This window comes from Caballeronia sordidicola, from assembly GCF_002220365.1.
Classification (GTDB): domain Bacteria; phylum Pseudomonadota; class Gammaproteobacteria; order Burkholderiales; family Burkholderiaceae; genus Caballeronia; species Caballeronia sordidicola_C.
The window spans coordinates 168,318-222,471 of record NZ_MTHB01000046.1 but is presented as its reverse complement, the minus strand read 5'-3'; the positions used below and the strand labels follow the sequence as shown (position 1 = coordinate 222,471).

The window sequence follows — 54,154 nt, the reverse complement described above, 5'->3', positions numbered from 1 at the left end:
ATGCGTGCCGTGGTACGGTCCCAATGCGGCTGCATCATGTCGCGCCAGTCGATGTGCTCATTGCCCAGAAAGCGATATGCCGCCATCGTCTCGGCCCAGCCTTCGCACGCGCCCGGAATGCTGGCCGTAGGCCGGCTGGCGAACCGTTTGACCAGCTCCTTCGCGCGCCGGTCTCGCCGTGGATCACCTAAATCCAGCGTCTCAAATTCCTCGTCCACCCATGCTCCCACGTCGTCTCGGATATTCATGCCGAAAATCCGAGAGTAAACGCGAAATCCGCATTGTTAACAACCCCCTTGTGGCTGCTTTGCTACTCCACCATCGTTTCCGCAAGCGTCGAGTTGTGTATAAGGAGATGACTTAAGCCGCCGCCAGCGACGTCAGGTCCCAGCGCGGCTTCACCGTGAACGCATAATCGCGCACGGCCTGATCAGGCCAGCGCGCGAGACGCAACGCTCCGGCGAGGGCGATCATCGCGCCGTTATCGGTACATAGCGACAAATCCGGGTAATGGACTTCGAAGCGACGCTTTTTCGCGGCGGCGGACAGCGCCTCGCGCAATTGCCGGTTCGCGCCCACTCCGCCTGCCACGACCAGCCGGTTCAGGCCCGTCTGCTTTAATGCCGCGATCGACTTCGTAGTCAGCACGTCGACGGCCGCATCGACAAAACCCCGCGCCAAGTCCGCTTTCGATTGCTCGCAGATGTTCGCGCCAAGCTTGCGGCTGTGAGTCAGCACTGCGGTCTTTAACCCGCTGAAGCTGAAATCCAGATCGCCGGAATGCAGCATCGGGCGCGGCAATTTAACTGCGCCGGATGTACCGAATTCGGCGAGCCGCGAGACTTCCGGGCCACCCGGATAACCCAGGCCAAGCAATTTTGCGGTTTTATCGAAGGCTTCGCCGGCAGCGTCATCCAGTGTCTCGCCGAGCGTTTCGTATTCGCCTACATCGGTCACGCGCATTAATTGCGTATGGCCACCTGACACCAGCAACGCGACGAACGGAAACGGCGGCGGCTCGCTCACCAGTAGTGGCGACAGCAGATGCCCTTCCAGATGATGAATCCCGACAGTCGGCAAGTCCCACGCCATGGCTAATGCATTGGCAATGCTCGCGCCGACCAGCAACGCCCCGGCGAGGCCAGGACCTTGCGTGAACGCGATAGCGTCGATATCCGTGGGCAATGTGCCGGCTTCCGCCATGACTTGTTCGAGCAGAGGCAATGCCCGGCGGATGTGATCGCGGGAGGCCAGTTCCGGCACCACACCGCCGTATTCCCGATGCATGGCGATTTGCGAATGCAGCGCATGCGAAAGCAGGCCGCGCTCGGTGTCGTAGAGCGCAAGGCCGGTTTCGTCGCAGGAACTTTCGATGCCTAGAACAAGCATGGGGCGCAGGTGTGTGGATTAACAGACAAGTATAGCAGTGGGCGGGTTCGGGCTCGTTCTCCCAAGGTCGTTTGCTCTCGGACGATCACGCCATGCCGATGCGGGTCACGGCCCACGGCCCACGGCCCCACACACCGTGCGCTGCAGTCCAACCCCGCCTCGAACCCGAGCGCACCACCCGCTACAATGCGCGCCATGGAAACCTACGATATCGCAGTGATCGGCGCGGGCGCGGCGGGCATGATGTGCGCCGCGGTTGCCGCGCAAAACGGCCGCCGGGTGGTCCTGATCGACCACGCCGAACGGCTCGCGGAAAAAATCCGCATCTCGGGCGGCGGCCGTTGCAACTTTACGAACATCAATGCCGGACCGGCCAACTTCCTCTCGGCAAACCCGCATTTTTGCCGCTCGGCGCTCGCTCGCTACACGCCGCAGGATTTTCTCGCGCTGCTCAAGCGCCATCGTGTGGATTGGCATGAGAAACACAAAGGCCAGCTTTTCTGCGATGACTCCAGCGAATCCATCATCCAGCTCTTGAAAAGCGAATGCGACGCGGGCGGCGTAACGTGGCGCCGGCCCGTGACCGTCGATACGATCCGCCACGACGGCATCCGGTTTTTCCTGGACAGCAACGCCGGCACGATCTCAAGCGCAGCGCTCGTCGTCGCAACTGGCGGCCTGTCGATCCCGAAAATCGGCGCGACGGATTTTGCGTATCGGTTGGCGAAGCAATTCGGCCACAAGCTCATTGATACCCGTCCCGCCCTGGTACCACTGACCTTCGCTCCAGCCGACTGGGAGCCGTTCGCGGCGTTATCCGGTTTGTCAGTGCCAGTCGAGCTCAGCGCGGGCGCGGGCCGTGGCCGTGGGGAATTCAGCGAGGACCTGCTGCTCACGCACCGCGGTTTATCGGGGCCGGGCGTGCTGCAGATTTCGAGCTACTGGAACCCCTCGGAGCCGATTTTCATCGACTTGTTGCCCGGCGTCGATGCCACTGCCGACCTGATCGCCGCCAAGCGGGAATCGCGCAAGCAAGTCGGCACGTTTCTCGCCGAACGTGTGCCGGCGAGGCTCGCCCAAACCTGGCTCGACGTGCAGCGTGTGCCTGCCGACGCCCGTCTCGCCGATCTCCCGGACAAAACGCTGCGCCAGATCGGCGAATCGCTGTCGCGCTGGACGCTCACGCCGAACGGCACGCAAGGGTACCGGAAGGCTGAGGTCACGCGCGGCGGCGTGGACACCCGGGAGCTTTCATCCTCGACCATGATGAGTTCGCGCGTTGCGGGTTTATATTTCATCGGCGAGGCGGTCGATGTCACTGGCTGGCTCGGCGGCTACAACTTCCAGTGGGCTTGGGCGTCGGGCGTGGCGGCGGGCAAAGCGGCGGCCGAACTGGTTCGGGCCTAGAGCCGCAAAGGCATGACCAGTAAGGCTTTCAGCGGTAAGGACCGGTGTCTGTGCAAGACCGTTTCCCATGGGAAATCATGGTTTCGACCTGCTATACTGCTTTGTTCGTAGCGGCAATCGGCAGGCAATTGGCACCAGGCGGGCACGAGCGCAAAATGAGTGAAAACCGGGCGGTGATCCATGAAGATAGAAGGGGATCCTTGCCACGAGCAGCCATTCGACCACGTCTCGGTCGCGCCTCGGCGTCGTTCCGGCCGGCTTCGAAGGTACCCGAATCACCCCGTTCATGACCCCGCTTGAGGAAACGTCCCAAGCGGGTTTTTGCTTTAGCGCCATGAACGGCTGACGTCCGCATTCTCTCAACACAGCACCAGCAGAGTTCCCAAGCGATGAGCCTCAAAGACCAGATCACCGACGACATGAAAACCGCGATGCGCGCCCGCGAAACCGATCGCCTCGGCACCATCCGGCTATTGCTCGCGGCAATCAAGCAGCGCGAAGTCGACGAGCGCGTGACGTTGGACGACGCAGCCATCACGGCAGTCATCGACAAAATGATCAAGCAGCGCAAGGACTCGATCAGCCAGTTCCAGACGGCCGGACGCGACGACCTGGTGGCGAAGGAACAAGCCGAACTGGGCGTCCTGGCCGCCTACATGCCTGAGCAGATGTCGAGTGAAGCGATCAACGCCGAGATTCAGGCGGCTGTGGCGGCAACCGGCGCTGCCGGACCGCAGGACATGGGTAAGGTGATGGCCGTGCTGAAACCGAAGCTGGCGGGCCGTGCGGATATGACGGCGGTGTCGGGCCTGGTCAAAGCAGCGCTCGCCAAATAAGCTTGCAAGAAATGAGGCCTGCAAGAGATGAGGCCTGCAAGATGAGTTTGCCAAATAAGCCTGCTTAAGTGCTTAAGAAAGTCTGACCAAGAAAACTCACTAAGTGATTCCGCATTCGTTTCTTCAGGACTTGCTGAACCGCGTCGATATCGTCGACGTGGTGGGCAAGTTCGTCCAGCTGAAGAAGGGCGGCGCCAACTTCATGGGCCTGTGTCCGTTCCATAACGAGAAGAGCCCGTCGTTCACCGTCAGCCCGACGAAGCAGTTCTATCACTGCTTCGGCTGCGGCGCGCACGGCACGGCAATCAGCTTCCTCATGGAGCACACCGGGCTCACGTTCCCCGAGGCAGTCAAGGACCTCGCCCAGTCGTGCGGCCTGACCGTGCCGCAGGAATCGTCGACGCGCGTCGGCGGCATGGGTGGAGAAGGTTATGCTCCCTCGCCCAGCAAGGCCGTCAGCGTCGCGTTGACCGAAGTCATGCAGACTGCCTGTGAGTTCTATCGCAAGCAGTTGCGGGGCGCGCCCAACGCTATCGAATATTTGAAAAAGCGTGGCCTGACGGGCGAAATCGCGTTGCGCTTCGGGCTCGGCTACGCGCCGGACGGCTGGCAGAGCCTCGAAGCGGCTTTCCCTGACTACAAGAACGACAATCTGGTGGAAGCGGGTCTTGTCATCGTCAGCGAGAAAAGCGACAACCAGGGCCAGTCTCGGCGATACGACCGCTTCCGCGAGCGTGTCATGTTCCCTATCCGGAACGTGAAGGGCAATGTGATTGGCTTCGGCGGCCGCGTGCTCGACGGCGGCGAGCCGAAGTACTTGAACTCGCCGGAAACACCGTTGTTCAGCAAAGGCAGCGAGTTATACGGCCTTTTCGAAGCTCGGCTGGCTATTCGCGAACTCGGGTACGCGCTGGTCGTCGAAGGGTATATGGATGTTGTTGCGCTGGCGCAATTGGGTTTTGCGAACGCGGTTGCCACGCTCGGCACGGCCTGCACGCCGATTCACGTGCAGAAGCTGTTTCGTCAGACCGATACCGTCGTGTTCAGTTTCGATGGTGATTCGGCCGGCCGTCGCGCTGCGCGCCGCGCGCTGGACGCCTGTTTGCCGCATGCCGCCGACAACCGCACGATCCGCTTCCTGTTCCTGCCGAAGGAACACGACCCGGACAGCTACGTGCGTGAATTCGGCACTGACGGTTTCGGCGAGCAGGTCGATCGCGCGATGCCGCTGTCGCAGTTCCTGCTGAACGAAGTCCTGAACGACAAGGAACTCGACCAGCCGGAAGGCCGTGCCAAGGCGCTCTTCGACGCCAAGCCGCTGCTTCAGGCGTTACCGGCGAACGCGTTGCGCGTGCAGATCCTGCACATGCTGGCCGATCGGCTGAATACACCGTTTGGTGAAATCGCGGCATTGTGTGACATCGATTCGCGAGCGGCGGCCGTTGCCCGGGCTGCGCTGCCCAAGAGCGAGCGGCGTCGCGTCAAGGGCCATGAACAGCGCGCGCTGCGTAACCTGGTGATGTACCCGGGCATTTACGCCACGCTCGATCACGAAAGCGAGCAGACGCTGGTGACCATGACCGAGCACGGCGAGTTGTTCAGCGAGGTGATCGGGCACGCGCGGGAACTTGGCGAAACGGCGGAATTCCAGATGCTGTCGGATCTGTTGCGCAACGCCGCAAATGCTCCGACTTACGAGGATATCTTCCAGGAAATTCTCGCCTATGATGAAAATGTACGGGATCTGTTGATGCGCGATCCGGCCGACGAGGGCGCCAACGAACGCGTACAGGAGCAGAAAAAGCTGCTCGCGGAGGAGTTGCACGCAACGGTTGTCAAACTGCGACATGACAGCTATCGGAATCGGCTGGATCAACTGGCTCAGCAATCGAGCTTGACTGCGGAAGAAATTGCCGAATTTTCGGATTTATCGGCGAAAGCTGCTCAAATTAAGGCCTTGCGTGGGGTGAGTCGGGACATTTAAGACACGCATGCTACAATTAAAGGTTTTCAGCAAGTTGTTTTTTTGACTTTTGTGCTCATTTGCGAAAGAGGTGAGGCACGCATGGTTAAGACTGCTAGCGGGAAGAAAACGACGGTACGCGGCTCGAGCGAGTCGAAACGGGCAGTGGCCCATAGCCGGTCAGTTCCTTCCCCCGGAGTGTCGAAGACCAGGGTGATCGCCATTCCCTCACCTCCATCGGGTGCGAAGAAAAGAAACTCGGTTGCGTCGGCATTGAGTACCGGGTCTACAGGGTCGGCCAGAACGGCGAAAGTCGCGCGGTCGGCGGGCAAGAAGACGCCGAGTCAGTCGAAGGATCAGGTTGGCCTGATGGCGGGCGAGACTGGCAGGAGTGGCAAGGCCGGAAATTCGGCCGGCAAGCAAGCGAGTGCAACGGAAGCGGCTGCTAATGCGGGCCGGAAACGCAACACGAAGCAGGGGTCGAAGCTGACTCGCGTGCGCGTCGTGAAGCGGGGACCGGCGCAGGACTCGGGGCGACGCACTGCCAAGGGTACGCAGGACAAGGCAGCGCGCGCATATTCTGTATCCACGGTTCCATCGGCTGTCGTCCAGCAGCCGCGAGTCGAGACTAATGCCGGTACGGCGAACTCCATGACGAAAAAGCTGAACGAAGTACCCGTCGATGACGACGCAACGCAAAACGCGCAAAACGTGCAGGCCGACCCGGCCACGGCCCCTGCTGCGGATGCTGTAGCCGCGCCTCCGGCCAAGGTCGAAAAGGTCAAGGCGCGCGACCGGCGTGCGAAGGAAAAAGCGCTGTTGAAGGACGCGTTTGCCTCGAGCGCGCCCGGTACGGTTGAAGAGCTGGAGGAGCGGCGTGCGAAGCTGCGCGCGCTGATCAAGCTCGGCAAGGAACGAGGCTTCCTGACCTACGCTGAAATCAACGACCACCTGCCCGATAACTTCACGGAAACGGAAGCGATCGAAGGGATCATCAGCACGTTCAACGACATGGGCGTGGCGGTCTACGAGCAAGCGCCCGACGCTGAAACGCTGCTGCTCAACGACAACGCCCCGGCCGCTTCATCTGACGATGAAGTGGAAGAGGAGGCTGAAGTCGCGCTTTCCACTGTCGACTCTGAATTCGGCCGCACGACGGATCCGGTCCGCATGTACATGCGTGAAATGGGCACGGTCGAGTTGCTGACGCGCGAAGGCGAAATCGAGATCGCGAAGCGGATTGAAGACGGCCTCAAGCACATGGTCATGGCCATTTCTGCTTGCCCGACGACCATCGCGGACATTCTGGCCATGGCTGAGCGCGTGCAGAACGAAGAAACGCGCGTGGACGAACTGGTCGATGGCTTGATCGATCCGAACGCCGCTGATGCCGACGGTTTCTCCGAGCAGGAAGCGGAAGCGATCGAAAGCGAAGAGGAAGAAGAGGAAGAGGTGAGCGAGGACGAGGAAGAAGTCGACGAAACCACCGCTCAGGCCAATGCCAATGCAGCGCAGCTGGAAGCGCTCAAGCGTGCGTCGCTCGAGAAGTTCTCGCTGATCAGCGAGTGGTTCGACAAGATGCGTCGCGCTTATGAGAAGGAAGGTTATAAGTCGAAGGCTTATCTGAAGGCGCAAGAAGCCATTCAGAGCGAGCTGATGACCATCCGCTTCACCGCGCGGACCGTCGAGCGTTTGTGCGACACGTTGCGTGCGCAAGTGGACGAAGTGCGTCAGGTGGAACGTCAGATCCTGCATACCGTCGTCGATAAATGCGGCATGCCGCGTGCCGAATTCATCGCGCGTTTTCCGGGTAGCGAGACGGATCTCGAGTGGTCGGAGAAGGTCGTTGCCGAGAACCATGGCTATAGCGTGATCCTGGCGCGTAACGTTCCGGCGATTCGCGAACAGCAGCAACGTTTGCTCGACTTGCAAGCGCGCGTTGTGTTGCCGTTGAAGGATTTGAAGGAAACCAACCGTCAGATGGCGGCCGGCGAACTGAAGGCGCGTCAGGCGAAGCGCGAAATGACGGAAGCGAACTTGCGTCTTGTGATTTCGATTGCCAAGAAGTACACGAACCGCGGCTTGCAATTCCTGGATCTGATCCAGGAAGGCAACATCGGTTTGATGAAGGCGGTGGACAAGTTCGAATATCGTCGTGGTTATAAGTTCTCGACGTACGCCACGTGGTGGATTCGTCAGGCCATCACGCGTTCGATCGCCGACCAGGCGCGCACCATCCGGATTCCGGTTCACATGATCGAAACGATCAACAAGATGAACCGTATTTCGCGGCAGATCCTGCAGGAAACCGGGCTTGAGCCGGATCCGGCAACGCTCGCCGAAAAGATGGAAATGCCGGAAGACAAGATCCGCAAGATCATGAAGATCGCGAAGGAGCCGATCTCCATGGAAACGCCGATCGGTGACGACGACGATTCGCATCTTGGCGACTTTATCGAAGATACGAACACGGTGGCGCCGGCCGACGCCGCGTTGCATGCCAGCATGCGCGACGTGGTGAAAGACGTGCTCGATTCACTGACGCCGCGCGAGGCCAAGGTGTTGCGGATGCGTTTCGGCATTGAGATGAGCACGGACCACACGCTCGAGGAAGTGGGCAAGCAGTTCGACGTGACCCGTGAGCGGATTCGCCAGATCGAGGCGAAGGCGCTGCGCAAGCTTCGTCACCCGAGCCGTTCGGACAAGCTGAAATCTTTCCTGGAAGGGAATTGATGTCGGGTTGGTGAGATCCCAAGCGCGGCGGGCCGAATGGTCCGCCGCGCTTGTTTTATAGGCCGTTTCAAGGCAAACTCGCAAACCTTCGCGAGTGTGCAGTCGGATAGAATTCGATGCTGAATTCTATCCATGCGGGAAGCGTCGCCCGATGTCTTCCGTTGGCTCAGTTACTCGCGGCAGGGCGTTTTCCTGCAAAAGGGCCGGAAGCTTAATTGGTATAAGCTGTCGACTCATAATCGACCGATAGTGGGTTCGAATCCCACCCGGCCCACCACCTTGCTGTTTCAAGAAGTCCGGCGAAGTCCGGTAACTTCACCGCAGCCCGCGTCCAGCGGGCTTTTTGCTATCTGGGAAGCCACCTTATTGGCGCACGGCACGGTTAAGCAGCGTCACGATCTCATCAGATGAAACGGGCCGGCCGAAGAGATATCCCTGCGCTTCATCGCACTCGTTCTCGCGTAGGAAAGCCAGTTGCTGCTCGGTCTCAACCCCTTCTGCGATGACCTTCAGGTTCAGCATGTGACCCAACGATATGACGGCCATCGCAATCGCCTTGTCATCCGGGTTTGTTGGAACGTCACGAATGAAGGATTGGTCAATCTTAAGTCGGCACACAGGAAATTGCTTCAACGCGCTGAGGCTGGAATAGCCTGTTCCGAAATCGTCGATGGACATCTGGACGCCCATGGTCTGCAGCGCCTCCATTTTCACGATCGCCTGCGGCACATCTTGCATGATGAGACTTTCGGTCAGTTCCAACTCGAGATAGCAGGCATCCAGACCGCTATCCTCCAGGGCTCTCGCGACACGATGAGTCAGGTTCTTTTCGGCGAATTGGCGCGCGGATACGTTGACCGACAAGCGGATCAACGGCATCCCCGCGTCCTGCCAAGCCTTATTTTGCTTACACGCCGTCCGAAGCACCCATTCGCCGATGGGTACGATCAACCCGGTTTCTTCGGCTAACGGAATAAACCTGTTCGGCGAAATCACGCCTAGCTCGGGATGCTGCCAACGTATCAACGCTTCCACGCCAATGATTCGGCCAGAGAGCAGATCGACCTGCGGTTGATACAGCAACAAGAACTCACTGTGCTCAATTGCCCGGCGCAATCCATCCTGCAGCACGAGCTTTTCTTGAACTTTTGCATTCATCTCGCTCGCGTAGAACTGATAGTTATTTCTCCCCATGTCTTTGGCAGAATACATCGCGGCATCCGCATTCATGAGCAATGTATCGATGTCAGTCCCGTTTTCAGGGTATGTCGATACGCCCATGCTGCATGTCACCTGAAGTTTCTGAGCGCCGACCTGGATGGGCTGCGCGATCACGTGCTGGATCCTCTGCAAGGTGTGCGCGATCCCTTCCATATTGTCAGGCGCATCGAATAGAACAATCACAAATTCATCGCCTCCGAGGCGCGCGACCGTGTCGATACTTCTTACACACTGCACCATCCGGTCCGCTACCGTTTTAAGCAGTTCGTCGCCAGCGCTATGGCCCAGGCTGTCATTGATCAGTTTGAACTGGTCGAGATCGAGAAAGACTACCGCCACCCAGCGACCGTCGCGATCGCTGTGAAGCAAGGCTTGTTGGATACGCTCCTCCAGCAGTACGCGATTTGGCAAGCCAGTCAGCGCATCATGAAGTGCCATGTGGCGAATGCTGTCTTCCGTGTTTTTACGCTCTATGGCTATGCCTGCAATGCGAGTAGCGATCTCAATCATCTGGGTTTCGATCGGGGCCGGCATGCGTACTTCCTTGGCATACAACGCAAACGTCCCCATGACCTTGCCGTGATGCGAGAGAATAGGCGTCGACCAGCAGGCACGAAATCCATAAGTTTCAGCCAGCGTCCGATAGTCTTCCCAAAGCGGATCCTGCAAAATATCGGCAACGATGACGGGCTCTCCCCTATATATCGCTGTACCGCAAGAGCCGACCTTCGGGCCGACTGAAATGCCGTCGAGGATCTGGACATAAGCATCAGGAAGGCTTGGTGCCGCGCCATGCCGCATATGTACTCCATCCACGTCGAGAAGCAGGACGGACGCGGCCATGCCGCTCAATTGCGACTCGACGAGACGCGCCAGGCTGTCCAGGACCTTGTTGAGTGGCGTGCTCATCGCGATCATCTCCAGGACCCGGCCTTGTTCTTCGCGCAGGACCCCGGCCCTCTTGCGTTGATCGATATCGTGCACCACCCAGATTGCGCCTTTGGACAAGTTTGGACGATCGACCGAGATCAGCGTTCGCTCAACCCATAAAACCGTCCCATCCCGGCGCTTGAGTTGTATGTCGCCGGCGTGCACGCCTTCTAGTTCGATTGCCGCATAGGCCGAATCGCCATGCTCCTGATATTGCTTGTTCGACGGATGCAATCGATCGGTCGAGACGCCGGTCAGGTCATCGACTTGATAGCCGAACATGGTCGCAAACGAATGGTTGCACCGGACAATGCGACGATCCACGAGAAAGGCAATGCCAACGCCAATGTTGTCGAGAATGATCTTCTGTTCCGTCATCAAGGCAACAATGTCCTGCTCGGCTTGCGAGCGAACGATGGCCTCGTGCTGCAAGTGGGTATTCTGTGTGCCGAGTCTTTCCTTGATAACGCTTAACTCAGTTGTTCTCTGCTTGAGCTGATTGCGGTCCTTCAGCAATTGCTCGACCGCGTTCGCCATCTCGTCTATTTCATCGACGCCGCTCAACTGCTCCGTCACGGTCGCATCGTCTTTCGACTCCTGACGAAGATGCCAGCTGATGCCGCGCAGCCGCGCAAGTACATGCCGCCCCATGAACAAGTACGCGATCAGCCATGCCAACGTCAGGCTGCAGGCGAGTATGGCCAGCACCCATTGTTGATTGCGGTCCGAGACGTCGACAAGGCCCTGCACGGCCTGCCGGTAGTCCAGCGTAAAGGAGCTCGATTGCCGGCGGGCAGCCAAAGCCAGTGCGATCGATTGCGTCTGCAGTTCATCGTGAAATCGCAGCAGCACATCGTACTCGTTGACGAGCTTCATACGCAGCGAGAATAGATCCTGCGGACCGGGGTCGATACTGTCGGGTCGCGTTGAACTCAGAGCACCGAGATCGGCTCGCAACGATTCAGGCAATCTGCCTGCCGTCCTGAGCTCCGTCTCGAACTGCAACTGCAGTTGCTTCACGTCTTCTATACGGTTTGCGCTGTCGAGACGATACAACACGTTCGCCAGTGCATAAGCCTTTCGCGAGTGGGTCGCCTGAAGCCTCGCAATCCGAGCCTTCAACGTCTGGGAAAAAACGCCCTCGGTTCTCAAGGTGCTCTCACGCAGTTGCGCCACGATATTGGTGGTACTGCGAAACAACTGGCTCGATTGCTGCAAGTCCAGAACGCCCAAATCGTCGCTGGATGCACCTACCCGCCTCACCAGGCGATCAAGCATGTTCAACTGCTCGACGATATCGGCATAATTCGAATGCACCGCGTCGAGCGATCCCGTGGTGAGCAACTGATAGGTCGAGCGTTCTATCAATACCGTATGCTCAAGGAGGTCCTGTACGTCCTGCATGCGCACTAGCCGTTCTTCTGTCAGCTGCCTCGCAATCCGGTTCGACGTACGCAGCGTGTAGACAGCCGTCATGGCGCCGGCGAGGATAAGCAGCGCCAACACTGAAAGCGCGAGGGCGAACTGGCCGCGTAGCGATCTCGGCATCACGCGGCGGAGCATGCTTGCGACGGTGTCAGTCAAGAGCATTCCTAACGTTTCCATATGCGTCGATAAATCTCCCTATAGCCATTCTCAGGGTCGTACTGCAAGCGGTTGCCGCCGTCGAATGCGATATTGTCGGCATTCACAAGGTGAACTGGCGCCACGAAGCCGCTGACTGGCTGGGCTGAAAACAGGCGGTTCAACTCATCCACTAATTGCCACCCTTGCTGGCTCAGCGGCTCGGCCACGGTAGCGGTTTGATAAGTTTTTGCCTGGATACGTAGAAATGCGGTGGCGCTTCCGTCCCCGGCTGACAACAAGCTTAGCGCGCTGCTGGGCACGCCTGCCTTGGTCAGCTGCGGCGTGGCATAGTCGAAATAGATATCGTTGATGGCAAGCGCGACTGTCCAGCGCTTCCCATATCGCGCAAGTAACTCCTTTGTTATCGCCGGCATCTTCTCGCCGCTTTCCGAAATGGCGACGTCGCGCACCTCAAGCAAGGTGCATCCTTGGCAAGCGCGGATGACGGCCGCCATGACATTTGATTTGCTCACCGCGATTTCAAATCTGGAATCCGTCAGGATTACGACGCCGGCATGACCGTTTGACTGCGTTACCGCCCCTAAGGCAGTCACGCGAGCGACCTCCACGGGGTCTGTCGTCACGTTCATTGCGACGGGGGTACCGGTGATAGGACCCGGCATTGATCCGGCATGCCACGCAACGATTGGAATTCCCCGGCTTGCGAATCGTGCCAGCTCCGGGTTGCTGCTCTGCGCGTCGGCTCCACATAGAATGAGCCCGTCCGGGTTTGAAGCCATTGCCCGCGCGAACGCCGTGAGCCGGCCCGCTGACGTACCGCCTGCATCGAATAGGTTGAGCGTCCAGCCCATCGTCAGTGCTGCCTCGCGCACCCCCTGTGCAACCCCGATGATCCCGCCGTTGCGCAGATCTTCCGCAATGAAAGCGATACGCTTTCCCGACTGGGCGGCTGGCCCCGATTCAGGGCCAGCCCATGGAACACCGTGCCGCGTCGCTTTGGCGATGATCTGCTGCGCTTGGGAAAAGGATAGGGGAGTGGCCGGAACGGGTTGTCCAGGAGGTGTCAGCGGCATGCTCCGGGCAAGCTGCGGTACGCCCACGAAAAGGCAATTGCCCGCGATTGCAAGTACGGGTAGAAGCGTCAGGCTACGTCGAGCGCGGTTGAACAGGCTTCGAAACGATATCAACCCATCGACATTTATGCATACTGGTTCAAATGGCATCAAACCACCCTTAGCTTGCTTCACCTGTCAGGTCGCCGACCGTGGCGCGGCAGTTCTCATTCGGCAACGGTGTTCGTACTGACACCCGCCGCTGGCATTCCACTAGCGACGAATCTACTGGTCTTCGCCAAAAAAATGAGCAGCGACTTTGCATCGGAAACTACGCTTGAGAAGACTTATTCGATATCACCTGGAACACTCGAGTTACCCGGTACAAGGCAGATTGCCGCCACGAAGCGCGGTAAATCAGATCAAGAATGCGAACACCCGCTGATTGTGTTTACGGCATCACCTGCATTTACCTTAGAACCACTTTCAAATCGGAGTTGCTTTCGGGCTCTGCGGCCATCGCTGGGGATATCGGGCATATTGAAAATGAAAACCCTATATTTTCTGTCGTTTGAAAGTCCATGAGCTTTGACGTTTGAATTTAACGATTATTTTCATCGCGAGATTTCCATTTAAGCTGTTTCGCCAAATATCGATCGCAACCAGCACTGAAAAGTTAGCCTGGTCAAGCTGATCGGTCAGGTCCGCACTGCCGCTGAGAGCATTGCACGCGGGGTCGGGACAGATCGTGGCGGGCCACCTCGATTTGTCCTCGCACTGAAGAGGAAGCGGCCGAAACGTTTTGAATCCGACCCACATTACGCAGGTTCGGGTGCAAACAGGTTCCTGACAAAAACCGCACGAGCTGGGGCAAAGCAGCAGATTGACCGGTAAAGTCGCCTGTCTTTGCGCGATGAGCAGGCACTTTTCACTGGTACGCTTCAATCCTATACCCAGAAGCGGGCGATCTGCTGCCTCAGAAAACACCTCCTGACAGGTCTCGCGAAAATGTCAATCGGACGGCGTGCAATGGTTTTTCAAGCTTTCTTAGCTGGTGCGCTAAACACATGACCCAGCGGCCAAATGCGGTGATAGGCGCCAGCGTTGTCATTGCAGGCGCGATTCTCGCCATTGCCGCATGGGTGCTGGTCGAAATGCGGCAGGATGCGCTCACGCGGGCGCAGGAAGCAGCGACCAACGTGTCGCTCCTGGTGGAGCGGGATACCGCGCGCAATCTTGAGGTCTACGACCTGTCGCTGCAGGCGGTGATTGAGGGCCTTGAGCATCCCGGCGTCCGTAACTTGCCGCCCGAACTTCGTCGGATGGTGCTGTTCGATCGGTCGGCGACGGCTAAAGACATGGGCTCGCTATTGGTTCTGGATGAGGCGGGGAATGTGTCGATCGATTCCAAGTCGGAGTCGCCGCGTCGTATCAACCTGGCGGATCGCGATTATTTCACGGTCCACCGCGACTCGTCGACCGTCGGACTCTACGTCAGTCATCCATTCGAGCCGCGGTTGAACGGCGGTGGTGTCAGTATTGCCTTGAGTCGGCGACTATCGCACCCGGACGGCAGTTTTGCCGGGGTGGTGGTGGGGACCTTGCGACTGAACTATTTCCGTAATCTGTTTGCCGGCATGCATCTGGGTGCGGGTGGCTCGATGGCGCTGATGCTGGCAGACGGAACGATGCTGATGCGCCGGCCCTACGACGCGAAGGTCATTGGTCGAAGCCTGATCGGTACGGCTAATTACTCGCGATTCACCCAGGCGACCAGCGGAGATTTTTTCGGTACAGCCGCGATCGACGGTGTTGAGCGATGGTATGCATTCCGGCACATCGGCAATTTTCCGTTGGTCCTCGATGTTGCCCTTGCTACCCAGGACGTTTATGCGGAGTGGCATCGCCGGGCGTGGATCATCGGCTCGCTGATCGGTGTGGTCGATGCCCTCATTCTCACGCTGGCCGCGCTGTTCGCGCAGCAACTCAAACGCCGCCTGGCCATGGAAACCGAACTTCGATCGCTTGCCAGAACCGACGGACTCACGAAACTCTGCAACCGCCGGGCCTTTGACGAAATCATTCAGACGGAATGGCGTCGTGCGCTGCGCGGCGATGCGCCGCTGTCGCTGCTGATGATCGACGTCGATCATTTCAAAAGCTTTAACGACCTCTACGGGCACTCAGCGGGCGACGATGCACTCGCAGCAGTGGCCCGATGCATTGGCGAGAACATCCGGCGTCCGGGCGATAGCGCCGCGCGCTACGGCGGCGAAGAATTCGCCGTGGTGCTCGCTGATACCGGCCGCGACGGCGCGGTTCGGGTTGCGGAGCGCATTCGGGCGGCAGTGCAGGCGCTCGGGCGCACTCATATGGCCAGCATGCATCAGCTCGTGACGGTCAGTATTGGAATTGCGTGCATGACTGATCGCCGCTTCGACGCGCTACGCGTGTTCGTCAATGCTGCGGATGGGGCACTGTATGACGCCAAAGGCGGGGGCCGCAACCGGGTTGTTTGCGAGTCCGATCTTGCCGAAGCTCAGGACCGGGTGGAAGCGGTGAACGCTCATTGCATCGTCGCCGTGATTGCGCCTTCGTCTACGTCTTTAGCTGTCGTGTATGGCGATTACAGCGCCAGGAGGGATTCATCTTCCCTGTGCGCATTCCCCGGTTAAGCCGACATCGCAATCCCGCGATTCGTTATCGTCAAATTGCGAGATCGTTCACTTAGGTTACCTAACAAGCCGACGTACGAAGAAATCGACCTACGCCCGAAAGGAAGTCCCGTTGGGACGAGATGATCCGATGCCGGGGCGAAAAATTCGGCGCGCACATTGCTCACTGGGGATAATGGAGCGATATTACAAGCGTGTGGGGCCAATGGCACGAAGAGCTACCATCCTGGATCGAGGCCTGTGGAAGGGGAAAGATTGACCATCTCACTACGCTGGAACGACACGTTTCGTCGATTCGCAGCGCTGTTTCAGCACTCTCATGTACGTCAAGGCAAGGTTCGGCATCCCACCGTCTTCAAACACCTGAGATAGTCGCCGCGCTGCTGCGTCAAGTGTGCGCAGAGCTAATGTCGTCAGTTGGGCGTCGTGCTGACACAGCATTTTTTCAACGTAGTGAGCGTGCTCGGACTTCAACGTCCATTCGCCTGTCATTTTCGCATGCGCAACGCTTGCCTTAATCGTCAGTTCTGCAGCAACGCAGGTCTCGAGCGAACCTTCGTCTGCGTCGACGCCGCATATAAAGTAGGTAAGGTAGACGGTTTTCAACAAGTCGTCGGCGGTCTCGGCATGGCCGAAACCCTGGCGCAAGGCGACCAGCGCCAAATGATTGCGGAGCGAAGCAGCCCTGAAGGCAGGCGCCGACATTGGTAAGAGATCAGACCGCTTCAGCAGTAGCCGCCCGGCCGCCCCTTCATTACTCGCGTGCGTTTTGGTTTTGCTCATTATTGATTCCTTTGCTAGCAAGTGTATGCGGGCACTGACGGATGTCATCGAAGGAACTAGCGACGTTTAGCGCCTCTTTTTGGTCAAATGCCGGCACCCCGGCGCAGCGCAGCTGCTTGCGGAGCGACTCGATTGTCCCGTCGCGGTGACCCAAGCCGAAGAGATCATTACGAATCCGGATATCGACGCGGTAGTCGTCGCCGCACCAGCCCGCTTTCATGCCGGCCTCGTTACGTCAGCCGCACGAGCGGGGAAAGCAATGTTTTGTGCAAAGCCGATGGCGTTGACACTCGACGAGGCTGACATGGCGAACGCGCTTGCGTGCGTTCATTCGACGAACGTTGGACGGCCGGTACACATGGAAGAAATTTTCAAGTCACTGCCCGTTTTGGCGCCATATGGCATCGCGTGATGCGGTTTCAGCTGTCTCTCCTGAACTCATCGGCGGAAATCTGAAGCTTGCGAAGCTTGTCATACAAGGTTTGCTTGGGTACCCCGAGGGTCGTGGCAGTACGCAGCACGTCACCGTGATGGCGTCTTAGTTCTTCGGTAATCATGGTGCGCTCGAAGTGCTCGACCTGCTGCGGCAAGCCGGTCAGCATGTCGTGGCCGCCGGTCGCCGAGGTGAGGCTGCCGCGGAACAAGCCCAGCACGAAGCGGTCGGCGACATTGCGCAGTTCGCGCACATTGCCAGGCCACGCATGAGCCATCAGCTCGGCCAGTTGAGATCTGTCGAGCAGGGGGGCCGTGCGCTGGTGGCGACTCGCCGCCAGCAGCGTGAAGTGCTCGAACAGCAGCGGGATATCTTCCCGGCGCTCGCGCAGGGGCGGCAGTTCGATGAAGGCCACACCAATGCGGTAATACAGGTCCGAACGGAATTTCTGCTGGTCGCTCAGGACTTTCAAGTCGTCCTTCGCGGCGGCGATCACGCGGCAATCCACATGGATCGCCTTGTTCGACCCTATCCGCTCGATACTTCGTTCCTGCAGGGCCCGCAGGAACTTGATCTGCACGGCCATCGGCATGCTCTCTATTTCGTCGAGAAACAGCGTGCCTCCGTGCGCATGCTCGAACTTGCCGATTCGCACGCGCGAGGCGCCGGTGAAGGAGCCCACTTCGTGGCCGAACAGTTCGCTCTCGGCCAGCGCCTCGGACAACCCGCCGCAGTTCAGCGGCACGTAGTTGGCGTGGCGCCGGTCGCTGTGATCGTGGAGGCAACGCGCCACCAGGTCCTTGCCGGTACCGGTCTCGCCGTAGATCACCACGTCGGCCGAAGTGCCCGCCAACGTCAGGACCGTTTCGCGTACGTGCTGCATCTGCGCCGAACGTCCAAGCATCATCGCCTGGATGCCGTGAGCGTTCTCGATCCGCTCGCGCAGTGCTTGCACCTGTAGCGTCAGATAACGTTTTTCGGCGGCGCGGCGAACGACGGCGACCAGATGTTCCGAGGGAAAGGGCTTTTCGATGAAATCGTAGGCACCCTGGCGCATGGCAAGCACGGCCATCGCAATGTCGCCATGGCCCGTGACCAGGATCACCGGCAGATCGGGATCGATGGTGCGGATCTCGTTCAGCCATTGTGTACCCGGCATGCCGGGCAGCTTGACATCGCATAGCACGACAGCCGGCACGCCGGCCCGAATGTGCGAGCGGGCTTCCTCTACGCTGGCAAAGCCGTCGACCTCGAGCCCGGCCAGCTCCAAGGCCTGCGTGCTGCCCATGCGTACATCGGGCTCATCCTCGACGAAGATCACCCGGATGGCTTGTTGGTCACTCATTGGATTCAACCTTCAGTGTGGCCGCAAGCGGCAGTTCGATCACGAAACAGGCGCCGCCTCCGTCCATGCCGCTTCCATTCATGTTTTGAGCGTGCAGGCTGCCGCCCAACTCGCGCACGATGTGAGCCGATATCATCAGGCCCAGCCCCAGGCCCGCGCCAGCCGGTTTGCTGGTGATGAAAGGTTCGAACAGGCGCGGCAGGATGTCGGCGCGTATGCCGGGGCCGCTATCGATGACCTGGATGACGCAGCGCTTGCCCGCCGTGTCGGCCACGCTCGCTTCTACGCGCAGACGGCGCTGCGGCGAGGCCGCCATGGCGTCAATGGCGTTACCCAACAGATTCACCAGCACCTGCTCAAGCCGTGCCTCCTCGGCCAGCGCGGCGAGCCCGGCGGGCACCACCTGCACCACCAGTTCCACGCCGTTGTCGCGCAAACGTTCCGCCACCAGAAACTGCACGTTGGCAATCATTTGCTGCAAGGGCACGGGCACGCGTGTGGGACTGGTCTTGTGCGCAAAGGCCTTGAGCTGATAGGTCAGGCGTCCAAGGCGATCCACGAGATACGCGATGCGCTGCAGATTGCCCCGCACATCGCCTAGCCGATCCTTGTCCAGCAGCACACAGGCGTTGTCGGAGAGCGTGCGCAATGCGGCCAGTGGCTGATTCAGCTCGTGCACCATGCCGGCCGACATCTGACCCAACGCTGCCATCTTGCCGGTATGTACCAGTTCGCCCTGCATGACCCGCAGGTCGGCCTCGACGGCCTTGCGCACCTCTACTTCCTCGCCGAGTTGGGTGACCGCGCTGCGCAATTCGGCCGTGCGGTCGACAATCTTCGCCTCGAGGCTGTCATGGGCGGCCTGCAGGGCGGCCTGACCGGCGAGTCTTTGGCGCAGCGCACGCTGGCGTTGTGCGAGCACTGTCGCCAGCAACAGCATCACCGCTGTCCCCAGCGCGGCGGTGATGGCCAGCACCCACGCACTTGTGCGTACCGGCGCCACGTCGTCGAGCACGATCAGATGCCAGCCGGCCTGCTGAGTCAACGGCCGCGTCGTAGCCAAATAAGCGCTGCCATTCAAACGGACCAGTGAAGCGCCGGTGTCAAGGCGCTTCGTCACACGCCAGTCGAGCGGCGCCAGCGTGGCATCCCCGTAGGGACGTGTACTGGCGATATCCGCGAGCGCTTGCTGCGTCAGCGGTGCCAGCGGCCGGAATTTCCACTCATCGCGGGACGACAGGATCACCACGTCGCGTTCGTCGACCAGCATGACATTGCCGGGAAGTTTTTTCCATTCGAGCGCGGCGTCTTCCAGGTTGACCTTGACGGTGGCGATGCCGCGCAACTGGCCTTCATGGTAGACGGCATAGGACAGGTAATATCCGGCGCGCTTGCTGGTGAAACCCATACCGTAGAAACTGCCACGTCCGTGCGCTAGTGCGTCCCTCACGTAGGGCCGAAACGAGAGATCCGCACCAACCGGCGTACCCGGCTGGTTCCAGTCCGACGCCGCAATGCCTACGCCCGCCCGATTCAGAACATAGAGGCTGGTCGCGCCGGCCGTTGCGCTGACTCCCTGCAGATAACGATCGACTTCCTCGCGCAGGGGGCGGTTGCCTGGGGCATCCAGCAGCGCGAACACGCTGGGCGTCATCTCCAGCAGCGACGGCAGGTAATCCAGACGCTTCAGATCGCCCTCGATTCCCGCGCCGACCATGTCGAGACGGTGCTGGGCTGCATCGCGCAGGTTGTCCAGCTCGGATTGCATGGCCACTGCATGTCCGATCAGGGCGGCTACCGCGATGAGCACAAGCGCCGCGCATACGGCCAGCGTGCGCCGGACGCTCGTCCTGACATGGCTTTGCCGTACCTGAACTTGATTCGCAGGCGGATGAATCACAGGTAGGTGGCCCGAAACCCATGTCCGATAGCGTGGCCGAGCCGAAGCGCAGCCCCGAACGTCGACTGGGTCATGTTCTGTCTCCTCTGGGGCTTTGCGCCGCACGCAAACCGACGCGTGGCCCTTGGAATGGAGGCCTGATCGCGGTTCCTAGTGCCCCGAAGGCGCCTGACCGCGATTCGAAGCGCCCATCAGTTTGCTCGTCGCCGAGCGCGTATGACGCTTCCAGCCATAATGCTTAAATGATACCAACGCACGCGTGCCGGAACACCCGGGAATTCCCGTCAAATACGCCATTCGTTCGCTCTTTTATACAGACGTTTACTGTGGGCGCTCCCGTGAGCTCACACCTGATCTTTGCTGGTCTTCCTGACGTAGCGCCCGGGCGCGGGCTCGATCGGCTTGTACTTCGCATTGCCGGGTCGTTTGGGAGCCGATCTCGGCTTGCCGGCATGCGGTTTCAGCCAGTCCATCCAGTGCGTCCACCAGCTGCCTTGCTTCGACGTTGCGGAGCAAAGCCACGCTTGCGCGTCGTCGCCCAGTTGGCCGTCGGTCCAGAAACTACGCTTGTTCTTCGACGCCGGGTTGATCACGCCCGCTATATGACCGCTCGCGCCGAGCACAAACTGAGTCCTCCCGCCACCGACCAGTTGCGTCGTGCGATACGCGCCTTTCCACGGCACGATGTGGTCCTCCTGCGTGGCGAGCACATAGCTCGGCATGTCGATGCATCCCAAGTCCACTGGGGTGCCGCACATCGTGAGGCGGGCCGGCTTGCACAGGTTGTTCTCGAGGTACATGTTGCGCAGGTACCAGGCGTACATCGGCCCAGGCAGGTTGGTGCCGTCCGCATTCCAGTACAGCAGGTCGAACGCCTGGGGAGCGCTGCCCTTGAGGTAGTTATTGACGACGTAAGGCCATATGAGGTCGTTGGCGCGCAGCGCCTGGAATACGAAGCCGAGTTCCTGGCCCGGGTAGATTCCGCCGTGACCGATGGACTGTTCGCGCTGCGAAACCCCCTGTTCGTCGATGAACACGCCCAGGTCGCCCGGGTCGCTGAAATCGAGCATGGTCGTGAGAAGCGTGAGACTCGCCACCGACTCGTCGCCGCGTGCGCGCAGCACCGCGACGGCCGATGACAGGATCGTGCCGCCCACGCACCAGCCGAGCGCGTTGACCTTGTCGGCACCGCTGATCGCGAGCCCGATCTCGATCGCCTTCATCGCGCCTTTTTCGAGGTAGTCGTCCCAGGTTATGTGTGCCAGTTCGGCGCCGGGGTTGCGCCAGGACACAAGGAACACCGTCTGGCCTTGTTCGCTTGCAAAGCGCACGAACGAGTTTTCCGGCTGAAGATCCAGGATGTAGAACTTGTTGATGCACGGCGGCACAATCACGAGCGCTCGCGTGGCGACCTCGTCGGTGAGCGGCGCGTACTGGATCAGCTGGAACAGCTCGTTCTCGAACACGACCGAACCTTTGGAGACCGCGACATTACGGCCCACTTCGAATGCGCTCTCATCGGTGATGGAGATGCGGCCGCGTTTCAGGTCATCGACCAGGTTCGCAAAACCGGCCCTGATGCTTTCCCCTTGCGTTTCGAGCGCAACTGTCATGGCCTCGGGATTGGTCGCCGCGAAGTTGGCCGGGCTCATCGAGTCGATAAACTGGCGCACATAGAAGCGCAGCTTGTGTTTTTCCTTCTCCTCAATGCCGGCCGCTTCGACCATTTCGTCAAGCAGGCGCGCGTTGAGCAGATAAGTCTGCATGAGCAGGCTATACCAGGGATTGTCTCGCCACGCGTCGGCATTGAACCGGCGGTCACCGCGCTCGGGAAGTGCCGTCGGCTCCGGAGTCTTGCCGGCGGCGCTTGCAACCATGCCCATATACAGCGCCATCTGCTGCTGCCAGTAGTGGGTCTGCGCCTGTGCAAGCGCGAGGGCTGGGGGCTCGGCCGCCCTCGCGGATGCATCGCAGGGCACGCCTGGTAACGCTTGCATCAGCGTCTGCGCCGATTTGAAAAATCCCCGGACGAACTCGTCCGGCATGTTGAACGGCGAGGCCATGCTGTCTCCTACAGGTTGGAAAGGAAAATCGACAGCGCGTCACGCGCCGCTAGTTGGCCCTTCATTTTTTTCGCAGCGTGCGTGATAGAGGACGAAGGACTTCGTTGCATGGAAATATCCTTCTGATCGAGAATGTAAGGATATCGAACTATAGGGAAAATTTTAGCGCTCTACGCGGGACTCGAAGCGTTCGCGTGTAGTGTCTTCGTCGATCTGTCCGAATGCGTATGAAGACTCCAGCCATAGCGCGTTGATGATCGCGAAAGCGAGTGCCAGCCCTAGACCGAGGACCCAGGTGAAGTACCACATAAGGTAGATGCTCCATCGTTCAGTATAGTTTTGCGCCGTGGCTTCGAATATCTTCCACGGTGATCGGGCCGCGCAGCACGCGATAAACCCAGCCGGTGTACAGCACGATCAGCGGCACGAACAACGCCGCCACGATCAGCATGATCTTCAGGGTTCTGGGGCTCGAACTGGCGTTCCATAACGTCAGGCTGCTTGCGGGGTCGATCGACGAAGGCAGCAGCACCGGGAATAAAGTGACGCCCGCGGTGAAGATCGCCGCCAGCACGGTCAGCGAACTCGAACAGAATGCAGCGGTCCAGTGCGCCGTCCGGCTGAGCAGGGCGGTCGCCATCGCACCGAGAACGGCTAGCAGGGGGAGGGCCAGCAGACCGGGACACCGCACGAAGTTGCCGGTCCAGCCGCCGGCCACATGCTGAGGCAGCCGTGCCGACCCTGCTGCAGGCGCTTGCAGGAGTGCCGCAGTGTCAAAGCGAAGGCCGGGCAAGGAGGTTGCCAGCCATGCGCCGCAGATGACGAACAACAGCGTGAAGATCAGCGCGGCTCCCGACGTTCGGCGTCCGACCGCACGAGCAAACGCCGGTTCGGTGCGCCTCTGCACATAGGCGCCGCCATGCATCGCGCACAACGCTACCGCAGCAACCGCGACGAGCACGGCAAACGGCTGAAACAGGCTGGTGAAGTGCCCGCTATAAGCCATGCGAAAATCGCTGTCGAGCCGGAATGGCAGGCCGATGAACAGGTTGCCCACCAGCAAGCCAAATGCCACGGCAGGCACCAGGCCACCGGCGAATAGCGCCCAGTCCCACGCGGTGCGCCAGCGGCGGCTCTGGAGCTTGCTGCGATAGTCAAAACCAACTGGCCTCGCGAACAGCGCGAACAGGGCAAGCATCATTACGATGTACGCCCCGGAAAAGCTCACGGCATAGACCTGTGGAAACGCGGCAAAGGTTGCCCCGACTGCGGTGATCAGCCAGGTCTGGTTGCCTTCCCAAGTAGCGCCGACCGCGTTGAGGACCACGCGGCGCTGTTCATCGGTCTTGCCGACCCATGGCAACAGGATCAGCGCGCCGAGATCGAAGCCGTCGGTGACGACGAAGCCGGCGAACAGCACGATGATCAACAACCACCACGCGAGGCGCAGCGTGTCAGGCTCGAACATCGGTGTCTCCCTGTGCGATCGCGTCGGAGTGGGTTTCGAAATGATATCGACCCTGCCCCAAGCTGCTCGGACCCAGGCGGGAATACTTGAACATCAGATAGAGTTCCACCGCCAGCAGCAGCGTGTAGAAGCCAACGAATCCCGTCAGGCTGAAGTACAGGTCGCCCGGGGCTACGCTCGACACGCTCAGGTAAGTCGGCAGCACACCGCTGACGGTCCACGGCTGACGGCCATATTCAGCCACGAACCAACCCAGCTCGGCCGCCACCCAGGGTAGCGGAATCGACCATAGCGCGATCCTCATCAGCCAGCGCTTGGGCGCCACGTTGCGCCGCGCGATGAAGTAGAACGCAGCGGCAAACACCAGCAGGAACCACATGCCCAGCCCGGCCATTCCGCGGAACGCCCAGAACAGGGGGGCGACGCGCGGAATCGTGTCATGGGCGGCCAGCGTGATCTGCGTATCGGTTGCATCGACGACGGCCGGCGTGTACTTCGCAAGCAACAGGCCGTAACCAAGATCGCCGCCATGCTGTTGCCACTGCGCCATCACGGGTGAGCTGCGATCACCGCGTTTCATCGACTGGAGCGCGGCGAAGGCGCGCTGGCCGCTGCGGATGCGCTGTACGGCATCTGCGCGCAACTCGCGGATGCCTGGCACGGGCGTGTCGGCGGAGCGGGTCGCGATCAGTCCTAGCAGCCAGGGAACGTAGATCGCGTACCTGGAAGTCTCAGTGTCATCATCAGGAATGCCGAACAGCATGAATGATGCCGGTGCCGGTTGGGTCTCCCACTCGGCCTCGATCGCCGCGAGCTTGACCTTCTGGACTTCGCCCGCAGTGTAGCCCGACTCGTCGCCGAGCACGATCACCGACAACACGGACGCCAAACCGAAGGCCGCTGCGATCGCGAACGAACGTATCGCGAACGCCACGTCACGTCCCTTCAGCAGATACCACGAACTGATGCCGAGTACGAACATCGCCGCGGCGACATAGCCCGCGGCCACCGTATGGACGAACTTCGCCTGCGCGACCGGGTTGAAGATGACCGCCTCGATGCTGACCAGCTCCATGCGCAGTGTCTCGACGTTGAACGCGGCGCCCACTGGGTTCTGCATCCAGCCATTGGCGATCAGGATCCAAAGCGCCGAGAGGTTGGAGCCCAGCGCGACGAGGACAGTCACAGCGAGATGCTGCACCCGGCCGAGGCGATCCCAGCCGAAGAAGAACAAGCCGACGAAGGTCGACTCGAGAAAAAACGCCATCAACCCTTCGACTGCAACCGGTACGCCGAACACGTCGCCGACGTAGTACGAGTAGTAGGCCCAGTTGGTGCCGAACTGGAATTCGAGTGTGATGCCGGTCGTGACGCCCATCGCGAAGTTGATTGCGAACAGCTTGCCCCAGAACTGGGTCATGTCCTTGTAGACGAGCTTGCCGGTCATCACATACAGCGACTCCATGATGACAAGCAGCCACGACATCCCGAGCGTCAGTGGGACGAACAGGAAGTGATAGAGCGCGGTGGCGCCGAACTGCAGCCGCGACAGCGCGACGACTTCGGGATCAACTGCCATGCGTGTCCTTCAACGACGGTAAATTGCGTGCCGTGCCCAACAGGTGTCGCGCGGTGCTGGCCCGATCGACACGGGCAGCTTGCGGGCTGGGTTCAAGTATCTTAAGGATAACGAATAACAGTACCGTCTTGACGAGGAGAACTCGTGCAATATCGCCTGCCAGGCGCGGGGTATGACGCACGGCCGGGATCGCCCTAGGCCTGGGCTTGCGTTTTGCGGGACCGGCCCGAGTCAGGCACGGCCTCGGGCTGCAGAGCGTCGGACATGCCGATCAGTACGCCGCTCACCAGCGCAGCGTAGCTGTCCATCATGGCCCGGGCGGCATGCACGCCGTTGGCCCGGCCATCCCGCAAGGCTGCCTGTGCCTGGGCCAGCAACTGCTCGACGCTCACGCTGGCTTGCGCTCCGGTATCGGTGCCCTTGAGCTTCATGGCATCGAGCACGTGCTGCCAGGGTGCGCGCAGCGAGTCGCCGGTTTCCCGGGTCGCTCTGGATACCGTCGTGAAGAAGACATTCTCCATCTGCTCCAGATTGGCCAGCGCGCTTTTCATGTGTTTGTCCTGCACATCCACGCCCTGATTGACAAACTGCGCCAAGGCCTTGCGCTGGGCCTCGACCGTTTGCAGCAGAGCGGCGTCCATGCCGGCAAAGGCCTTGCCCAGCAACTGCTCAACGTCCATGGAACCCGCCGGATTCTGCGCCGTGCCCGTTGAGGCCGCCTGAGTTACTGTTTTCAGGACCTTGCGTATGTTCTCCAAGGTCAACTCACGCTCCTGAAGCGCCTTCAGCGTAGCCTCGCGCACGGCGCTGCCCAAGGTCTCCGACTGCTTGGCCGTGGCTTCAGCGAACATCTTGACCAAAGCATCCTGATCGATTCCAGACTTGATCACGTTTGTCTCCTTGAGTAGTAAGAGGACCGTCTTGCTGGTGCCCCGGTAGACCCGGGCCGGTGCCGGACAGGCACGCGAGTACCGATTGCCGCCGCTGCCGACGGCGGTAGTTCGCGGCCGGGTCTGAGTTTTCCCTGACCGGGGAGGGGTTTGTCACTGCATGTGCTGACCGCCGTTGATGGCGATGTTGGCGCCGGTCACGAAGGCGGCTTCTTCGGAGGCAAGGTAGATGATCAACCCGGCGACTTCCTCGGGCTTGCCGAGCCGGCCAACCGGGATGTTCGGCAGGATCTTGGAGTCCAGTATCTCCTGGGGAATGGCCGTTACCATCTTCGTGCCGATGTAACCTGGCGAGATGGTGTTAACGGTGACTCCCTTCCTGGCTACTTCGAGCGCCAGTGCTTTCGTGAAACCGTGTACCCCGGATTTGGCTGCCGAGTAGTTGGTCTGGCCGAAGGCCCCTTTGGAGCCGTTGACCGACGACACGTTGATTACGCGGCCCCAGTTGCGCTCGACCATGCCGTCGGCGACTTGCTTGGTCATGTTGAACAGGCTGTCGAGGTTGGTGCGCAGCACCGCGTCCCAGTTGACCTTGTCCATCTTCTTGAAGGTCATGTCGCGCGTGATGCCGGCGTTGTTGACGAGTACGTCGATGGGCCCAAGCTCATCCTGCGTGCGCGCCACTGCGCTCGCGCAGGAGTTGATGTCGGTTACGTCGCAGGGCACGGCGAGGATGTCATAACCGTTCGCCTTCATCTGCGCCACCCATTCGCCGTGACGGTTGTTGCCGGGCGAGTAGGTCACGGCCACCTTGTAGCCGGCATCGACCATCTTGGTGGAGATCGTCTCGCCCAGGCCACCCATGCCTCCCGTTACCAGTACCACGCGTGCTTGTGTCATGTTCCGTCTCCTTGTTGGTGTTACGTTCAGATGTGCTCACGCATATTCGCGCGCATTCACGTACATTCAGGCAAGTTCGACGGCTAGCGCCACGCCCATGCCGCCGCCGATGCACAGCGATGCCAGCCCCTTGTTGGCGCCGCGGCGCTTCATTTCGTGCAGCAGAGTCACCAGGATCCGACAGCCGGACGCGCCGATCGGGTGGCCGAGTGCAATGGCGCCGCCGTTGACGTTGATCTTGCTCGTGTCCCAACCCATTTCCTTGTTCACCGCGCAGGCCTGCGCAGCGAAGGCTTCGTTGATCTCCATGAGGTCAAGGTCTTGCGCCGACCAGCCTGCGCGCTGCAGGCACAATCGCGAGGCCGGCACCGGGCCCATGCCCATGATCTTGGGGTCGAGTCCTGCCGACGCATACGCGCGGATCACGGCCAGTGGACGCAAGCCGAGTGCCGCGGCGCGCTGTGCGCTCATCACGAGCACGGCGGCAGCACCGTCGTTGAGCCCCGATGCATTGCCCGCCGTCACCGATCCCGCTTTGTCGAAGGCCGGACGCAAACCGGCCAGCACGTCCACGCTGGTTTTGCGGTTGACGAACTCGTCGGCCGCGAAGATGATCGGTTCGCCTTTTTTCTGCGCAATGGAAAACGGCAGGATCTCGTCGGCGAACCGGCCGGCGTCCTGCGCCGCGGCGGCCTTCTGCTGCGAGGCGAGCGCCAGCGCATCCTGCGCGTCGCGCGTGATGCCGTACTCCTTCGCCACGTTCTCCGCCGTGATGCCCATGTGGTACTGGTTATAGACGTCCCACAAGCCGTCGACGATCATGCTGTCGACCAGTTTCGCGTCGCCCATGCGAAAGCCATCGCGTGAACCGGGCAGCACGTGCGGCGCCGCGCTCATGTTTTCCTGGCCCCCGGCAATGACGATCTCGGCGTCGCCGCACTTGAGCGCTTGTGCCGCGAGCATGACAGCCTTGAGGCCGGAGCCGCACACCTTGTTGATGGTCATGGCGGGAACGCTTTGCGGCAACCCGGCCTTGATGACGGTTTGGCGCGCCGGGTTCTGGCCCGCACCGGCGCTCAGCACCTGGCCGATGATGACTTCGCTCACCGCGTCGGCGGGCACGCCGGCTTGCGCCAGCAACCCCCTGACCACATGGGCGCCGAGATCGACCGCAGGGGTCCTGGCGAGCGTGCCACCGAACTTGCCCACGGCGGTGCGGGCGGCGGCGACGATAACGATGTCGGACATGTTCACTCCTTCTCAGTGGATGATGCAAAAGCCAAAAAAATGGGCGGGTACTCGCTGCCTTTTCGCTGACATCAGTCATGGCCCGGCTCCATGACAGGGTGCTCGATGTTGCTGCGGCCTCGCGTTTGGGCCGCGGGATCGTCTCGCCATGTCCAGGTTTAAAAAACAGGCCGCCGATATCAATGCAGCTTGACGTGAGGCTCGGTGCGCCGCACGATCAGCCGCGCCAGGGTGTCGAGCGCCACCTTGGGGAAGCCGTGCAAGGCCAGTTCATGCATCTTGTAGAGCGACAGGTACATCAGGCGTGCGAACAAGCCTTCGATCATCAGGTTGCCGCCGATCAAGCCCCCCATCATGTTGCCGACGGTGCTGAACTCGCCCAGCGAGACGAGCGAGCCAAAATCCCGGTAGCGGTAGTCGACAAGCGGTTTGCGAGCCAGCTGCCGCCTGATCTGCCGCATCAGGTGAGTGGCCTGCTGGTGGGCGGCCTGAGCGCGTGGCGGCACGAGGATTGCCTCCCCGGCTTGCGGCCACGCGCAGGCCGCGCAGTCGCCGATGGCGAAGATGTTCTCGTCACGGCTGGTCTGCAGCGTCGGCCGCACCACCAGCTGGTTGACGCGATTGGTCTCGAGGCCTGCAATGTCCTTCAGGAAGTCTGGCGCCTTGACGCCGGCCGCCCAGACCACAAGTTCGGCAGGTAGAAACTGGCCATCGGCCAGACGCACGCCGTCCCACAATACTTCGGATACCTTGGCATTCGTGCGCACTTCCACGCCAAGCTTGGCCAGCAGGTCCTCGGTGGCCTGCGACAGGCGTGGCGGCAAGGCGGGCAATACACGCGGCGCAGCCTCGACGACCGTCACGCGGATGTCCTTGTCGGCATCGACACGGTCCAGGCCGAAGGCCACCACTTCGCGTGTGGTGCGGTGCAGTTCGGCCGCCAGCTCGACACCCGTAGCGCCCGCGCCGATGATGACCACCTGCAACTGTTCGGGACGCAGCGGCGTAGTTTGCGCATGCGCGCGGATGCAGGCATTGACCATGCGCGAATGGAACCGCAGCGCGTCGACGGATGATTCCAGCCGCATCGCGTATTCACGCACGCCCGGCGTACCGAAGTCGTTGCTCTGGCTGCCGACGGCCATCACCAGTGTGTCGTAGCCGAATGCGCGCTGTGGCGTAACCTGCTGACCCTCGTCGTCAACATGGGGCGCCACCAGCACCTCGCGCCGTTCCCGATCGAGACCCACCATTTCGCCCACGCGATATCGGAAGTGATGCCAGTGCGACTGGGCGAGGTAACCCACTTCGTGAGCGCTCATATCCATACTGCCGGCGGCGATCTCGTGCAGCTTGGGTTTCCATACGTGGGTGCGCTTCCTTTCGATCAGCGTGATGTCGGCCTGAGCGCGCCGGCCGAGCGTGTTGCCCAGCCGGGTTGCCAATTCGAGCCCGCCCGCGCCGCCGCCGACAATGACGATGCGGTGGCGCGGGTGATCGGTTGCGGTGGTCATGGTGGATTCCAGGTCCGGGATTCGCATCGAATGCTTAGGTAAGCTATATAAATGAGCTGTTTAGTGTTTCGAGGCCACAGGCATGTGCTGTTCCACAGCGTCGAGTACCGCTTCAGGATCCTCGGTGGCGGCCCCGGATTGGTTGTTGAGTTGGCGATGCAGGCGATCGACATCGAGGTCACCGAGCCACTTCCCGACCACAACCGTCGCCACTCCGTTGCCAATCAGGTTAGTCAGCGCGCGCGCCTCCGACATGAAGCGGTCGATGCCCAGGATCAGCGCAAGCCCTGCGACCGGGACGCCTCCTACGGCCGACAGTGTCGCCGCCAGCACGATGAAACCGCTGCCTGTCACGCCCGCTGCTCCTTTGGAGGTAAGCATCAGGACACCCAGCAGCGTGATCTGCTGCACCAGCGTCATCGGCGTGTTTGTTGCCTGGGCGATGAACACGGCGGCCATCGTGAGGTAGATCGAGGTGCCGTCCAGGTTGAATGAGTAGCCGGTAGGAATCACCAGGCCGACCACCGACTTGCGCACCCCGAGGTTTTCCATCTTGACCATCATGCGCGGCAAGGCCGCTTCCGACGAACTGGTGCCGAACACAATCAGCAGTTCTTCCTTGATGTAGCGGATGAACTTCCAGATCGAGAAGCCGTGCAACCGGGCAATCGTCCCGAGGACGACGAAGATGAAGAACAGGCAGGTGGCATAGAACGTACCCATCAGCTTGCCGAGCGACAGCAGCGAGCCCAGTCCGTACTCGCCGATGGTGAAGGCCATGGCGCCGAAGGCGCCGATCGGGGCGACCCTCATGATCATGCCGACGATCGCGAACAGCACATGCGAGCCTTTTTCGATGATGTCGAATATCAAGGTGCCCCGACCGCCGAACTTGTGCAGCGCGAAGCCGAACATCACCGAGAAGAGCAGGACTTGCAGGATCTCGCCTTTGGCGAAGGCGTCCACGACCGTGCTGGGAATGATGTTGAAGATGAACTCGACGGTGCCCTGCATCTTGCCGGGTGCGGTATAGGCCGCGATAGTTTTGGGGTCGAGCGTGCCGGCATCGATATTCATGCCCACGCCGGGCCGCAAGACGTTGATGATCACGAGCCCGACCACCAGCGCGACGGCGCTGACGACCTCGAAGTACAGCAACGCCAGGCCGCCCGTCTTGCCGACCTTCTTCATGTCCTCCATGCCGGCTATGCCTACCACCACGGTGCAGAAGATGATCGGCGCGATGATCATCTTGATCAGCTTGATGAAACCGTCGCCGAGCGGTTTCATCGCCGTACCGGTGTGTGGGTAGAAATGGCCCACCAGCACACCAATGACGATCGCCGTGATGACCTGGAAGTAGAGCGACTTGTAAAGCGGCCTGCTTTTGGGATCGTGGTCCATGGGTGTCTCCTTCTGTGCTTGTGGGTGGTCCAGGCGTTCAGATGCCTGCGGCTTGCGCCTGCCGGTCGGCGTGGTAACTGGAACGCACCAGCGGCCCACTGGCGACATGGGTAAATCCCATCTGCCGCGCTTGCTCTGCCAGGACATCGAACACCTGCGGCTCGACATAGCGGCGCACCGGCAGGTTGCCGGCACGCGGCTGCAGGTACTGTCCAACGGTCAGCATGTCTACGTCGTGCGCGCGCAGATCGCGCATGACCGCGAGGATTTCGTCGTCGGTCTCGCCCAGGCCCAGCATCAGGCCGGACTTCGTCAGGATGTCGGGGCAGCGCTGCTTGAAGTCGCGCAGCAGCGCCAGCGAGTGTGCGTAATCGGCACCGGGACGCGCCTCGCGGTACAACCTCGGCACGGTCTCCAGGTTGTGGTTCATCACGTCCGGCGGGTTGCTCGCAAGCCGGTCCAGCGCCCCCTCCAGACGGCCGCGGAAATCGGGCGTCAGCACCTCGATCAAGGTGACGGGCGAGTGCTCGCGCACGGCCTTGATGCAATGCGCGAAGTGCGCGGCACCGCCGTCGCGCAAGTCGTCCCGATCGACGCTGGTGATCACCACGTGCTTGAGGCCGAGCCGGGCGACGGTGCGCGCGAGGCGGCCGGGCTCCTGCGAGTCGGGGGCTTCGGGCCGGCCGTGGGCTACGTCGCAGAATGGGCAGCGGCGGGTGCACAGGCGCCCCAGCACCATGAAGGTTGCGCTACCGTGGCTAAAGCATTCGCCGATGTTCGGGCAGGACGCCTCCTCGCACACCGTATGCAGACCCTCTTCGCGCAGCATCTGCTTGACGCTACGAAAGGTCTCGTTGTGCAACACCCGCACGCGGATCCAGTCTGGCTTGAGCAGGGCCGGCGCTGCGATCACCTTGATGGGAATGCGTGCGGTCTTGTCGAGGCCGCGCTGTGCGGCAGGCGGGTTCGCGCTCTCGTTCTTGGTCGCGCCGATGGTAGTCATTCGACGCCCCGTTGCGAGCCGGCATCGACCGTTGCCAGCGCTGTCATGTTGACGATGCGGCGCACGGTCGACGATGGGGTGAGGATGTGCACCGGCCGCGCCGCGCCGAGCAGGATGCCGCCCACCGTGATGCCTCCGCCCGCCGCGAGCCGCAACAGGTTGTAGGAGATATTGGCCGCGTCGACGTTGGGCATGACCAGCACATTGGCTTCATCGCTCAAGCACGAGTCCGGAAACTCGTGTTCGAGGATAGAGCGCGACAACGCCGCGTCGCCTCGCATCTCGCCATCCACCGCTAGCTGCGGGTCAAGCGCCTTGACCAGCGTCAGCGCTTCGCGCATCTTGACGGCGCTATGGGCGTCCGAGCTGCCGAAGCTCGAATGCGACAGCAACGCCACGCTCGGCGTGATGCCGAATCGGCGCACTTCCTCGGCTGCCAGCAGCGTGATCTCAGCGAGCTGCGCGGCGCTCGGGTCGAGATTGACATGGGTATCGCAGATGAATAACTGGCGACCCGGGAGCATCAGCATCTGCATGGCCGCGAAGGTCTGGCTGCCGGGCTTGAGCCCGATCACGTCGCGCACATGGCCGAGGTGATCCTGGTAGCGCCCGAAGGTGCCGCACAGCATGGCGTCAGCGCGGCCTTCGCGGAGCACCATCGCGCCTAGCAGCGTGCCGCGGCTGCGCATCTCGGCTTGGGCCTGCACGCGCGATACGCCGCGGCGCCGGGCGAGCTGGTAGTACGCCTCGGCCGCGTCGCCGTAGATCTCAGGGTCGAGCGGGTCGATGCAGTCGTAGTCGACCCCGGAGCGCAGGCGCAGGCCGTACTCCTCGATCCGCTCGGCGAGCGTCGCCGGCCGGCCCACCAGCAGCGGCCGGGCGATGCCTTCGTCGACCGCCACCTGGGCCGCGCGCAGCACGCGTTCGTCCTCGCCTTCCGCGTACAGCACTCGCTTCGCGCTGAGCTTGGCGGCCGCGAACACCGGCTGCATCGCGTTGCCGGAATGGTAGACGAACTGGCCCAGACGCTGCCGGTAGGCCTCCATGTTCTCGATCAGGCGCGTGGCGACGCCGCTGTCCATCGCCGCTTGCGCGACCGCCGGCGCCACCACTTCAATCAAGCGCGGATCGAACGGCTTGGGAATCAGGTATTGCGCGCCGAAGCGCAGGCCTGCCGCGCCGTAGGCTTGCGCCACCACCTCCGGGATCTCAGCGTGCGCCAGCTCGGCGATCGCGCGCACGGCTGCCAGTTTCATCGCTTCGTTGATCGTGGTCGCGCCGACATCAAGTGCGCCACGGAAGATGAACGGGAAACACAAGACGTTGTTGACCTGGTTCGGATAGTCGGAGCGGCCTGTGCCGATGACTGCGTCGGGGCGCACTGCCAGCGCCTCTTCGGGCATGATCTCCGGGTTTGGATTGGCCATTGCCAGGATGATCGGGGCGCGTGCCATGCGCTTGACCATGTCGGCCGTGAGCACGCCGCCGGCCGACAGGCCCAGGAAGATATCGGCTCCCTCGATGATCTCGGCGAGCTTGCGTGCCGGCGTGTCTTGCGCATAGCGAGCCTTGTTGGGGTCCATCTGCTCCTTGCGGCCAACGTAGACGACGCCGTTGCTGTCGGACACGAATATCTTGTGCATGGGCAGCCCGAGGCTGACGATCAGGTCCAGGCACGCAAGCGCCGCGGCGCCCGCGCCCGAGGCCACCAGCGTGACCTCCGAGATGTCCTTGCCAACGTACTTGAGTGCATTCAGGATGGCTGCCGCGGCCACGATCGCGGTGCCATGCTGATCATCGTGGAAAACCGGAATCTTCATGCGCTCGCGCAGTTTCTTCTCGATGTAAAAACACTCGGGTGCTTTGATGTCCTCCAGGTTGATGCCGCCGAAGGTCGGTTCCATGCGCGCGATGGTGTCGATCAGCTTGTCGGGGTCGGCCTCGTCGAGTTCAATGTCGAATACGTCGATACCGGCGAACTTCTTGAACAGGCAAGCCTTGCCCTCCATCACCGGCTTGCCCGCGAGCGCGCCGATGTTGCCGAGACCCAGCACCGCGGTGCCGTTGGTAATCACGGCCACGAGATTGTTGCGCGCGGTCAGGTTGCCCGCCTCACGCGGGTCCTCGACGATGGCAAGGCAGGCTTCGGCCACGCCCGGCGAGTAGGCGAGGCCCAGGTCGCGCTGGGTGGCCATGGCCTTGGTCGGCGTGACAGAAATCTTTCCCGGCGTCGGGTAGCGGTGATAGTCGAGTGCGGCTTCGCGCAGGTTGTCCGTCATGGTGTCTCCAGGAATGTGTCGGGGCGGCGTGGTGACGCGCAGGCTTGGCGGCGAGCCTATTTCTTCTTCTGTGGCGGCAGGTCGGTGCAATGGCCTTCGAAGACCTCGGCGGCCATTCCGATCGACTCGCCCAGTGTCGGGTGCGGGTGGATGGTCTTGCCGATATCGGCAGGCTCACAGCCCATCTCGATTGCTAAGCATACCTCGCTGATCAGCTCACCCGCATGGGTGCCCACAATGCCGCCGCCGATCACGCGATGCGTGGCTTCGTCGAAGATCAGCTTGGTGAAACCCTCGTCCCGGCCGTTGGCGATAGCCCGTCCCGACGCAGCCCACGGGAATACCGCGCGACCGATCTTGATGCCCTCGGTCTTGCATTGCTCTTCGGTCTTGCCGGCCCACGCCACCTCGGGGTCGGTATAAGCGACCGAGGGGATCTGGCGCGCGTCGAAGTAGGAAGACGCCCCGTGCGCGGCCTCGGCCGCCACATGCGCCTCGTGCACCGCCTTGTGCGCGAGCATCGGCTCGCCGACGATGTCGCCGATCGCGAAGATGTGCGGCACGTTGGTGCGCATCTGCTTGTCGACGTTGATGAAACCGCGCTCCGTTACGGCGACGCCGGCCTGGTCGGCGCCGATCCTCTTGCCGTTCGGGCTGCGGCCCACGGCGACCAGCACCAGGTCGTAGACCTGCGGCTCACCGTGCGCCTTTTCCCCCTCGAAGCTCACTTCGATACCAGCGTACGTCGCCTTCGCGCCCACAGCCCGTGTTTTCAGCATCACGTGGTCGAAGCGGTGGGCATTCATCTTCTCCCAGACCTTGACCAGGTCGCGGTCGGCGCCTTGCATCAGGCCGTCGAGCATCTCGACCACGTCGATACGCGTGCCAAGCGTCGAGTAGACCGTGGCCATCTCCAGTCCGATGATGCCGCCGCCAACCACCAGCATGCGCTTGGGGATGGACTTGAGCTTCAGCGCACCGGTCGAGTCGACAACACGTTCGTCTTCGGGCATGAAGGGCAGCTTCACCGCCTGCGAACCCGCGGCAATGATCGCCTTGGCGAACTTCACGACACGTTTGCTGCCGTCCGCCGTCAAGATTTCAATGTGGTGCGCATCGACAAAGCTGCCGGTGCCGGTAACGACTTCGACCTTGCGTGCCCGGGCCATGCCGGCGAGGCCGCCGGTGAGCTTGCCGACCACGCCGTCCTTGAACGCGCGCAGCTTGTCCAGGTCAATCTCAGGAGGCCCGTAACGCACGCCGTGGTCGGGAAGGTGGCTGACCTCGTCGATCACCGATGCGGTATGCAACAGCGCCTTCGACGGGATGCAACCCACGTTCAGGCACACGCCCCCCAGGGTCGGATAGCGCTCGACCAACACCGTCTTCATGCCGAGATCGGCGCTTCGGAAGGCAGCCGAGTAGCCTCCCGGGCCTGCGCCTAGCACGAGCACCTCGCACTCGATATCGGCTTTGCCGCCGTAGCTTGCGGCCACCGGGGCACGGGAGGATGGCGGTGCTGCGACCGCGGGCGGCGCGGGTGCAGGGGCCTTGGCGGCCTGTGTGCTCTCACTGTCCTCAACCACCAGAATCACCGAGCCTTCGCTCACCAGGTCATTAACCTTGACCTTGATCTCCTTGACGAGCCCGGCCTGACTCGATGGAATTTCCATGGAGGCTTTGTCGGACTCGACCATGATCAAGCCGGTGTCGACAACGATCACCTCGCCGACCTTGACCATCACCTCGATCACGGCGACATCCTTGAAGTCGCCGATGTCGGGCACTTTTACGTCCACAAGATTGGTCATTGCGACACGTTCCTCAGAAAAGCACGCGCCGCAGATCGGCGAGCAGTTTGGCGAAATGGACGTTGAACCGCGCAGCGGCGGCGCCGTCTATTACGCGATGGTCCCAGGACAGCGACAGCGGCAGCGTCAAGCGCGACGTCCAGTTCTTGCCGTCACCGGAGTGCTGTTTCCAGTAGCTCTTGCAGACCCCCATGATGGCCACCTCGGGGGCGTTGATGATGGGGGTGAAGTAGATGCCGCCGATCCCGCCCAGCGAACTGATCGTGAAGGTGCCACCCTGCATTTGCTCGGGTTTGAGTTTGCCCTCGCGCGCCAGCTTGGCCAGTTCGCCCATCTCCCGGGCGATCTCCGGCACGCTCTTTTGATCGGCATCGCGGATCACCGGCACCATCAGTCCGTTGGGCGTGTCTGCCGCAAAACCAATGTGGTAGTAGTGCTTAAGGATGAGGACATCGCCGTCGGGGCTCTTCTCGAGACTGGCGTTGAACTCGGGGAACGCCTTGAGCGTGGCTACCGCCGCTTTCATCATGAAGGGCAGCATGCTGAGCTTGACGCCGGACTTCTCCAGCTCCTTGTTCATCTGCACGCGGAACTGCTCGAGCTCGGTGATATCGGCCTCGTCATGCGTGGTGACATGCGGGATGACGACCCAGTTGCGATGCAGGTTGGCTGCCGAGATTTTCTTGATGCGCGACAACTCGCGGCGTTCCACAGGACCGAACTTGGCGAAGTCCACCTTGGGCCACGGCAGCAGATCCAGGCCGCCGATACCCGCGCCGGCCGACCCCGCAGAGCCTTTTGCGGTTGCGGTGGACGCGGTGACCGGCGCACCGCCTTTGGCGAAAGTCTCGACGTCGCCGCGCACGATGCGACCGTGATCGCCCGTCCCCTTGACCTGACCAAGGTCGGCACCGAGTTCACGCGCCAGTTTGCGCACGGCCGGACTGGCATAGGCGAGGGCAAAGCCGGCTTCATCTATACCGCTGGCCGTCGCGCCAGGCGATGCCGGACTCGCAGCCGGTGCCGGCGCGGTGGCCTCTACGGCTGAGGCAGCGGCGGCGGCAGCAGGGCCCGCGTCCGTCACCAGCGCCATGATGATGCTGCCTTCGTTGACTGTGTCGCCGAGTTTGACGCGGATCTCCTCGACCACGCCGCCCAGCGGCGCGGGCACGTCCATGGTGGCCTTGTCGGATTCGAGCGAGACCAGGGGGTCTTCGGCTTTGACGATGTCTCCAACCTTGACGTAGATCTCGATCACCGGCACGTCCTTGAAGTCGCCGATGTCGGGAATGCGCACCTCGGCCCGTCCAGCGGGCGCGCTCACCGGCGAGGGCGGCGCGCTGACGCTGGGCTTGACCACCTCCTCCGGTGACGCGGCGGCGTCGCCGCCGAACTGCATGATCACGCTGCCTTCGCTGACTGCGTCGCCGATCTTCGCGAGGATTGCCTTGACCACGCCGCCACGAGGGGCGGGCACGTCCATGGTCGCCTTGTCGGATTCGAGCGAGACCAACGGGTCTTCGGCGTTGACGGTGTCTCCAACCTTGACATAGATCTCGATCACCGGCACATCCTTGAAGTCGCCGATGTCGGGCACCTTGATATCGATTGCCTGGCTCATAGTGATGGAATCCTCATCGTGTCAAACAGTCCACGGCGCAGCGCGCTCGGTGTCCAGGCCGTACTGGGTGATGGCCTCGGCTACGACCTGCGGTGCGATCACGCCGTCGTCGGCCAGGGACTTCAGCGCGGCCACCGCGACATAGAAGCGATCCACCTCGAAGAAGCACCGCAGCTTGGCACGGTAGTCACTGCGTCCGAAGCCGTCAGTGCCCAGGACAGTAAATCGGCGGCCGCTGTTCTGGACCTGCTCACGTACCTGGTCGGCGTAGGCACGCATGTAGTCGGTCGAGGCAATGACCGGTCCTTCGTGGCCTTCGAGGTTGCTTTCAAGCCAGCTCTTGCGGGGAGGCTGGGTGGGATGCAGCAGGTTCCAGCGTTGTGTCGCCATGCCGTCGCGACGCAGCTCGTTGAAGCTCGTCGCACTCCAGACATCGGCCGTGATCTTGAAGTCATTCTTGAGGAGGTCCGCCGCAGCGATCACTTCGCGCAGGATGGTGCCGCTGCCCATGAGCTGTACACGCTTTCCCTTCTGGAGCGTCTTGCCGCCGTCCTGCAGCTTGTACAACCCCTTGAGGATGCCTTGCTCCGCACCCGCGCCGGCATCGGCGAGACCGGGGTGGGGATAGTTCTCGTTCATCAAGGTGATGTAGTAGAAAACATCCTCCTGTTGCTCAAACATGCGCCGCAGGCCTTCGCGCACGATGGTCACTACTTCATAGGCGAACGTCGGGTCGTACGAGATGCAGTTAGGGATCGTGCCGGCGATGATGTGGCTGTGACCGTCCTCATGCTGCAGGCCCTCGCCATTGAGCGTGGTGCGCCCGGCGGTGCCGCCCAGCAGGAAGCCGCGTGCGCGGATATCGCCCGCCAACCACGCGAGGTCGCCCACGCGCTGCAGCCCGAACATGGAGTAGTAGATGTAGAACGGGATCATCGGCACGTTGCTCGTGCTGTACGAGGTGGCCGCGACGATCCAGCTCGACATCGCGCCGCCTTCGTTGATGCCTTCCTGCAGTACCTGACCGTCCTTCGACTCACGGTAATACATCAACTGGTCCGCATCCTGCGGCTTGTAGAGCTGTCCCACCGACGAATAGATGCCGAGCTGGCGAAACATCCCTTCCATGCCGAAGGTGCGTGACTCATCCGGCACGATGGGCACGACGTGCTTGCCTATCGCCTTGTCGCGCACCAGGGTGCCCAGCATCTGCACGAATGCCATGGTGGTGGAGATCTCGCGTGCGCCGGTGGGTTCGAGCAGGCGCTTGAAGGTGTCGAGCGGCGGAATCTGGAGCGAGGTGGAGCGGCGCCGGCGCTGCGGCAAGTAGCCGCCCAACGCTTCGCGGTGCGCACGCAGGTACTTCATCTCGGGGCTGTCCTCCGGCAGCTTGATGAACGGTATGTTGGCGAGATCTTCGTCGGCGACCGGAATCTGGAAACGGTCGCGGAAACTGCGCAGCGCGTCCTGGGTCATCTTCTTGGCCTGGTGGGCGATCATCTGCCCCTCACCCGACTCGCCCATGCCGTAACCCTTGACGGTCTTGGGCAGGATCAGCGTCGGCTGGCCCGTGTGCTTGACCGCTGCGGCGTAGGCGGCGAACACCTTGTCGGGATCGTGGCCGCCGCGCGTCAGGCCCCATATCTCGTCGTCACTCATGTCGGCAACCAGCGCAGCGAGTTCCTCGTACTTGCCGAAGAAATGCTCGCGCACATAAGCGCCGCTCTTGCTCTTGAAGTCCTGGTATTCGCCGTCGACGCACTCTTCCATGCGCTTGAGCAACAGGCCGCTCTTGTCTTTCGCGAGCAGCTTGTCCCAGCCGCCTCCCCACAACACCTTGATGACGTTCCAGCCCGCGCCGCGAAAGACAGACTCCAGTTCCTGCACGATCTTGCCGTTGCCGCGCACCGGGCCGTCGAGCCGCTGCAGATTGCAGTTAATGACGAAGATCAGGTTGTCCAGCCGCTCGCGGCCGGCCAGCGAGATTGCGCCCAGCGATTCGGGTTCGTCCATCTCGCCATCACCCATGAAGGCCCAGACCTTGCGCGGTGTGGTGTCGGCAAGGCTGCGGCCCTGCAGGTATTTGAGGAAGCGCGCCTGGTAGATCGCCATTAACGGACCCAGGCCCATCGACACGGTTGGGAACTGCCAGAAATCCGGCATCAGCCACGGATGCGGATATGAGGGGATGCCCTTGCCGCCGGTTTCCTGACGGTAACCGAGCAGTTGCTCTTCGCTCAGCCGCCCTTCGACAAAAGCACGCGCATAAATGCCCGGCGAACTGTGCCCCTGGATATAGATCAGGTCGCCGCCATGGGTCTCTGTCGGTGCATGCCAGAAGTGTCCGAAGCCGATGTCATACAGCGTGGCCGCGGACTGGAAGCTGGCGATGTGGCCGCCCAGTTCCGAACTGTCCTTGTTGGCCCGCAGGATGATGGCCATCGCGTTCCATCGGATGATGGAGCGCAGCCGATGCTCGATCGCGCGATCGCCGGGCGAGCGCTCTTCCTGCTCAGGCGCGATGGTGTTCTTGTAGGCCGTGTTCAGCGACTGGGGCGCGTATGTCCCTTCTCGCTGTGCCTGTTCCACTACACGGGTGACGAGGTAGCGGGCTCGCGGGATTCCGCGATGCGCCTGAACCGCGCGCAGGGCGTCCATCCACTCGCTGGTCTCGAGCGGGTCGAGGTCATCGTTGGCGTTCATCTTGTCTCCACTTATCGTTTCGCGTCCGTGGTCGGCGCGGCACATTGTCCCGTCAATAATGCAATGGCCATGCCAAGCGCGGCCGGGATGAAACGCGTAGATCAAGTCATTGATTAAGCTGGAGTTGCTACAGAAAACATGGACGCACCAGAACGACACGTCGGAATAGCAGTAGGGGCCTCGTCTGGTTTTCCGTGCACGCGGATCAGGGTAATTGCGAAGCCTGCAAAAAAGCTGGGTTCGCCAAATCATTGATACGCTATAAAAAATAGACCCCACTTCCAGCGCTCAATACACGCCTAACCCCAGCGCGCAAAAAAGCCGTTTTCACTTCACGCGAAAACGGCTCTTGCGTGCATCGACGTGCAAGACTCAGGAATGCGTCCGGATGAATTCACCAATCCTTGGGCAAATCATTTCCCGCCAGCGGCGCCCCGAAAAAATGCCGAAATGCCCGCATTGCGGTGCGGTGAATTGCCGCCGCTTCGCATCTGGAATCGCAGTGCATAGATCGTGCGCCGCATGCGTCTGGCCGGAACCGGAAATGTCGTCGAGCTCACCTTCAATGGTGAACAGGGCGACCCCTTCGATGTCCTGCGGACGTACCAGTTTTTCCCCGACCTGCCAGGTTCCCTTGGGCAGGCTGAATTCCTGGAAGACGGTTCGGATTGTTTCCAGGTAATACTCGGCTGGCATATCCAGCACCGCGTTATATTCGTTGTAGAACTTGCGATGTTCTTCGGCTAGTTCGTCCTCGCCCTTGATCAGATGCTCGTGAAATTCCCGATGACTTTGCGCATGGCGCTCGGGATTCATCGCAACGAAACCGGCATGCTGGAGGAAGCCCGGATACACCCTGCGCCCGGATCCCGGATGGCTGGACGGAACGCGGTAGATCACGCTGTTCACAAACCATGAGTGCGGTTTTTCTGTCGCCAGCGCGTTCACCTGCGTAGGCGATTTGCGCGGGTCGATGGGGCCGCCCATCATGGTCATCGTTTTCGGCAATTTCGTGTCGCCGGCGCTCGCCATTAGCGCGATGGCCGCCAGCACCGGAACCGTCGGCTGGCAGACCGAGATGACATGCAGGTCGGGGCCGAGCAATCGAATGAAATCCTGCACGTAATAAACGTAGTCATGCAAATGAAACGCGCCCTCGGACAAGGGCACCATCCGCGCATCGGTCCAGTCGGTAATGTAGACATCATGGTTCGGCAGCAAGCCATGCACGGTGTCACGCAGCAAGGTCGAATGATGGCCCGATAAAGGCGCTACAAGCAGCACCTTGGGGCGATGCGGTGCGGTCAATTCCTCGTCGCTTAGATTTTTCCTGAAATGCAGCAGCGTGCAAAAAGCCTTCTTAAGGGCAACCTCTTCTGAAACGGCGACTAACTTGCCGTCGACCAGTGTTGTGGAAATCGCAAATTGCGGTTTTTCATATTCCTTGCCGAGCCGATACATCAACTCGTAACCAGCCGCGATATGGCGCACAAGCGGTATGCGCGCCACTGGCGAGACAGGATCGACAAGCAATTTGGCCCATGCATTTGCCCATTGCAGGAAGGGTGCTAGAAAAAAGCGATTCTGTTCGTGCAATTGATAAAGCATAGTTATCCATATAAATGACTCAGGGAGCTTGTATAAATGCACACTGCATAAAATCCCGCGCGATCACGCCGTCAGCGACAACTGCTCCCGTTTAGCTACCGCGCTTCGCCGGTAAAGCACCAGGGTCCCGATCAGGCCGCACACGGCAGCGAAACTCATCCACAAGCCTGGCGCGCCTTTGTTGTTCGTCACCTGAATCAGGAAGGTCAAAATGACCGGAGTGAAGCCCCCGAAGATCGCAGTCGCCAGGCTGTACGCGAGCGAAAACCCCGAGGTTCGAACGTCGACCGGCATCACCTCGGTGAGCGCGACGACCATGGCCCCGTTATAGCTGCCGTAAAGAAAAGACAGCCACAACTCGGCAATCAACATCTTCTGGAACGTCGGACCGTCGACCAGCCAGACCATGACCGGATAAGCGGTCAGGATGGTTAGCAGCGTAAAACCGATCAGCAGCGGCTTGCGTCCAACGCGATCGGACAAGGCGCCCATCACCGGCAACCAGAACAGGTTCGATACGCCGATGCAGAACGTGACGATCAGGCTGTCTTCCGCCGAGAGCTTCAGCACGCTGCGCCCGAAGGTCGGCGTATAGATTGTGATCAGGTAGAACGACACCGTGGTCATCACAACCAGCATCATCCCGGCTAATACGATTCCCCAGTTGCGCATCATCGAGCGGAAAATTTCGCTCGCGTTCGGCCTGTGCTTGCGAGCGGTGAACTCCTCGGTTTCCTGCAGCGAACGACGGATCACGAAGAGAAACGGCACGATCATGCAACCGATGAAGAACGGAATCCGCCAGCCCCATGCGGCAATCATCGCCTGCCCCATTGTGGCGCTCAGGGTATAGCCGATGACGGCGGCCACGATGATCGCCGCCTGCTGGCTGGCCGACTGCCAGCTCACATAGAAGCCCTTGTGACCTGGCGTCGCCATTTCAGCGAGATAAACCGAAACGCCGCCCAATTCCACCCCAGCCGAGAAGCCCTGCAGCAACCGGCCGATCAGCACCAGTAGAGGTGCGAACAAGCCGATGGTCAGATACCCCGGCACGAACGCCACCAGCACGGTACCCATCGCCATGATGGCCAGCGTCGTGATCAGTCCTTGCCGGCGGCCCACCTTGTCGATGTAGGCGCCTAAAACAATCGCGCCGACGGGCCGCATGATGAAGCCCGCGCCGAACGTGCCGAATGTCAGCATCAGCGAGGCGAATTCGCTGTCGGCCGGGAAATAGGTCTTGGCAATGTAGGTTGCGTAAAAGCCAAACAGGAAGAAATCGAACATCTCCAGGAAATTGCCGCTGGTCACCCGGACAACCATTCCGAATTTGGATTGTGTTGCGTTAGCGTTCGACATTTTCGCCGTCTCCAGAATCTGCATCTTGTGCTGGGCCGGCATGACCCGCCGCAGGCCATGCCGATCCGGACTTGCGGTCACACGTAGTCAAGCGACAAACTGGCACTGCGATGCCGGCGTGCGGGTGTCCATGTTGCGGCCGCGGTTCATGTGGTCGTCGACTTCGGCCGCACAGCCAAGCATGCGCGGGTAGAGAAAGATCGTAAAGGCCGCTGTCTCCAGCGCCGCGCCGCAATACTCGCCGTTGCGGTACGGCTGCCACAGCATCTTCAGCAGCAACGCGGCAATCACCGCATCGACATTGACGCAATAGACGTTGCGCGACACGCCTGCATCGAACAACGTCTGCACCAGCGTGCCGTAGAAGTCGTGGAAGACGTTATATTCCTGACGCACGGCCATCAGATCGCGAATGAAGACCTCGCGCGGATCGTGATTGACGGGTTTGTCCTTGAACACGGGATGATTGATCCCCGGAATCTTCTGGATATCCAGGCTGCCGGTGTTCTTCTTGTTCGACTTGTAGCGGGCATAGGCCTCGACATATTTCAGGGCCAGCGCCTTCAGGTCGATGCCATGACCCGGGTCGCCCGGATCGACGAGGCCCGAGTCCTTGAACTGCTCGATCAGGAAAGCGATGCCCTCATAGCCGTTGCCGCCGTGGGTGTAACCGGTGTGGGTCAGGAAGCCGATCAGTCCTTTGTTGAGTTGCACGCGTTCGGGGTCCTCGGGGCCGTCGGCCGAGACCGCGCCTTTGGCGCCCTGCGCCGAGATCGTGCCGGGCCCGTTTGACAACAGTAGCCCCACGAGCACCTGGAACGAGAACAGGTCGGCCGGCTGCGGCGTGAGGCCGAGCAGCGCGACGAAGGCTACCTCGCTGATCGGCCGCTGCTGCAGGATATCGGTCGTCGCGATGCCGCAGAAACTGTCGGGCTGGTGCTGGTCTGCTTGCACCGAGGCGCCGATCAACGCGCCGAACAGGCGCATCCACCAAGGCAAGCTTTCGGCAGTCAGCCGCGAGACGCGCTTGCGCATCAACGGACCCCAGGCGAGGGTGGTCGTGATCGCAGCGAGGACCGCGTCGGCTGTGGGGTGACCGGGTAATGTCTGCAGGTACTGCACGAACACTGACTTGGCGCCGCGTGCGCGCAGGCCCGCGAGCATTGCTTGTGCGTGAGCGTCGGGCTCGGCGCTAACAAACAGACCAGGGTCGTCGATGGTAATCAGGCGGGTATCAAAGCTTTCGTCCAGTGCGTCGTCCATGCCGGCCGCCGCGAAAGCGTCGATCAGTACCCGCGCGGCCTGCCGCGCCCGACCCTGGCTGCGAGGCCCGAGGATGCTGGCGGCAGCAGCCAGCACAGTGTTGGGTGCGTTACCGGCTTCGCGCGCGGCCTGCGCTGCCGCGAGCGCCGGATGACCGTGCAGGTTGAGACCGGCGCCGATCGCGACATTGATCAAGCGCCGGTCGTTTTCTCCGCCAGGCTCGTGCAGCAGCGCCAGGCTGACGTTGGCTTCCAGTGGGTACTGCGCGGCGTCGAGCATCGACACGCCGTACAGGCTCGTGACCTGGGTCTTCGAGTCCATCTGTGAGGCGCCTGAGGCGTCCTTCATCGTCTGGCGCGGTGGCACCGCCCCGATCTGCAGGTTCAGCGCCGCGACCTGTTCGTTGTAAGGGGCGGTGGCTTCAACCACGGGCAAGTCGAGTTCGGCCGGCAACGTCAGCCCGTGGCTTGCGCCGAACCAGGGTTTAAGCGAGAGATTGCCCTCGGACGCGAAGTCCGGCCGGCAGGCGTTCTCGCCCATCACCGCAGTCAGTGCAGCCGGGATGTGGGCGATATTGGTAACGAGCGCGCCCTTGGCTGAGAACACGGGATGCTCGGGCGTGAAGATGCCGTCCACGCCGAATTTCTCCAAGAACCAGCCTTCCTTGCTGAGGGCATCGTCGGCGCCCCCGGCCATCGCGCCGGCATGCCCGACCGAGCGGGTCAGCTTGGACTTCCACCGCCCGACGACACACGCGACCACGGGCTTGGTGAAGTTCGCGTCGAGCTCGTAGTAGCCGCCGGGCTCGACATATAGCACGGCAGCCTTGCTACGCGCGTCGTTCGACAGTGCAAACGCAAACTCCGGCGCCGCGAAGTGGACGTAGACATCCTTGCCGCTGGAGATGGAGGTCGTAGTGCCCCAGCCGGCCATGCGCAGATACGTCGCAATCGTCGTCGTGAAATTACCGGAGTTGGAGAAGATCGCGATGGATCCTTTACGCAGCGCTTCCTCTGGATGGTCACCGCCTAGCGCACCGCCGATGCGAACCTGATTCCAGGCATCGGCTACGCCCAGGCTGTTGCCACCGAAGATGTCGATGCCGTTGGCCTGACCCATCGCCCGGATCTCGCGCGAGTCGTGCACGGCGAGTTTCTCGGTGACGATGAAAATCTTCTTCAGCTCCGGATTGACCCGGATCAGCTCGGCCACGCCATCACGCGCCGCTGCCGGCGGCAGGTAGATCACGCCGCAGTTGAAGCGATGGCCGGCGGTGATGCCTTCGAGCACGTTGTTGTACACCGGCACTGCGCCAAGCGCCGTTTCCAGCACCTGGCCCCGCTTGCCCGGGGCGGTGCCGAACACGACGTTGCCGCCTGAATACACATGGCCGACCGGCGTCACATCGCTGGACTCGCCTCCAAGGATGTTGAGGACGCAGACCCGATCTTCGCGCGTGGCAACCTTGGCCAGCGAACTGGTACCGACGAAATACTTGAAATCGCCTACACCTTGCTTGTACATGACACTCTCCTTACGCGAGGGGGCAAGCTTCAGACGGCCTGGCTGGACGCTATGCCGAGCCGGGCCGCTACCTGCTCGCGACCGCCGGACTTCATCCATGCATCGACCTTCTTGGCGTGCAGCACGACCTCGCTCATGTCCGAGTCGAACCCGAAGAAGCGATAGGGCAGTCCGAGCGCATCGAGCGTGTCGCGCATCGCGCCCATGCCGCGCACAAGGTTCGGGCCGCCGCGGCCGATCACCACGTACAGCGGCGTGGCCCCATGCCGGCTGAAATGTTCGCGCAGCGCGTCGGCCATGGCGCGGAAGGTCTCGAAAATATCAGTGTTGTTCGACTTTCCGCCGATGATGAACAGGACGTTGGTCTGCTTGATCCAGTGTTTGAAGCAGATACGTGCCACCTCTTTCATTTTTTCGTAAGGCGGGTTGCCGCCGAAGTCTGAGGAGATGATGGCGTCGTCGCCGAGCATCTGGGTGACGAGCGAATTGGCGCCTCCGCCGAACGTCGGCGCGAGGATGGTGCCCCCGGCGTTGATCACGTAGACGTCGCTTTGGCCCTGGTACGTGCGCAGTTGATTGATCTCTTGCTCGAAGTCTGAGTAGTCGACCGCGAACAGGCTTGCCGGCAGGTTCAGCCGCCGCCAGCGCGGGTCGTCGCGGTCGAAGCCGCATTTGAAATCGCAAGCCACGGGGGTCATGCGTCCCTTCTTGTCGACGCGCATGCGGATAGGGTTCAATTCGAGCGTGGTCATGCCGTAGTCGTGATACAGCTCCCACAGCTTCGGCAGATGCTGCACCAACGGCGAGATGATCTGCTTGGGCGCACCTAGCGCGGACAGCGCGTTGGCCACGACGAAGGCCTTCAACCCGGTGAGCGGGTCAAAAGGTATCTGCGCGACCTGGCTCCTGTCGAGTTCCTCAATGTCCATGCCGCCATGGTGGGTGAGCGTCATTGTCGGCGCGCGGTAATGCGTCGAGTCTGTGATCGAAAAGTAGACCTCTTGCTCGGCTGGCACGCCGGCTTCGAAGGTCACGCCGTTGGCCTTGGCCACCGTGTGCCCGACCCGGTGCTCGACAAAGTACAAGCGCTCCTTTTCCTTCAGCGCGGTCTTCAGGTCGCTCGCCTTACCGATCAAGCCGGCCTTGCCCTTCTTGCCGACACCACCCTTGAACACTGGCTTGATGAAGATCAGACCGTGTGTGTCAATCAGCGCCTTGATCTCCTCCTCGCTGGCGTCGGGTCCCAGCACCTCGGTGGTCGGGAAGTCGACAAACTGGAGCATCCTGGCTCCGTGCAGCATACCGGTGACTTGCATGGTGAGCCCCTTCAGAAAGGCTGTGCGGTGTCTTCTGGACGAGATGGTGTGATCTTGCTCGGACTGTCGTTGCTCAGGCGTGATGGCGGTTGTATGAGCGAGCGCTGGAGTGTGTGGCGCGTACGCACTCTCGTGCTGCGCCTGGTCCACTGCATGGTTGACGAAGTGGGCGGACGCTGAATACAGCTATGCGCCTGAACAGGACACAGCGCGTCCAACCACTCATTAGTCCCGAGCGGATCGAGGGTGTCGATGGCGGTCATCTTGTCTCCTCTTATTGTTTCGCGTCCGTGGCCGGCGCAGAACATTGTCGTTTCATCAATGCAATGGCTATGCCAGCCGACATCACGTTGAAATCAGAGAATCAAGTCATTGATTTGATTAAAAGAGCGACAGTAGATCCGGGAGTGTCCAAACGAAATGCCGGAATAGTCGCGCGGCCGTCGTATGGGTTTCCGTGCGCGCGCATTGGGGTAATCGCGGGTCTGGTCGGATCTGATCAGCGACTGAGGCACCCGGGGAAGTGAGGTGCTTGATCGAGCCAACGGAATGGAATCCGGGCTTTCAGCCTGTGCCTTTGCCGGGGATACCAAGGACCTCGCGCGGCAACGTCGCCTTGCAGATGCCTTGCAATATGGATCTACCAGGCTGAACGATGCCGTGACACATCATCCCGAGGTGCTTCTGAATGATCGAGGGAATCATCTGCCGAGAGGTTCATGAGCGCTCTCGAGTGGCGTCGTCTTCGTGCCTGTTCACCGGCGCAAACCGTTTTTTCAGGTGATGTAGGGGAGAGCGCCGGAACATCTCACGTCGCTCCTCTTCCTCGAAGAAAGCGAGCGACGGTTTCACCAGGTCGCTACGGCTTATCAAGCCCACCAGACGACACGACTGCGCGTCCGACACCACTGGCAAACGTTCAAGCCCATGCACCGCCAGCCTATTGGACACGATCCGGCAAGTTTCCCCGGGCAACGCCATGATCGGTGTGCTTGCGCCGAACAGATCGCTCATGATCTGGATGGCCGGATTGCCGGTTTGCGCGATCAATCCTTCGCGCTCGATCATTCCAACCAGCGCGCCGTCTCGTGTCACCGGAAACGCGCGATGATTTTGCTTCTCACCAAAGTATTTCGCCAGCACCTCAGCGACCGGTACATCTGCACCGATCGCCTCGACCTTGTGCGTCATCACCTCTTCGACGAAGTGGCGTTCAAGAGGATCGATCCCGTACTCCCGATAGATGTGATAACCGCGGCGCGCGATCTTCTCGGTCAGGATGGAGCGCCGCATCAGGAGCACCGTAAATCCGTATGCGACAGCCGAAGCCATGAGCAGAGGCAACAGTACATTGGCATCATGGGTGAGCTCGAACGCGAACACGGTGGCCATGATCGGTGCGCGCATCATGCCGCCGAGCGTGGCCGCCATGAATACCAGCGGCCATACTGCGGGCTCCCCGCCAGGCAGGAACGGCCCGACGATTGTTCCCATGGCCGCACCCATCATCAGCAGCGGGGCGAGTACCCCTCCGGATGTGCCCGAGCCGAGGGCGATGACCCAGATGATCGCCTTCACCAATATCAAGCCGGCCACGACACTGATAGCAAGATGGTTATGCAGTAAATCGCCGATGACGTCATAGCCTACGCCGAGCGCGCGTGGCTCGAAATATCCGCCGATGCCCACGGCAATGCCGCCAAGCGCCGGCCACCACATCCAGTGAATGGGCAATTTGCCGAAGAGGTCCTCGACCTTGTATAGCGCCGACGACAAGCCCCATGACATTGCGCCCGCCATGAGACCGGCGACCACGCATGAAATAAGGCCAAGCGGACCCAGTGCGATGGTTTGCATCGGGAAGAGGGCGCCGCCGCCGATCAGAAGGGGGCGCGTGAATCCGGCCACCGCGCACGCAACGGCAACGGGCAGCAGGCTACGAGGGCGCAGTTCAAACAGCAACAGTTCGACCGCGAGCAGGACTGCTGCGACCGGCGTACCGAAAACCGCTGTCATCCCGGCTACGGCACCGGCGACGAGCAGCGTCTTGCGCTCACCAGCGGTCAAGTGGAAATACTGTGCGAGCAGCGAGCCCAGTGCGCCGCCCGTCATGATGATTGGCCCTTCCGCACCGAATGGGCCTCCGCTGCCGATGGCGATCGCGGAGGAAAGAGGCTTGAGCACAGCGACCTTCGGCGACATCTTGCTCTTGCCGAACAGGATGGCTTCGATCGCTTCCGGAATGCCGTGTCCACGGATGGCTTCGCTGCCATAGCGCGCGATCAGCCCGATCACAAGCCCGCCGACGACGGGAATCACGATCACCCACAGACCGAGCGTATTGTCCGCGGGCGAGTGACTGTCGAACGACAGCGACTGGAAAAAGAAAAGGTTGGTGAAAAAGTTGATCAGGTGGAGCAGGACATAGGCCGTGAGCGTGCTCAATGCGCCGATCGCTACTGCAATGGCCGTGATGCGCAACAGGTGAGCATTCGCTGCGAAATCCCCTCTTGAAGCGTTTTCGTGCACATTAACTCCTCATCAATTCAGACCTGCGTTGCATCGGACGCCGGGACGGCGTGACCTTGCTGAAATGCCAGCGAAGGGGGCAGTGTTGGCACGCACCGACCTAAAGATCGATCTGCGGAATCCGGAAGGTGCCCGCGAGCGACTTCAGTTCTGCCCGATGCAATTCGGCGAGCCGTGAGAGGATTTTCTCTCCGGGTTTCAGCAGATGAACCTCGACCTGGCGGCGATCAATTTCGCTGGGCTTTCGCTTGACCAGATCCAGAGCCTCGCATCGCGTGACGAGCGCAACTATTCCGTGGTGATGTGCCTGAAGCCGTTCCGCCAGCTCGCCGACAGTCGCCCAATCCCGGTCCGGGTAGCCCTTGATATGCAACAACAGTAAATATTGCAGCGGAGTAATGCCTTCGTCCTGAGCAGCCTGCTCGGAGAATCGCTCGAACCGCCGCATCTGATAACGAAACTCGGACAGCTGTTCAAAGTCTTCTTTTCTCAGCGAGCGGGAAGTTTCTTTCATGGGGATAGTCGAGTCCGGATGCTGGGCTTAAATTGTATCACATGGTGATATATATGAGAGAGTCCTGCATGCTCGAAACTGAGACGACAGATCGGAACCGTGCCGCGCGTCCAATATCCGGTCGAGTTAAGGTTAGGCGTGTGTTTGCCGGTAAAGACCGAGTATCAGGTCGGCCTGGGTGATCATGCCGGCGAGTTTCTCTTGCGTATCGAGCACCGGAATATGGTGATGGCCATAAGCGGCGAATATTGGCACGAGCTTCGCAATCGAAGTGGTGACGCAGACGGTGGACACGTCTGTCGTCATGATGGACGCCACTGTCAGCGGCGAACCGGGGACGGCGAACCATCGTTCAACGAATGTCGCCAGTACCTGAAGGCTTCCGGTCGCCATATTTCTTGCGATGTCGGCCGCAGTGATGATGCCGATCACGAACGCGCGATCGTCGATGACAGGAAGCGCCTTGATGTTATGACGCCGGAGTATGGACGCGGCTGTTGCGACCGTCGTGCCGGATGTGACCGAAACGACGGGGCTGGACATGATTTCCTCGCAGCTCAGTCCACTGAAGCCGCGCACGTACGATTGCAGCTGTATTTCCAGTAGCAGCGATTCGAGATCCGCCGGGTCGATGTCCAGCAATTCATTGCGACGACCGAGCACTTCCTTGAGGTCTTCCCGTGTGAATCCAGGGCTGGCCGCTGGCGAACCGGCGCCTGGGTGCCTGGCCGAGCGAGCCGCATGAGGATAGCGATGCCCCGTCGACGCGTGAAACACGATCGCGACCGCCAACAATGCGAACGACTGCGCTGCTATTGGCGCAAAGACGAATCCGAATCCGAGGGCATGCACGGCCGGCCCACCGAGCACCGCAGTGAGCGCGACCGCACCAGAGGGCGGATGCACGCACCTGAACACGAACATCGCACCAATCGACAGTGCCACTGCAATCGGCGCGGCATCGATCGGGTTTGTGATCCAGGTTGCACATGCCACGCCGATAATTGCGGAAACCATATTGCCGCCGATGATCGACCAGGGTTGTGCGAGAGGGCTCGCGGGAACAGCGAACAGCAGCACTGCGGAGGCACCCATCGGCGCGACCAGAAGGGGGATGAACGCGTTCTCGCCCAGGAAAACATGCATCACCCCTGCGGTGAAGGCTATGCCGAGCAGGGCGCCAAGACAGGACCTGAATCGTTCGGGCCAACCCAGCGCGACGGGTGAAGGGGAGAAGCTGAGAAGCCAGCGTGTGAGAGCAGATCGGACCATGGGCCTGGAAGATAGTGTGAGCGGGCGAGGCCCCTTGGAACGTCCTCGCCATCAGGCAGCGTCTCCTGCCGAACGCATTGTAAAAGTATGCGATTATGACATATATTAACGTTTTCACCGGGGGGCGAGACGGCCATGGCAGCACAGCCGCGAGTTGGGTCATCGGCCGCTCATCGGCCGCTCATCGGCCGATATCCCCGGCGCAAACTGAAATGAGGTCTGCTGTGGCTGCTGCACAGGTCCGTGGCAGTATCTTCTTTAATTGGAAAAAGCATTAGATATCCTCTTCATTCATGTTATAAAGCCGGCGATTCTCCAACTGTTCTACGATGCGACCGCCCGGGCTTGGAACCGCTCATATGACTCCCGGTGACGATCACTTGTGTTCGTACGCGACATGTTTCTCGCTCTACTCATCGATGGATGACGTCATTTCACTTCTTGCTTATTTCATTTCGATTAGTGGATTCCCTAGTCCCCTCAAGTTTGACCGATTCGTGCCGTTAGTACTCTCACGTATCGGAGCATTTCCAAGTCACCACTGTAATGGCTTCAATTCGCTTATTGAGGCGCCGTCGGCATTTGGGTCCGGTGCGAGAGAGACCAAAAACAATAACTGGATTCACTTTAAGGCACCTTCGGGTGCCTTTTTTGTTTGCCCGAGTAGGCCCGATGCTACCGGGCCGGACGGGCCGTGCCTGGAGCGCGGTGCGATAGTGGAGTGCGGCAGGGCGCCCTCGCGCTACTCGACGATCCGCCGGATGACCAGGGCGCTGCAGCCTGGATCGGCGTAGCGCACAGTCATAGTGCAGTGCGTCATCGCATCGCACCAACTCAGATCGAAAAGCCGCAAAAAGCCGCGTGTGACAAACCATTACCTGCGGCGCGACGGCTCTCCGGCTTCCATCGAATTCGACGATCGCGCATACGTCGTTGAATTGCCGAGCCCCCGCCGGGCGTACCAATAGCCGATTGGGGCGCCGTTGAAACGTGCCGAGGAGATTGCTGATCTTCTGCGCCACGCAGGTTTTGGCACGGCTATTGCATTGCTTCGGGCCGGGGCCAACGGAGGCCTTAGCGTATTAAATTTTCTCCGGCCGCTCGTGTGGAGCGGCCAGCAGGGACAACGGCGTCCCGAGTGTCAACTGTGCGACCGAGCAATCGGGGCGCCGTTGCTGCTCGGGGCGCTTTTTTTTGCGCGCTCGATCAACCATCACGAGACTCGTCCTGGTTCACGCTTTGTGATCGGGTCAACGGTCTCGGAATATCGGCCTTAATCATGAAGCAGTGGACCCACTCAAGCCGCAAGGAAATCTCGGCGCAGATCATTGGACAGCTCATCAATCTGGCCGGGAGGCAGCGGATGCTCTCGCAGCGCATCGTTCTGCATGTGCTGCTCGCATCACACGGCGATGGCGCCGCACTGATGGTGGTCAAGGACTGCCTGACCACGTTTGCGCAAACGCACGGCGACCTGGTAAGCGGCGATGGTCCATTGACGGGCGTATTTTCGGAAGCCCTGCACCAGCTCTATTTCGGCACTCGAAACGCAGACGAAAAGATCCAACGATTTATCGCGCAAGCGAATCAAGCTGTGTCGTGCTTCGAGTCGGGCACGACCGGCGCTCGCGAGAAGACCGATGCACTCGTTGTTCAGGCCACGCCGCTGCTCGAGCTCCTGCAGGAAATAACGCTCGCCTATCAAGAGGAGATGCGCAGCGTCGAGAGTGCGTCGCTCAAGCGTCAGAGTGAGATTGCCGAGCAGCTTGGAAACATCTCCATGCAGGCCAACATCGTAGCCCTCAATGCGCGCATTGCAGCCGCGCGTGCGGGGCAATTCGGCCGCGAATTTGCGGTGATCACCACTGTACTCGCCGACATCATCAAGGAGATGGACCAGTTGATCTACAGCGTCGTCAACACGCGTAGCGCCGACGAGGCGACGCCTCGAAGCAGCGTTCTTCCGCAAGATCGGCATATCCGTGCTGATCGCGCTTTTCAATAGCCTTCGCCCCGTGAGAGAGACCCA

The 54,154-nt window shown here is 61.0% G+C and carries 38 protein-coding genes and 1 tRNA gene (1 of these 39 running past the window's edge); 10 read left to right on the top strand and 29 right to left on the bottom strand.

What is annotated here, in order from left to right:
- Window positions 1-248 (bottom strand): IS4/Tn5 family transposase DNA-binding protein (locus tag BSU04_RS08335; protein ID WP_144021162.1); only part of this gene is annotated, 248 nt, incomplete at its 3' end.
- Between the two features lie 112 nt (window positions 249-360).
- Window positions 361-1,389 (bottom strand): tRNA (adenosine(37)-N6)-threonylcarbamoyltransferase complex transferase subunit TsaD, encoded by a 1,029-nt coding sequence (tsaD, locus tag BSU04_RS08330; protein WP_089160150.1) that lies wholly within the window; start codon window positions 1,387-1,389, stop codon window positions 361-363.
- A gap of 195 nt (window positions 1,390-1,584) precedes the next feature.
- Between tsaD and BSU04_RS08325 the strand changes: the two genes are divergently transcribed.
- The 5 genes from BSU04_RS08325 to BSU04_RS08300 all read left to right on the top strand — a co-directional run bounded on the left by BSU04_RS08325 (window position 1,585) and on the right by BSU04_RS08300 (window position 8,605).
- Window positions 1,585-2,796 carry an NAD(P)/FAD-dependent oxidoreductase gene (locus BSU04_RS08325; protein WP_089160176.1) on the top strand — a complete coding sequence of 404 codons (1,212 nt, stop codon included), beginning with the start codon at window positions 1,585-1,587 and terminating at the stop codon, window positions 2,794-2,796.
- A gap of 389 nt (window positions 2,797-3,185) precedes the next feature.
- Window positions 3,186-3,632: a GatB/YqeY domain-containing protein gene (locus BSU04_RS08320; RefSeq protein ID WP_089160149.1), complete on the top strand. Its 447-nt coding sequence runs from the start codon at window positions 3,186-3,188 to the stop codon at window positions 3,630-3,632.
- Window positions 3,633-3,735: 103 nt separating this feature from the next.
- On the top strand, window positions 3,736-5,616 hold the full coding sequence (gene dnaG, locus BSU04_RS08315) for a DNA primase (protein ID WP_089160148.1): 1,881 nt from the start codon (window positions 3,736-3,738) through the stop codon (window positions 5,614-5,616).
- A gap of 81 nt (window positions 5,617-5,697) precedes the next feature.
- Complete coding sequence (gene rpoD / locus BSU04_RS08305) at window positions 5,698-8,328, top strand: RNA polymerase sigma factor RpoD (protein WP_373452808.1); 2,631 nt, start codon at window positions 5,698-5,700, stop codon at window positions 8,326-8,328.
- A gap of 200 nt (window positions 8,329-8,528) precedes the next feature.
- Window positions 8,529-8,605 (top strand) — tRNA-Ile (locus tag BSU04_RS08300).
- Window positions 8,606-8,691: 86 nt separating this feature from the next.
- On the opposite strand, the gene BSU04_RS08295 is transcribed toward BSU04_RS08300, so the two are convergent.
- Window positions 8,692-12,063, bottom strand: coding sequence for an EAL domain-containing protein (locus BSU04_RS08295; RefSeq protein ID WP_218827249.1), 3,372 nt, complete (start codon window positions 12,061-12,063; stop codon window positions 8,692-8,694).
- A gap of 8 nt (window positions 12,064-12,071) precedes the next feature.
- The gene (locus tag BSU04_RS08290) at window positions 12,072-13,139 is read right to left on the bottom strand and encodes a substrate-binding domain-containing protein (RefSeq protein WP_089160145.1); all 1,068 of its coding nucleotides are present in this window, start codon (window positions 13,137-13,139) and stop codon (window positions 12,072-12,074) included.
- A gap of 1,046 nt (window positions 13,140-14,185) precedes the next feature.
- Here BSU04_RS08290 and BSU04_RS08280 point away from each other — a divergent pair.
- Window positions 14,186-15,793 (top strand): sensor domain-containing diguanylate cyclase, encoded by a 1,608-nt coding sequence (locus BSU04_RS08280; protein WP_089160143.1) that lies wholly within the window; start codon window positions 14,186-14,188, stop codon window positions 15,791-15,793.
- 267 nt (window positions 15,794-16,060) lie between these two features.
- Here BSU04_RS08280 and BSU04_RS08275 read toward each other — a convergent pair whose 3' ends face one another.
- The gene (locus BSU04_RS08275) at window positions 16,061-16,576 is read right to left on the bottom strand and encodes a hypothetical protein (protein WP_089160142.1); all 516 of its coding nucleotides are present in this window, start codon (window positions 16,574-16,576) and stop codon (window positions 16,061-16,063) included.
- On the bottom strand, window positions 16,548-16,796 hold the full coding sequence (locus BSU04_RS47425; RefSeq protein ID WP_256982312.1) for a hypothetical protein: 249 nt from the start codon (window positions 16,794-16,796) through the stop codon (window positions 16,548-16,550). Before BSU04_RS47425 ends, BSU04_RS08275 begins: the two co-directional genes overlap by 29 nt.
- Here BSU04_RS47425 and BSU04_RS48750 point away from each other — a divergent pair.
- On the top strand, window positions 16,722-16,988 hold the full coding sequence (locus tag BSU04_RS48750; RefSeq protein WP_373452807.1) for a Gfo/Idh/MocA family oxidoreductase: 267 nt from the start codon (window positions 16,722-16,724) through the stop codon (window positions 16,986-16,988). The genes BSU04_RS47425 and BSU04_RS48750 overlap by 75 nt on opposite strands.
- 7 nt (window positions 16,989-16,995) lie before the next feature.
- Here the strand turns inward: BSU04_RS48750 and BSU04_RS08265 are convergent, their stop codons facing one another.
- From BSU04_RS08265 to BSU04_RS08170, 20 genes are all read right to left on the bottom strand, one after another.
- Window positions 16,996-18,354 carry a sigma-54-dependent transcriptional regulator gene (locus BSU04_RS08265; protein WP_089160140.1) on the bottom strand — a complete coding sequence of 453 codons (1,359 nt, stop codon included), beginning with the start codon at window positions 18,352-18,354 and terminating at the stop codon, window positions 16,996-16,998.
- Window positions 18,347-20,122 carry a sensor histidine kinase gene (locus tag BSU04_RS08260; RefSeq protein ID WP_089160174.1) on the bottom strand — a complete coding sequence of 592 codons (1,776 nt, stop codon included), beginning with the start codon at window positions 20,120-20,122 and terminating at the stop codon, window positions 18,347-18,349. The genes BSU04_RS08265 and BSU04_RS08260 overlap by 8 nt, the downstream gene beginning before the upstream one ends.
- A 476-nt stretch (window positions 20,123-20,598) precedes the next feature.
- Window positions 20,599-22,317, bottom strand: coding sequence for a class I poly(R)-hydroxyalkanoic acid synthase (phaC, locus tag BSU04_RS08255; protein ID WP_089160139.1), 1,719 nt, complete (start codon window positions 22,315-22,317; stop codon window positions 20,599-20,601).
- A gap of 162 nt (window positions 22,318-22,479) precedes the next feature.
- Window positions 22,480-22,626, bottom strand: a complete 147-nt coding sequence (gene cydX, locus BSU04_RS08250; RefSeq protein ID WP_089160138.1) for a cytochrome bd-I oxidase subunit CydX — start codon at window positions 22,624-22,626, stop codon at window positions 22,480-22,482.
- 19 nt (window positions 22,627-22,645) lie between these two features.
- Window positions 22,646-23,785, bottom strand: a complete 1,140-nt coding sequence (gene cydB / locus BSU04_RS08245) for a cytochrome d ubiquinol oxidase subunit II (protein WP_089160137.1) — start codon at window positions 23,783-23,785, stop codon at window positions 22,646-22,648.
- On the bottom strand, window positions 23,772-25,364 hold the full coding sequence (locus BSU04_RS08240) for a cytochrome ubiquinol oxidase subunit I (RefSeq protein WP_089160136.1): 1,593 nt from the start codon (window positions 25,362-25,364) through the stop codon (window positions 23,772-23,774). The genes cydB and BSU04_RS08240 overlap by 14 nt, the downstream gene beginning before the upstream one ends.
- A gap of 194 nt (window positions 25,365-25,558) precedes the next feature.
- On the bottom strand, window positions 25,559-26,254 hold the full coding sequence (locus BSU04_RS08235) for a DUF6781 family protein (RefSeq protein ID WP_256982310.1): 696 nt from the start codon (window positions 26,252-26,254) through the stop codon (window positions 25,559-25,561).
- Between the two features lie 153 nt (window positions 26,255-26,407).
- On the bottom strand, window positions 26,408-27,154 hold the full coding sequence (gene phbB / locus BSU04_RS08230) for an acetoacetyl-CoA reductase (RefSeq protein ID WP_089160135.1): 747 nt from the start codon (window positions 27,152-27,154) through the stop codon (window positions 26,408-26,410).
- A gap of 66 nt (window positions 27,155-27,220) precedes the next feature.
- Window positions 27,221-28,402, bottom strand: coding sequence for an acetyl-CoA C-acetyltransferase (locus BSU04_RS08225; RefSeq protein ID WP_089160134.1), 1,182 nt, complete (start codon window positions 28,400-28,402; stop codon window positions 27,221-27,223).
- A 179-nt stretch (window positions 28,403-28,581) separates the two neighbouring features.
- Window positions 28,582-29,916, bottom strand: a complete 1,335-nt coding sequence (locus BSU04_RS08220; RefSeq protein WP_089160133.1) for an NAD(P)/FAD-dependent oxidoreductase — start codon at window positions 29,914-29,916, stop codon at window positions 28,582-28,584.
- A 60-nt stretch (window positions 29,917-29,976) separates the two neighbouring features.
- Window positions 29,977-31,320, bottom strand: coding sequence for a dicarboxylate/amino acid:cation symporter (locus BSU04_RS08215; protein ID WP_089160132.1), 1,344 nt, complete (start codon window positions 31,318-31,320; stop codon window positions 29,977-29,979).
- A 37-nt stretch (window positions 31,321-31,357) separates the two neighbouring features.
- Entirely contained in the window at window positions 31,358-32,323 is a 966-nt protein-coding gene (gene lipA / locus BSU04_RS08210) for a lipoyl synthase (protein WP_089160131.1), read from the bottom strand.
- Window positions 32,320-34,602, bottom strand: a complete 2,283-nt coding sequence (locus BSU04_RS08205; RefSeq protein WP_089160130.1) for an NADP-dependent malic enzyme — start codon at window positions 34,600-34,602, stop codon at window positions 32,320-32,322. The genes lipA and BSU04_RS08205 overlap by 4 nt, the downstream gene beginning before the upstream one ends.
- A gap of 56 nt (window positions 34,603-34,658) precedes the next feature.
- Window positions 34,659-36,413: a dihydrolipoyl dehydrogenase gene (lpdA, locus tag BSU04_RS08200; protein WP_089160129.1), complete on the bottom strand. Its 1,755-nt coding sequence runs from the start codon at window positions 36,411-36,413 to the stop codon at window positions 34,659-34,661.
- A gap of 13 nt (window positions 36,414-36,426) precedes the next feature.
- Window positions 36,427-38,034 carry a dihydrolipoyllysine-residue acetyltransferase gene (locus BSU04_RS08195; RefSeq protein WP_089160128.1) on the bottom strand — a complete coding sequence of 536 codons (1,608 nt, stop codon included), beginning with the start codon at window positions 38,032-38,034 and terminating at the stop codon, window positions 36,427-36,429.
- 21 nt (window positions 38,035-38,055) lie between these two features.
- A complete protein-coding gene (aceE, locus tag BSU04_RS08190; protein WP_089160127.1) occupies window positions 38,056-40,737 on the bottom strand; it encodes a pyruvate dehydrogenase (acetyl-transferring), homodimeric type in 2,682 nt (893 codons plus the stop codon).
- Between the two features lie 372 nt (window positions 40,738-41,109).
- A complete protein-coding gene (locus tag BSU04_RS08185; RefSeq protein ID WP_089160126.1) occupies window positions 41,110-42,345 on the bottom strand; it encodes a polyhydroxyalkanoate depolymerase in 1,236 nt (411 codons plus the stop codon).
- 63 nt (window positions 42,346-42,408) lie between these two features.
- A complete protein-coding gene (locus tag BSU04_RS08180; protein WP_089160172.1) occupies window positions 42,409-43,707 on the bottom strand; it encodes an MFS transporter in 1,299 nt (432 codons plus the stop codon).
- Between the two features lie 87 nt (window positions 43,708-43,794).
- Window positions 43,795-46,494, bottom strand: coding sequence for a CoA-binding protein (locus tag BSU04_RS08175; protein WP_089160125.1), 2,700 nt, complete (start codon window positions 46,492-46,494; stop codon window positions 43,795-43,797).
- Between the two features lie 29 nt (window positions 46,495-46,523).
- A complete protein-coding gene (locus tag BSU04_RS08170; protein WP_089160124.1) occupies window positions 46,524-47,810 on the bottom strand; it encodes an ATP citrate lyase citrate-binding domain-containing protein in 1,287 nt (428 codons plus the stop codon).
- Between the two features lie 27 nt (window positions 47,811-47,837).
- Between BSU04_RS08170 and BSU04_RS46310 the strand changes: the two genes are divergently transcribed.
- Window positions 47,838-47,990 (top strand): hypothetical protein, encoded by a 153-nt coding sequence (locus tag BSU04_RS46310; RefSeq protein ID WP_179258242.1) that lies wholly within the window; start codon window positions 47,838-47,840, stop codon window positions 47,988-47,990.
- 537 nt (window positions 47,991-48,527) lie between these two features.
- Here BSU04_RS46310 and BSU04_RS08165 read toward each other — a convergent pair.
- The 3 genes from BSU04_RS08165 to BSU04_RS08155 all read right to left on the bottom strand — a co-directional run bounded on the left by BSU04_RS08165 (window position 48,528) and on the right by BSU04_RS08155 (window position 52,125).
- Window positions 48,528-50,339 carry a chloride channel protein gene (locus BSU04_RS08165; RefSeq protein WP_089160123.1) on the bottom strand — a complete coding sequence of 604 codons (1,812 nt, stop codon included), beginning with the start codon at window positions 50,337-50,339 and terminating at the stop codon, window positions 48,528-48,530.
- 100 nt (window positions 50,340-50,439) lie between these two features.
- Window positions 50,440-50,853: a MarR family winged helix-turn-helix transcriptional regulator gene (locus BSU04_RS08160; RefSeq protein WP_089160122.1), complete on the bottom strand. Its 414-nt coding sequence runs from the start codon at window positions 50,851-50,853 to the stop codon at window positions 50,440-50,442.
- Between the two features lie 132 nt (window positions 50,854-50,985).
- The gene (locus BSU04_RS08155) at window positions 50,986-52,125 is read right to left on the bottom strand and encodes an HPP family protein (protein WP_089160121.1); all 1,140 of its coding nucleotides are present in this window, start codon (window positions 52,123-52,125) and stop codon (window positions 50,986-50,988) included.
- A 1,279-nt stretch (window positions 52,126-53,404) separates the two neighbouring features.
- Between BSU04_RS08155 and BSU04_RS08150 the strand changes: the two genes are divergently transcribed.
- Together BSU04_RS08150 and BSU04_RS08145 are read left to right on the top strand one after the other, a co-directional pair.
- Window positions 53,405-54,130, top strand: a complete 726-nt coding sequence (locus BSU04_RS08150; RefSeq protein WP_089160120.1) for a type IV pili methyl-accepting chemotaxis transducer N-terminal domain-containing protein — start codon at window positions 53,405-53,407, stop codon at window positions 54,128-54,130.
- Between the two features lie 23 nt (window positions 54,131-54,153).
- Window position 54,154 carries a 1-nt sliver of an MFS transporter gene (locus BSU04_RS08145; protein ID WP_089160119.1) on the top strand. The gene runs 1,400 nt beyond the window's last position, so a 1-nt sliver of its 1,401-nt coding sequence is all that appears in the window; its start codon straddles the right edge of the window (only 1 of its three bases is visible, at window position 54,154); the stop codon falls past the right edge of the window.

Excerpts from the sequence above, each read along its gene's own strand:
- tsaD (WP_089160150.1), bottom strand. The coding sequence starts at position 1,389 with ATGCTTGTTCTAGGCATCGAAAGTTCCTGCGACGAAACCGGCCTTGCG.
- BSU04_RS08325 (WP_089160176.1), top strand. The coding sequence starts at position 1,585 with ATGGAAACCTACGATATCGCAGTGATCGGCGCGGGCGCGGCGGGCATG.
- BSU04_RS08320 (WP_089160149.1), top strand. The coding sequence starts at position 3,186 with ATGAGCCTCAAAGACCAGATCACCGACGACATGAAAACCGCGATGCGC.
- rpoD (WP_373452808.1), top strand. The coding sequence starts at position 5,698 with ATGGTTAAGACTGCTAGCGGGAAGAAAACGACGGTACGCGGCTCGAGC.
- BSU04_RS08290 (WP_089160145.1), bottom strand. The coding sequence starts at position 13,139 with ATGCCGCTGACACCTCCTGGACAACCCGTTCCGGCCACTCCCCTATCC.
- BSU04_RS08280 (WP_089160143.1), top strand. The coding sequence starts at position 14,186 with ATGACCCAGCGGCCAAATGCGGTGATAGGCGCCAGCGTTGTCATTGCA.
- BSU04_RS08275 (WP_089160142.1), bottom strand. The coding sequence starts at position 16,576 with ATGAGCAAAACCAAAACGCACGCGAGTAATGAAGGGGCGGCCGGGCGG.
- BSU04_RS47425 (WP_256982312.1), bottom strand. The coding sequence starts at position 16,796 with ATGAAAGCGGGCTGGTGCGGCGACGACTACCGCGTCGATATCCGGATT.
- BSU04_RS08265 (WP_089160140.1), bottom strand. The coding sequence starts at position 18,354 with ATGAGTGACCAACAAGCCATCCGGGTGATCTTCGTCGAGGATGAGCCC.
- BSU04_RS08260 (WP_089160174.1), bottom strand. The coding sequence starts at position 20,122 with ATGCAATCCGAGCTGGACAACCTGCGCGATGCAGCCCAGCACCGTCTC.
- phaC (WP_089160139.1), bottom strand. The coding sequence starts at position 22,317 with ATGGCCTCGCCGTTCAACATGCCGGACGAGTTCGTCCGGGGATTTTTC.
- cydX (WP_089160138.1), bottom strand. The coding sequence starts at position 22,626 with ATGTGGTACTTCACCTGGGTCCTCGGTCTAGGGCTGGCACTCGCTTTC.
- cydB (WP_089160137.1), bottom strand. The coding sequence starts at position 23,785 with ATGTTCGAGCCTGACACGCTGCGCCTCGCGTGGTGGTTGTTGATCATC.
- BSU04_RS08240 (WP_089160136.1), bottom strand. The coding sequence starts at position 25,364 with ATGGCAGTTGATCCCGAAGTCGTCGCGCTGTCGCGGCTGCAGTTCGGC.
- phbB (WP_089160135.1), bottom strand. The coding sequence starts at position 27,154 with ATGACACAAGCACGCGTGGTACTGGTAACGGGAGGCATGGGTGGCCTG.
- BSU04_RS08225 (WP_089160134.1), bottom strand. The coding sequence starts at position 28,402 with ATGTCCGACATCGTTATCGTCGCCGCCGCCCGCACCGCCGTGGGCAAG.
- BSU04_RS08220 (WP_089160133.1), bottom strand. The coding sequence starts at position 29,916 with ATGACCACCGCAACCGATCACCCGCGCCACCGCATCGTCATTGTCGGC.
- BSU04_RS08215 (WP_089160132.1), bottom strand. The coding sequence starts at position 31,320 with ATGGACCACGATCCCAAAAGCAGGCCGCTTTACAAGTCGCTCTACTTC.
- lipA (WP_089160131.1), bottom strand. The coding sequence starts at position 32,323 with ATGACTACCATCGGCGCGACCAAGAACGAGAGCGCGAACCCGCCTGCC.
- BSU04_RS08205 (WP_089160130.1), bottom strand. The coding sequence starts at position 34,602 with ATGACGGACAACCTGCGCGAAGCCGCACTCGACTATCACCGCTACCCG.
- lpdA (WP_089160129.1), bottom strand. The coding sequence starts at position 36,413 with ATGACCAATCTTGTGGACGTAAAAGTGCCCGACATCGGCGACTTCAAG.
- BSU04_RS08195 (WP_089160128.1), bottom strand. The coding sequence starts at position 38,034 with ATGAGCCAGGCAATCGATATCAAGGTGCCCGACATCGGCGACTTCAAG.
- aceE (WP_089160127.1), bottom strand. The coding sequence starts at position 40,737 with ATGAACGCCAACGATGACCTCGACCCGCTCGAGACCAGCGAGTGGATG.
- BSU04_RS08185 (WP_089160126.1), bottom strand. The coding sequence starts at position 42,345 with ATGCTTTATCAATTGCACGAACAGAATCGCTTTTTTCTAGCACCCTTC.
- BSU04_RS08180 (WP_089160172.1), bottom strand. The coding sequence starts at position 43,707 with ATGTCGAACGCTAACGCAACACAATCCAAATTCGGAATGGTTGTCCGG.
- BSU04_RS08175 (WP_089160125.1), bottom strand. The coding sequence starts at position 46,494 with ATGTACAAGCAAGGTGTAGGCGATTTCAAGTATTTCGTCGGTACCAGT.
- BSU04_RS08170 (WP_089160124.1), bottom strand. The coding sequence starts at position 47,810 with ATGCAAGTCACCGGTATGCTGCACGGAGCCAGGATGCTCCAGTTTGTC.
- BSU04_RS08160 (WP_089160122.1), bottom strand. The coding sequence starts at position 50,853 with ATGAAAGAAACTTCCCGCTCGCTGAGAAAAGAAGACTTTGAACAGCTG.
- BSU04_RS08155 (WP_089160121.1), bottom strand. The coding sequence starts at position 52,125 with ATGGTCCGATCTGCTCTCACACGCTGGCTTCTCAGCTTCTCCCCTTCA.
- BSU04_RS08150 (WP_089160120.1), top strand. The coding sequence starts at position 53,405 with ATGAAGCAGTGGACCCACTCAAGCCGCAAGGAAATCTCGGCGCAGATC.